Annotated in this window: 33 protein-coding genes and 4 pseudogenes (2 of these 37 cut by a window edge); 15 read left to right on the forward strand and 22 right to left on the reverse strand. The window is 74.0% G+C overall.

What is annotated here, in order from left to right; translation table 11 throughout:
• The 3 genes from ACIP64_RS05635 to ACIP64_RS05645 form a co-directional block, all read right to left on the reverse strand.
• A protein-coding gene (locus ACIP64_RS05635; RefSeq protein WP_401582232.1) for an NAD-dependent epimerase/dehydratase family protein crosses the window boundary here: on the reverse strand, positions 1–865 show its 5' portion. It extends 8 nt beyond the left edge of the window; 865 of the gene's 873 nt are visible here — the first part of the coding sequence; the start codon lies at positions 863–865; its stop codon lies off the left edge, out of view.
• 200 nt (positions 866–1,065) lie between these two features.
• On the reverse strand, positions 1,066–3,519 hold the full coding sequence (locus tag ACIP64_RS05640; protein WP_401582234.1) for an ABC transporter permease: 2,454 nt from the start codon (positions 3,517–3,519) through the stop codon (positions 1,066–1,068).
• A complete protein-coding gene (locus tag ACIP64_RS05645; protein WP_401582236.1) occupies positions 3,513–4,250 on the reverse strand; it encodes an ABC transporter ATP-binding protein in 738 nt (245 codons plus the stop codon). Before ACIP64_RS05645 ends, ACIP64_RS05640 begins: the two co-directional genes overlap by 7 nt.
• Positions 4,251–4,476: 226 nt before the next feature.
• Here ACIP64_RS05645 and ACIP64_RS05650 point away from each other — a divergent pair, with 226 nt between their 5' ends.
• Positions 4,477–5,739 carry a sensor histidine kinase gene (locus tag ACIP64_RS05650; RefSeq protein ID WP_401582400.1) on the forward strand — a complete coding sequence of 421 codons (1,263 nt, stop codon included), beginning with the start codon at positions 4,477–4,479 and terminating at the stop codon, positions 5,737–5,739.
• On the forward strand, positions 5,739–6,371 hold the full coding sequence (locus ACIP64_RS05655) for a response regulator (RefSeq protein WP_401582402.1): 633 nt from the start codon (positions 5,739–5,741) through the stop codon (positions 6,369–6,371). The genes ACIP64_RS05650 and ACIP64_RS05655 overlap by 1 nt, the downstream gene beginning before the upstream one ends.
• Here ACIP64_RS05655 and ACIP64_RS05660 read toward each other — a convergent pair.
• Together ACIP64_RS05660 and ACIP64_RS05665 are read right to left on the reverse strand one after the other, a co-directional pair.
• Complete coding sequence (locus ACIP64_RS05660; protein WP_401582404.1) at positions 6,356–6,832, reverse strand: aquaporin; 477 nt, start codon at positions 6,830–6,832, stop codon at positions 6,356–6,358. The two genes, ACIP64_RS05655 and ACIP64_RS05660, sit on opposite strands and share 16 nt — an antisense overlap.
• Positions 6,715–6,984 carry an aquaporin gene (locus tag ACIP64_RS05665; RefSeq protein ID WP_401582238.1) on the reverse strand — a complete coding sequence of 90 codons (270 nt, stop codon included), beginning with the start codon at positions 6,982–6,984 and terminating at the stop codon, positions 6,715–6,717. The genes ACIP64_RS05660 and ACIP64_RS05665 overlap by 118 nt, the downstream gene beginning before the upstream one ends.
• Here ACIP64_RS05665 and ACIP64_RS05670 point away from each other — a divergent pair.
• Positions 6,935–7,216: pseudogene (locus ACIP64_RS05670) on the forward strand (PLP-dependent aminotransferase family protein); the annotation flags it as partial. The gene ACIP64_RS05665 and the pseudogene ACIP64_RS05670 overlap by 50 nt on opposite strands.
• A gap of 154 nt (positions 7,217–7,370) precedes the next feature.
• Here ACIP64_RS05670 and ACIP64_RS05675 read toward each other — a convergent pair.
• From ACIP64_RS05675 to ACIP64_RS05685, 3 genes are all read right to left on the reverse strand, one after another.
• Entirely contained in the window at positions 7,371–7,793 is a 423-nt protein-coding gene (locus ACIP64_RS05675; protein ID WP_401582241.1) for a nuclear transport factor 2 family protein, read from the reverse strand.
• A 386-nt stretch (positions 7,794–8,179) separates the two neighbouring features.
• The gene (locus ACIP64_RS05680) at positions 8,180–12,001 is read right to left on the reverse strand and encodes a carboxypeptidase regulatory-like domain-containing protein (protein WP_401582244.1); all 3,822 of its coding nucleotides are present in this window, start codon (positions 11,999–12,001) and stop codon (positions 8,180–8,182) included.
• A 137-nt stretch (positions 12,002–12,138) separates the two neighbouring features.
• Positions 12,139–12,726, reverse strand: a complete 588-nt coding sequence (locus ACIP64_RS05685) for an RNA polymerase sigma factor (protein ID WP_401582247.1) — start codon at positions 12,724–12,726, stop codon at positions 12,139–12,141.
• Positions 12,727–12,735: 9 nt separating this feature from the next.
• On the opposite strand from ACIP64_RS05685, the gene ACIP64_RS05690 reads away from it, so the two are divergent.
• Positions 12,736–14,133, forward strand: a complete 1,398-nt coding sequence (locus ACIP64_RS05690; RefSeq protein ID WP_401582249.1) for a serine/threonine-protein kinase — start codon at positions 12,736–12,738, stop codon at positions 14,131–14,133.
• Positions 14,134–14,282: 149 nt separating this feature from the next.
• On the forward strand, positions 14,283–15,017 hold the full coding sequence (locus ACIP64_RS05695) for a DUF4232 domain-containing protein (RefSeq protein WP_401582251.1): 735 nt from the start codon (positions 14,283–14,285) through the stop codon (positions 15,015–15,017).
• Positions 15,018–15,051: 34 nt separating this feature from the next.
• Here the strand turns inward: ACIP64_RS05695 and ACIP64_RS05700 are convergent, their stop codons facing one another.
• The 4 genes from ACIP64_RS05700 to ACIP64_RS05715 form a co-directional block, all read right to left on the reverse strand.
• A complete protein-coding gene (locus tag ACIP64_RS05700) occupies positions 15,052–15,519 on the reverse strand; it encodes an SRPBCC family protein (protein WP_401582252.1) in 468 nt (155 codons plus the stop codon).
• A gap of 10 nt (positions 15,520–15,529) precedes the next feature.
• Entirely contained in the window at positions 15,530–16,648 is a 1,119-nt protein-coding gene (locus tag ACIP64_RS05705) for a sensor histidine kinase (RefSeq protein WP_401582255.1), read from the reverse strand.
• A complete protein-coding gene (locus ACIP64_RS05710; protein WP_401582257.1) occupies positions 16,641–17,315 on the reverse strand; it encodes a response regulator transcription factor in 675 nt (224 codons plus the stop codon). The genes ACIP64_RS05705 and ACIP64_RS05710 overlap by 8 nt, the downstream gene beginning before the upstream one ends.
• A 67-nt stretch (positions 17,316–17,382) precedes the next feature.
• Positions 17,383–18,093, reverse strand: coding sequence for a VanZ family protein (locus ACIP64_RS05715; RefSeq protein ID WP_401582259.1), 711 nt, complete (start codon positions 18,091–18,093; stop codon positions 17,383–17,385).
• 1,153 nt (positions 18,094–19,246) lie between these two features.
• On the opposite strand from ACIP64_RS05715, the gene ACIP64_RS05720 reads away from it, so the two are divergent.
• Positions 19,247–21,901, forward strand: a complete 2,655-nt coding sequence (locus ACIP64_RS05720) for a PQQ-binding-like beta-propeller repeat protein (RefSeq protein WP_401582262.1) — start codon at positions 19,247–19,249, stop codon at positions 21,899–21,901.
• 86 nt (positions 21,902–21,987) lie between these two features.
• On the opposite strand, the gene ACIP64_RS05725 is transcribed toward ACIP64_RS05720, so the two are convergent.
• The gene (locus tag ACIP64_RS05725) at positions 21,988–22,971 is read right to left on the reverse strand and encodes a helix-turn-helix domain-containing protein (protein WP_401582406.1); all 984 of its coding nucleotides are present in this window, start codon (positions 22,969–22,971) and stop codon (positions 21,988–21,990) included.
• A gap of 145 nt (positions 22,972–23,116) precedes the next feature.
• Positions 23,117–23,491 carry a hypothetical protein gene (locus ACIP64_RS05730; protein ID WP_401582264.1) on the reverse strand — a complete coding sequence of 125 codons (375 nt, stop codon included), beginning with the start codon at positions 23,489–23,491 and terminating at the stop codon, positions 23,117–23,119.
• A gap of 175 nt (positions 23,492–23,666) precedes the next feature.
• On the opposite strand from ACIP64_RS05730, the gene ACIP64_RS05735 reads away from it, so the two are divergent.
• Together ACIP64_RS05735 and ACIP64_RS05740 are read left to right on the forward strand one after the other, a co-directional pair.
• Positions 23,667–24,008 (forward strand): DUF6210 family protein, encoded by a 342-nt coding sequence (locus ACIP64_RS05735; RefSeq protein WP_401582408.1) that lies wholly within the window; start codon positions 23,667–23,669, stop codon positions 24,006–24,008.
• A gap of 430 nt (positions 24,009–24,438) precedes the next feature.
• Positions 24,439–25,194, forward strand: coding sequence for a GNAT family N-acetyltransferase (locus tag ACIP64_RS05740; RefSeq protein ID WP_401582266.1), 756 nt, complete (start codon positions 24,439–24,441; stop codon positions 25,192–25,194).
• A gap of 306 nt (positions 25,195–25,500) precedes the next feature.
• Here ACIP64_RS05740 and ACIP64_RS05745 read toward each other — a convergent pair.
• Positions 25,501–25,695 (reverse strand): annotated as a pseudogene (locus ACIP64_RS05745) (transposase); the annotation flags it as partial.
• Between the two features lie 227 nt (positions 25,696–25,922).
• Here ACIP64_RS05745 and ACIP64_RS05750 point away from each other — a divergent pair.
• The 3 genes and pseudogenes from ACIP64_RS05750 to ACIP64_RS05760 all read left to right on the forward strand — a co-directional run.
• A pseudogene (locus ACIP64_RS05750) lies at positions 25,923–26,375 on the forward strand (trehalase-like domain-containing protein); the annotation flags it as partial.
• Positions 26,376–26,453: 78 nt separating this feature from the next.
• Positions 26,454–26,900, forward strand: a pseudogene (locus tag ACIP64_RS05755) (glycoside hydrolase family 15 protein); the annotation flags it as partial.
• Positions 26,901–27,098: 198 nt separating this feature from the next.
• A complete protein-coding gene (locus ACIP64_RS05760) occupies positions 27,099–27,956 on the forward strand; it encodes an LLM class flavin-dependent oxidoreductase (RefSeq protein WP_401582269.1) in 858 nt (285 codons plus the stop codon).
• Between the two features lie 41 nt (positions 27,957–27,997).
• Here ACIP64_RS05760 and ACIP64_RS05765 read toward each other — a convergent pair whose 3' ends face one another.
• Together ACIP64_RS05765 and ACIP64_RS05770 are read right to left on the reverse strand one after the other, a co-directional pair.
• Positions 27,998–28,417 (reverse strand): PPOX class F420-dependent oxidoreductase, encoded by a 420-nt coding sequence (locus ACIP64_RS05765; protein ID WP_401582272.1) that lies wholly within the window; start codon positions 28,415–28,417, stop codon positions 27,998–28,000.
• Positions 28,418–28,545: 128 nt separating this feature from the next.
• A complete protein-coding gene (locus ACIP64_RS05770) occupies positions 28,546–28,884 on the reverse strand; it encodes a hypothetical protein (RefSeq protein WP_401582275.1) in 339 nt (112 codons plus the stop codon).
• A gap of 292 nt (positions 28,885–29,176) precedes the next feature.
• Between ACIP64_RS05770 and ACIP64_RS05775 the strand changes: the two genes are divergently transcribed.
• The gene (locus ACIP64_RS05775; RefSeq protein ID WP_401582277.1) at positions 29,177–31,312 is read left to right on the forward strand and encodes a SpoIIE family protein phosphatase; all 2,136 of its coding nucleotides are present in this window, start codon (positions 29,177–29,179) and stop codon (positions 31,310–31,312) included.
• Positions 31,313–31,327: 15 nt separating this feature from the next.
• Here ACIP64_RS05775 and ACIP64_RS05780 read toward each other — a convergent pair whose 3' ends face one another.
• Complete coding sequence (locus ACIP64_RS05780) at positions 31,328–32,671, reverse strand: lysine N(6)-hydroxylase/L-ornithine N(5)-oxygenase family protein (RefSeq protein ID WP_401582279.1); 1,344 nt, start codon at positions 32,669–32,671, stop codon at positions 31,328–31,330.
• A gap of 83 nt (positions 32,672–32,754) precedes the next feature.
• Here ACIP64_RS05780 and ACIP64_RS05785 point away from each other — a divergent pair, with 83 nt between their 5' ends.
• Both ACIP64_RS05785 and argB read left to right on the forward strand, forming a co-directional pair.
• Positions 32,755–33,702, forward strand: a complete 948-nt coding sequence (locus ACIP64_RS05785; RefSeq protein WP_401582282.1) for a methionyl-tRNA formyltransferase — start codon at positions 32,755–32,757, stop codon at positions 33,700–33,702.
• Positions 33,699–34,559: an acetylglutamate kinase gene (gene argB / locus ACIP64_RS05790; RefSeq protein WP_401582284.1), complete on the forward strand. Its 861-nt coding sequence runs from the start codon at positions 33,699–33,701 to the stop codon at positions 34,557–34,559. Before ACIP64_RS05785 ends, argB begins: the two co-directional genes overlap by 4 nt.
• Before the next feature lie 208 nt (positions 34,560–34,767).
• On the opposite strand, the gene ACIP64_RS05795 is transcribed toward argB, so the two are convergent.
• The 4 genes from ACIP64_RS05795 to ACIP64_RS05810 form a co-directional block, all read right to left on the reverse strand.
• A complete protein-coding gene (locus tag ACIP64_RS05795; RefSeq protein WP_401582285.1) occupies positions 34,768–34,983 on the reverse strand; it encodes a 4-oxalocrotonate tautomerase family protein in 216 nt (71 codons plus the stop codon).
• Positions 34,984–35,056: 73 nt separating this feature from the next.
• Positions 35,057–35,905 (reverse strand): ABC transporter ATP-binding protein, encoded by an 849-nt coding sequence (locus ACIP64_RS05800; RefSeq protein ID WP_401582287.1) that lies wholly within the window; start codon positions 35,903–35,905, stop codon positions 35,057–35,059.
• 4 nt (positions 35,906–35,909) lie between these two features.
• Complete coding sequence (locus ACIP64_RS05805; protein WP_401582289.1) at positions 35,910–36,971, reverse strand: FecCD family ABC transporter permease; 1,062 nt, start codon at positions 36,969–36,971, stop codon at positions 35,910–35,912.
• A gap of 2 nt (positions 36,972–36,973) precedes the next feature.
• Positions 36,974–37,999: a FecCD family ABC transporter permease gene (locus tag ACIP64_RS05810; RefSeq protein ID WP_401582292.1), complete on the reverse strand. Its 1,026-nt coding sequence runs from the start codon at positions 37,997–37,999 to the stop codon at positions 36,974–36,976.
• 177 nt (positions 38,000–38,176) lie between these two features.
• On the opposite strand from ACIP64_RS05810, the gene ACIP64_RS05815 reads away from it, so the two are divergent.
• Positions 38,177–57,671: the 5' portion of a non-ribosomal peptide synthase/polyketide synthase gene (locus tag ACIP64_RS05815; RefSeq protein WP_401582295.1), read on the forward strand. Its footprint extends 2,348 nt past the window's final position; only the first 19,495 of its 21,843 coding nucleotides appear in the window; its start codon is at positions 38,177–38,179; its stop codon lies off the right edge, out of view.

Here is a 57,671-nt window from a genome sequence, read left to right on the forward strand (position 1 = left end):
CCTGCGCCGCGAAGCCGGTGCGCCAGGTCGGGTACCCGGGCCGCCACCCCCGCGAGCGGGCCAGCGCGTTGGAGGCGCCCCGCGCCCAGTCCTGCCGCCCCGATGTCGCGACCGGTGCGGGCACGCCGAGGGCGTCCGCCAGGACCGGCAGCCACGCGCGGGCCTGCGCAGGCTCGTCGTCCACGATGTTGACCGGCCCGGAAGGCCAGTCGAGGGCGGCGACGGCGGCCCGTGCGGCATCGGCGACATGCAGGAACGAACTCACGGACAGATCCGCCTCGATGCTCCCGAGGAACCGCGCGGACGGATCGCCGGCCAGGGCCGCGGCCACGGCGCCGCCCGGCGCGTACCAGGTGCCGGGGCCGTACAGGACGCCGTAGCGCAGCACCACCGCCGCCTCCATGACGGCCGCCGTGTCCTCCAGCGCCCGCAGGCCGTCGACCAGCGCTCCGCGGGGTTGCGGCGCGCCGATGTCCAGCGGCTCGGACTCGTCGGCCCGCCCCTCCCCCGCCGCGTACGCCCAGGAGATCGACTGGGCCACGATCCTGGTGACGCCGCCGGCCACGGCCGCGTCCACCAGGTGGCGCGTGCCCTCCCGGCGGAGCCGGTTGGTCGCCTCCCCGTCGGCGCCGGACAGGTCGGTGAGCTGGTGGACGACCGCGTCGGGCGCGGCCGCGGCCACGATCCGCCGCAGACCGTCCCGGTCGAACACATCGCCCTGCACGGCCGACGCGCCCTGGCCACGTACACTCTCGGCACCCTTGGGCGTGCGGGAGATTCCCGTGACCTGGTGCCCGGACTCCAGGAGCAGCGGAACAAGCAGCCGCCCGACCGCTCCGGTGGCACCCGCGACCAGAACACGCATGAGGGATCACTCCTTTTCACGGTCGCGGCGGCGGCCCGCCGACGGACAGGGGCGAGGGTAACAGGGAGGGGGACATATCCCCTGAAACAGGGCTGCGACGGTGCGGGACCCGCGGCCCGTGCCGGACAGCACGGGCACCGCCCCCGACCGCCTTCGCCCATACACGGCCTTCCTGGGCGGACACCGCGCCCGGCGCGGGGTCACTCCCGCGTTCCCGCGAGTGCCACCGCGGGACGCCGCAGCGCGAGTCCGGCCCCCACGGTCGACGCGAGGACGGCGAGGACCGCGCACGCGCCCGCGGCCGCCCCGACAGCCGCCCAGGGCAGCTCGATGGGAGCGCTCACCGACAGCAGGGCGAGCGCCCACCGCATTCCCGAGAGGTTGAGTACGGCCACGGCCAGGCCCAGGAGTGTCCCCACCGCGACCACCACGAGGGACTCGGCCCCCACCAGCCGCAGCACCTGCCGATACGTGCCCCCGGCCAGCCGCAGCGCGGCCAGCTCGCGCACCCGGTCGGAGGTGGCCATCACTGTGGTGTTGACCAGGGAGACAGCTGTGTAAATCAGGGCGATGCCGAGGACGAGTACAAAGCCGAGCCACGTCGTACGGTCGTTCTCCGGCCGCGCTGCCGCGAGCCACTCGTCCCGGGAGAGCACGCGACCGCCGGCAGGCTCGACCGCCTTGCGCAGCAAGGTACTCACCTCGCCGGAATCCGCGCCCTTCGCCAGGGCCACGTCCACCCGGTCGACGACGGCACCGGGAGCGTTGGCGGGAGTGACCCAGACACCGTTGCCGCCCGTGCCGACCGCCATCACCGCCGCAATGCGCAGCGTCCTCCTGGTGCCGTTCCCGAGCCAGACCTGGACGCGCCCGCCGACGGAGTGCCGTTCCCATTCCTCGTTCACGACGATCGACCCGTCGTCGAGATCGGCCGCGTTCCCCGCGACGAGTGGCAGCCGGGTGGTGGCGGCGAAGGCCCCGGGGTCGGCTGCCCGCGCCTCGGACCTGATCAATGCCGGGCCGTCCTCCAGGACGAACACCTCGCTCGCCGCCGACGGCCACACCTGCGCCCCGGGCACGCCGCGCAGCCGTCGCAGGGTCCGCGCGTCGAAACCCGCACCGTCCGGGGCGGTGACCACGTAGGCGGCGGTGGTCCGTTGGCGTATCTCGACGGCCCTGGCCCCGTCGAGGGTGGCGGTGCTGCCGAGCAGTGACCCCGTGAGGGCGACCATCACCAGGACGGGCGCGGCGACCGCGGCGGTGCGGCGCACCCCGGCTGCGGCGCCCTCGCCCACCAGCATGCCGACGGCACCGGGCAGCCGGCCGGACACGCGGGCCAGGAGGCGGGCCGGTGGACGCACCACGACGGGCGCGAGCAGGGCGGCCGCCGTGATCAGCAGCAGCGGGCGGCTCACGTACGTCTTGCGGTGCAGAAGGTCGCCGGGGTCGCCGGCCAGGCCGGCACCGAGGGTCACCACGGCGGTCAGCAGCAGCCCGGCGCCGAACACCCACCGGCCCCACGTCATCGCTTCGGGGTCGGCGGAGGCTTCGCGCAACGCCTGCACGGGGCCGGTCCGGCCGGCCCGCCAGGAGGCCGCGGCGGCACCGCCCAGGGCGACGAGCAGGCCCGTCCAGAAGGCCGCCTGGTAGGGCCAGCTGTGGTCCTTGACGGTGAACCAGCCCGGTGCCAGTCCGTGCTCGACCACCGACGCGGCCAGCCGCGGCGCCGCGTACGCCCCGAGCAGGCAGCCCGTCGTCGAGGCGACCACGGCGACCAACAGGGATTCGGTCAGCACCATCCGGCGGAGCAGGCCGGGAGTGGCGCCGGCGGTGCGGAGCAGCCCGAACTCACGGCGGCGCTGGGCGACCGAGAAGGCGAACGTGGAGGCCACAACAAACACCGACACGAAGGCGGTGACGCCGCCGGCTGTGCCGAACAGGGCGTTCATCGCGGTCACCGCCTCGCCGTCGCGGCCGGGATCGGCGTCGGCGTAGCGCCGGTCGTTCCCAGTGAGTACCCGGGCGCCGCTGCCGCGGACCGCCTCCCGTACCGCGGTGGCGTCCGCGTCGACCACCGCCTGCCGGCTGACGGGACACAGCCGGGCGGCACGTGCGTCGGTATAGAAGACGGCATGCTCGAAACCACGCTCCGACACGGCACCCACGACGCGGACGGTGCCCCGGTCGGTGCGCACACGCGTGCCCGGCACGGCCCAGCCACCGCTCACGACGACCTCGTCGTCCGCGCGGGGCGCGCGTCCCGCGGTGAGCACGTAGGGGGCGAACGCAGCGGTGGACCAAGGGTGTCCCACAAGGTCACCGGGTCCGCCCTCGGCCCGTACCGGGAACGACCGGTCCTCGACGACCGGACCGAACCCCCGCAGCACGGCGAGCGTCGTGACGGGCACGCCACGCGGCTGTGCGAGCGCGTGCGTCCGCACACCCCTCGGCGTGCTCACGCGCAGGGTGTCCTGCCCCCGGACCACGACCGGAGCCGCGGCGAAACGCTCGGGCCGCCGTTCGGGCGCGTCCTGGGAGGAGGCGAGGACCAGTCCGGTCACGGCCAGCAGCGCGACCCCCAGCGACAGCGCGACGAAGCTGCCGGCGAAGGTGGCCCAGCGGGTGCGCAGGGTGCTCAGGGCGACGCTCAGCACGGCACGGCCTCCAGCCCGGTCATCCGCGTGGCGATGTCGTCCGCGCTCGCCGCGGCCAGTTCGCCGTGGACGCGGCCGTCGACGAGGAACACGACACGGTCCGCGCAGGCGGCGGCCACCGGGTCATGGGTGACCATCACGACGGTGCGGCCTTCGTGGTCGACCATGCCGCGCAGCAGGTTCAGCACCTCGCGGCCGGCCCGCGAGTCCAGGGCACCGGTCGGTTCGTCACCGAAGAGCACCTCGGGGCGGGTGATCAACGCGCGGGCCAGGGCAACCCGTTGCTGCTGGCCACCGGACAACTCCGCAGGCCGGTGCCCGGCACGGTCGCCCAGGCCGACCTGCCGCAGCGCTTCGCGCACCGTGGCACGGGAGGGCCGGCGGCCCGCGAGTCGCAGCGGGAGCGCGGCGTTCTGCTCGGCGGTCAGCGACGGCAGCAGGTTGAACGCCTGGAAGACGAAGCCGATCCGCTCGCGGCGCAGCCGGGTCAGCCGTCTCTCGCCGAGCGACGTCAGCTCGGTGTCGCCGAGCCGTACCGACCCCGAAGTGGGCCGGTCAAGGCCCGCGGCGCACTGGAGGAGAGTCGACTTGCCGGAGCCGGAGGGTCCCATGACGGCGGTGAAGGTGCCTCTGGCAAAAGCGAGCGAGACCTCGTCCAGGGCCGTCACGGCACTGTCCCCGGAGCCGTGGCGCTTGCTGACGGAGCGCATTCTGATGGCGTCGTCGTTCATGTGTCCCCCTTCGTTCGGGCCGCGTCTCCCCCCGCGGGGTGTTCCGGGGCGCGGCGTCTCCCGGGTGACTCCACGAAATCCCGCCGGGCGGCCGTGGCGCATTGGGGCAGGGGGGAGAGTCGGGGTGGGGCCAGGCATACCCCCGTTCCTCGCGCTGGGCCGATGGTCCGGCCCGCACGGGGGGCCTACGGTGATCCGCATGCATCCCGGAAATGTGTGGCAGGCGATGTCCGGACGCGGCTTCCTGCTGTCCGCGTGGCCGTGGCGCTCAGTGGCCTACCTGCTGACCGGGGTGGTCGCGGGCGCCGTCACCCTTGTGGGGATCGTGACCGCGGCGGCCGCCGGGACGGTACTCGCCGTCGTCCTCGTGGGCCTGCCGCTGCTCGCGCTCACCGCGCTCGCGGGGCTTCCCGTCGCCGTGCTGGAGCGGGCGAGGCTGCGCCTGATCGACCGCGAACCCGCACCGGGGCCCCATGTGACGCCCGCGGAAGGTGGGTTGTGGGCCTGGCTGACGACGCGGCTGCGGGAGCGGGCGACCTGGCGGGAACTCGGTTACGCCGTCCTGTTCGCGGGGCTGCTGTGGCCGGTGGAGGCACTCGTCGTCACCGTCGCACTGGCCGTCCCGCTCTCGCTGGTCGCCGCCCCGGTGCTGATGGCGACCGTCGGTGAGGGGCACGAGGCGAAGGTGCTCAAGCAGTGGACCGTCACCACATGGCCCGCAGCATGCGGCGCGGCCGTGCTGGGGCTGGTGCTGCTCGCGCTCGGCGCGTACGTCATGGGCGTCGCCGCGGGCGCACGGGCCGGACTCACCCGCCTCCTCGTCGCTCCGGGCGACCGCGATCCGGGCGCCCGGATCGTCGAACTGACCCGGTCCCGCGTACGCCTGGTCGACGCATTCGAGGCGGAGCGGCGCAGGATCGAGCGCGACCTTCACGACGGGGCGCAACAGCGCCTCGTCGCCCTGACCATGGCCTTGGGCCTGGCGCGCCTCGACGCACCGCCCGGCCCCCTGGCCGAACAGCTCGCCAGGGCCCATGAGGAGGCGGGCAGGGTCCTGGAGGAACTGCGCGAACTCATCCACGGCGTCCACCCGCGGGTCCTGGCCGACTTCGGCCTGGAGGCGGCCGTGGCCGACGCCGCCGACCGCTCCGCCGTCCCCGTCGACGTGGACCTCGAACTGCCCGGACGGCTGCCCCGCGCGGTCGAGGCCGCCGCCTACTTCGTGGTGCGCGAGGCCCTGGTCAACGTCGCCCGGCACAGCGCCGCCGACCGGGCGGAGGTGAGCGGCGGCCACCGCGACGGGCGCCTCGTCCTCCAGGTGCGGGACGCGGGCCGGGGCGGCGCCGAGCCCGGTGCGGGCAGCGGGCTGACCGGGCTCGCCGACCGGGTCTCCGTACTGGATGGGAGACTCTCACTGTCCAGCCCGCCCGGCGGACCGACCCTGCTGCGTGTGGAGATTCCTTGCGAGTGGACCGAGACCTCCGCGTAGTGCTGGCCGAGGACAGCGTGCTGCTGCGGGAGGGGCTGACGGGCCTGCTCGACCGCTTCGGGCACCGGGTCGTGGCCGCCGTCGGCGACGCCGACGCGCTGCTCGCGGCCGTGGACGAGCACTCCCCGGACATCGTGGTGACGGACGTCCGCATGCCGCCCGGCTTCCAGGACGAGGGCCTGCGGGCCGCGGTGCGGCTGCGGCAGACGCGGCCCGCCCTCCCCGTCCTCGTCCTCAGCCAGTACGTGCAACGGGCCTACGCCGCGGAACTGCTGGACTCCGGCGACGGAACGGGCCTCGGGTATCTGCTCAAGGACCGGGTCGGCCGCGTCGGGGAGTTCGTCGAGGCGCTGTGCGAGGTCGCGGCCGGCGGCACGGTCGTGGATCCCGAGGTCGTCCGGCAGTTGCTGCGCCGCCGCCGCGGTCCGCTGGAGCGGCTCACCCCGCGCGAGCGGGAGGTCCTGGCGCTGGTCGCGGAGGGCAGGTCGAACGGGGCGATCGCCCGCGAACTGGTCGTCTCCGAGGCGGCCGTGGGCAAGCACATCGGCAGCATCCTCTCCAAACTCGACCTCCCCCCGGCCGACGAGACCCACCGCCGGGTCCTGGCCGTCCTGACCTACCTGCGGGCCTGAGAACGTGCCCGGGCCCGACCCTGCGGATCCGCCTCGTGCGGACGGGGCACCCGGAGGGTCCGGGGGCCGAAAGGCCAAGGCGTGCGGCCGCGCCGCGCGAGCAGGCGGTGGAGCCAGGCCCCGGCGACCGCGCCGAGGACCGGCGCGACCAGGTAGATCCACAGGTCGGTGGTCTGCCCGGAGAGCACGGCGGGGCCGAACTGCCGGGCGGGGTTGATCGATCCCCCGCTGCGGGGCCCGAGGAGGACGATCACCAGCCCGACGGACAGCCCGATGGCACAGGGCACCCGGTAGGCCCGCCCGGGACGGGCCATGACGAACCCGACGACAAGGATCAGGAGCATCATGCCTGCGGCCTCCGCGAGGAAGACGGACGCGGGGTGCCAGTCGACCGCGGGCCTGATCGCCGCATGGGCGACCGCCGGGCGGGAGATCGCGGGACCCCAGACCAGACGTCCCAGGCCGTGCCCGCTGCGGAGCCGGCGAACTGGGCGAGCGCGTAGGGCAGGACGGCACGGCCCGGGAAGGCGCCCATGACCCACAGGGCGACCGTCACCGCCGGATTGGTCGCGGCGCTGGCGCGCAGGGCCCCCGCCGTCCGCATGACCGGCATGGCGGCGGGACTCCAGGGAGTCCTCGAACTGCCCCGCGGGACGGAGCGCCCGGTGGTCGAGGCGGCGGCACGGCGGGGCCTGGCGGTCAGCGGGCTGGCGGAGTTCCGGCACGACATCGCCGGTTCCGAGGCTCAAGTGCCGGAGCGGGACGGGCTGGTCGTCGACTACGCGGCACCCTCGGAGAGCGCGTGGGCGGGCGCGCTGGACGCGCTCTGCGCCGTGCTGCCGTGAACCCCGCGCACCTCTCCGGGTGGGCGAGCGCGCCGGCGGCGGGGCCGTCCAGGAACGCCGGACCGGCGGGGCAGCGGCAGGAACCCCTCCGTCCGCATCCTTCGCGGTTGACAAGCCGGTCCGTCGTGGACAGCCCATCCCGGTAAGCGCGGGGCTAGGAAACGCCCTTGCGCAACGACGCGATGAGGCGGTCGAGATCCCCGCGTGCCGTGTATCGACGGATCGGGTCGATGTAGTCGCGTGACTCGATGATCTGACCGTCCCGCACACGCATGACGAAGACGCAGGGAACCTTGGCCACGGAGTCGTCCGGCAACGTGAACTCGTAAGCGAACTCGGCGACGATCACTTCAGGATCGGCGGTCTCGTGGACGACGACATCGACGACACGCCTCTTCGGCAAGGACTCCCGGACTTCCGGCGGCACCGTGAAGTGCTCCCGGAGCGCACGCCGACTCGTCAACGGCTCGGACTCCGGCATCGCCATCGGATGCCGGACATCGGTGACCTCGCCGTACAGGTCGGGCAACTCGCTTGAGTTCCCGTCGGCGACCCCGTGGACAAGCCGGAGGAACACCTCGCGCGGACTCGGACTCACAAGACCCCCCACGTCATACGCACAGGCGGCCAACGATCATTGTCGCCGGATGCCGGCCCGTACTGCCGACTGTCTCGAGCAGCAGTACCCCACCCGTCCGCCCCCCACCCGTGGCGCTGGACGCCGACATGCGGTCTTCACCTGAGAAGTGCTCCTTCGACACCAACGGCCAGGACCCTCCGCACGTCTCATCGTTGCCGGTCAGAAGCGCTACACGCGTCTCCGAGCAAGCGGTGGACGCCGCCGCTCGTGGCAGCATGACAGCCCGAAGTCAACGCAGGCATGCTCCCGCCCTGGTACGGCAGGGGCCCCTCGGACAGGTCGGGTGACCTGTCCGAGGGGCCCGGTACCGTGCGGGAACCGCGTCAGCGGCCCGCGGGCTTCACGACGTGCAGGGCGACCGGGACCGGCGGCACCCAGTACGGGGTGTCGGTCCGCAGCAGCAGCGACGCCGTCAGGTCGCCGGGACGCCGGATGTCGCGGGCGTCGAACGCGACCGTGAACGTCGCGCTCCCGCCCGGCCGCAGCGTCAGCCGGCCGGGGTGCTCCGACAGCCAGGCCACGTCCGTCTCCGTCCGGTCCCAGCCCGGCAGTTGCCGGGCGGTGGCCACGGGGACGGGGAAGCGGCTCTGGTTGCTGCCGCCGACCTGGTACATCCCCGGGGCGCCGCCGCCGCGGTAGACCGCGGTGGGGGCGTCCGGCAGCCGGGTCCAGCTGTCGGTGCCCGGGTCGTAGGCGTAGCCCTCGGGGGTGAGGACGCGGTTCACGCCGACCCGCTTGAAGCCGCCGGAGACCAGGAGCCGTCCGTCGGCCGCGGCGTACGAGGCGGTCGCCAGGCCCACGGGCATGGCGGCGACGGGCTGCCAGCTGTCGGAGGCCGGGTCGTAGGCGTAGGCCGCGCCCGTCTCGACGTAGTCGTGGTTGCCGCCGGCGCAGTAGAGCTTGCCGTTGACGGCGCCGCACGACTCCCAGCTGATCGTCTGCGGGTAGTCGGCCGCCCGGGACCATCTGCCGGTGGCCGGGTCCAGCACGAAGACGGTGCTGGAGCAGTCCGTGTTGGTGCATCCGCCGACAACGTAGAGGCGGCCGTCGAGCACGGCGCCCGCCGCGCCGTAGTGGCCCTCGGGGATGCTCGGGCCGGCCGACCACGTGTCGCGGACCGCGTCGTAGACCTGGGTGGTCGAGCTGACCTGCTCGCCGGGTCCCCAGCCGCCCACGGTGTAGAGGCGGTCGCCGACGAAGCCGTGCGCGGTGGCCTGGCGCGGTTCCGGCGCACTCGCGCCGCGGTGCCAGGTGCCCGCCCCCGGGTCGAGGACGTACAGGTCGCCGGTCGGGGTGTCGCCGTCGCCCGTGCCGAGCGCGGAGTACAGCCGTCCCGCGTGGCTCTCCACCGCGTTGTCCATCACCGCGGCCGGCAGGTCGGGCAGGGAGCGCCAGGCGGTGCCGGGCGCGGCGGAGTCCGGGCCGGTGCCGGTGCGCTCACCGAGCCGGAGGGTGAGCGGAGCGGTCCCGGTGTTGCGCACGGTGACCTTCCGGGTGACCTTGCCGCCCGGCGTGGTGGTCGCGTCGATGTGCGTCACGCGGGTCGTCAGCCGCCCGGCCCTCAGCGCGAACGAGGCCTGCGACGTCCGGTCCGCGGGGACCGCGACGGTGCGGGAGGCCGTGCTGTACGAGGGCTTGCCCGCGGCCACCTGGTGGCTGCCGCTGCCGGGGACGAACAGCCGGTACAGGCCGTCGCCGACCCGCGGGTCGCCCGCGGTGGCCAGGGTGGGTGCGACGTTGCCGGAACCGGAGCGCACCTGGGCGCCGATCAGCCCGCGCCGGGTGTTGGCGTCGGTGACGAGGCCGGTGAGCAGCCCGCCCCGGACCGGGGTCAGGACGCGCTCGGCGACCGTCACGTCGTCCACCGCCCACAGCAGGCCGGGACCGGTGAAGTGGAAGCGCGCCTGCACCGCGCGCTCGCCCGCCCAGTCGCTGAGCGGGATCTCCACCCGCCCGCTGCCCCACCCCTGGTCCTGGTGCCACACCGTGGTCCAGGTCCTGCCGCCGTCGGCGGTGACCTCCACGTCGCCGCGCTGCTCCGCGGAGCCCTCGTAGTCGGTGCTGAACGCCAGCTCCGGGTCACCGGCGCGGCCGAAGTCCCAGACCGGGCCGGTCAGTACGGTGTCCATGGCCACGTCCCAGCCGGCGTGGTCGTTGTCGGCGACGGCGAACCCGCCGGAACCGCCGGTGTTGTTGCCCCGGCCGGCCGGGTCGTCGAACGACCAGCCGTGCCCGGTGCCCGCGAGGTCCGTCACGCTCCAGCCCTTCGGCGGGCCGGACGGCGAGTCGAAGGACTCGGTGCCCAGGGTGTCCACACGCAGCCGGTACGCCGGGTTGCCGGTGGCCCAGGTGTCGGCGGGCAGTCCCAGCCCCACCCTCAGGTCCGCGCCCCGCACGGCGACCTGCCGGGTCAGGGAGCGGTAGTCCGGGTCGTCGCCGACCACGTGCAGGGTGTAGGTGTGGTTCTCGGGCAGGTCGAGGCGGTAGGCGCCGGTGACGGCGTCGGACCACACCGGGGCGCCCGGGACGCCGTCCACGGTGATCTTCGCGTGCAGCGGCCAGCCGTGCCCGGAGGCGTCGGTCACGGTGCCCGACACGCGGTGGGTGGCGAGTTTGCGCAGCACGAGGTCCCGTGTCGCGGTGGCGCCGTCGGCGACGTCGACCTGCGTGGCCGCGCCCGGCGCGTAGCCGTAGGCGGTGATGGCGAGTTCGTGGCGGCCTGCGGGCAGCGGGAGGGTGTAATGGCCCTCGCTGTCGGTGGTCGTGGTGAACAGGCCCGCCGTCACCGTGGCGTCGGCGACGGGGGCGTGCGAGGCCCGGTCGGTGACGGTGCCGGAGAGGGTGCCGTGCGGCCCCATCCGGAAGGCGTTCAGGCCGCTCGGGGTGCCGAGGCCGGTGGGACCGTCGTAGCCGGGGCCCGCCGTGCACAGGTAGGCGGGGGCGCAGCGGCCGTTGCTGCCGTCGGTGACGTCGTTCAGGCCGCCGGCGGCATACGGGTAGACGTTGGGGTGGGTGCCGGCGACCGGGGTGCCGGCGTTCGCGTACACACCCGCGATGATCGGCGCGGAGGCACTGGTGCCGCCGGCCACGCCCCAGCCGCCGGAGCCGTAGCTGTCGTAGACCGCGACACCGGTGGCCGGGTCGGCCACGGCCGCGACGTCGGCGACGGTGCGCCCGGCGCATCCGGTGTCGTGCTGGAAGGCGGGCTTGGGCTCGTAAAGGGAGCAGCCGGATCCGGTGCCGCCGCCGTCGTGGTCCCACACGGACTCGGTCCAGCCGCGGGAGGTCCCGGCGCTCCTGGTGAGCGAGGTGCCGCCGACCGCGGTGACGTACGGGGAGGCCGCCGGGTAGGCGACGCCGTAGCGGGAGTCGCCGGACGAGGCGATGATCGCGACGCCCGGGTGGTCGTAGTGGACGTCGAGGGCGGACTCGGCCGGGTCCTCCGGGAAGAAGGCGTAGTTGGAGCCGTAGGAATTGGAGACGTACTGCGCGCCGAGCGCGACGGCCTGGTCCACGGCGGCACCGAGGTCGTCACTGGTCGGGGTGTCGGCCTCGACCAGGACGATGCGGGCGTTGGGGGCCACCGCGGAGACCATGTCGAGGTCGAGGGAGATCTCGGTGGCCCAGCCGGGGTCGGGGTCGGGGTAGTCGGTGCCGCCGCGCTGGTCGGCCTTGGTGAAGCAGCCGTTGGCGGCGGTGCAGGCGGGCAGGCCGTACTGGGCGCGGTAGACGGCGAGGTCGGCCTCGGCATCGGGATTGTCGTAGGCGTCGACGATCGCGATGGTGCGTCCCTCGCCGCCGTTCGCGGGCAGGGCGTAGGCGCTGAGCAGATCGGCGGGCCCGAAGCCCTCGGGGGCGGCCTGTCCGGCGGTCCGCAGGCCCTTCCGGGCCGGGACGTCGGTGCGCCGGAGGCCGAAACAGCTGAACTCGTGCGGCTTCGCGGGCCCGCAGAGCGGTTCGACATGGCCGGGCTGGGTGCGGGCGGACGCCTTCGGCGAGGCGGGGGCGGTCTCGGCGGCGGTCGCCGGAGCCGGCCCCGTGGCACCGAGCGCGGCCACCGCCGCGAGCACCATGGCACTCGCCGTTCCCGCGCCGAGGGCCGACCGTCTCCCTCGACGCGGCACGATCCGGTTCAATATGGACAAAGCACAACTCCCGTGGACATCCTGCGGCGGCGGCAGACACCGCCCCTGGATCAGTGAGTTGCGCGCGGGACCGGAAAAGTTCACGGAACCATCGATGTTTCTTTGCGGATTGCCCTTCCGCCCGTTCCCGGAAGCCCTCAGCCGGGGTCGGCCAGCCAGTTCCGCACCTGCCGGCGTGCGTTGTGCAGGCGGGACTTGACCGTGCCCATGGGGATGCCGAGCTGTTCCTCGATCTCCCGGTACTCCATCTGGCAGATGTCGCGGTACACCAGGGGCGCGACGAGTTCCGGGCTGGCGCTCTCCAGGCGCTCCAGCGCCTCCAGCAGGTCGACGCGCGTGCCGGCGATCATGCTGGTTCGGCGCGGGTCGGGCGTGTCGGTGTCCGCCGCCGACAGCGGCTGCTCGCCCCGCCGCCGCTTGAGTTCCCGGTACTTCTGCCGGCAGCAGTTGGCGACCACGGTGTACAGCCAGGTGTGGAACTGGCTGCGGCCCTCGAACGTGCCGATCTTGCGGGCGACTTGGAACAGGACGTCCTGCGCCGCCTCCTCGGCGTCCTCTCGCTGCACCAGGAAGCGGCCGCACCGCCGCAGCACCTCCGGCCGGATTCCCACGAGCAGCAGGTCCAGGGCCGCCGAGTCGCCGGCCGCCGCACGTGCCGCGAGCTCCTCTGTCTCCTGGGCGGGCGTCACGGGGGTCCTCCTCGGACGGGTGGGTGGCCGGTGCATGATATGCCTATGCCCCCTCCTGAACAGATCGGCCGCTACCGGCTCGTGCGGCCGCTCGGAGCCGGGGCGTTCGCGATGGTGTGGCTCGCGCACGACGACTCGCTCGAAGCCCCTGTCGCGGTCAAGGTGATGGCCGAGAACTGGGCGTACCGCCTGGATCTGCGCGAGCGCTTCCTCACCGAGGCCCGGCTGCTGCGCAAGGCGGCGTCCAGCCGTCTGGTGCAGGTCTTCGACATGGGCGAACTACCGGACGACCGTCCCTATTTCGTCATGGAGTACGCGGACCGGGGCACTTTGGAGGATCTGCTCGCAGACGGCCCGCTGCCCCTGGGGGACGCGCTGCGGCTGACCGCGGAGGCCGCCCGCGGTGTCGCCGCCCTGCACGAGGCGGGCGTGGTGCACCGGGACATCAAGCCGTCGAACGTCCTGATCGGCACCTCGCGCGACGGGGCGGAGCGGGTCCTGGTGGCCGACCTGGGGCTGGCCAAGGCGCTCGCCCAGGCCTCGGGCCTGACGACGGTCGCCGGTTCGGCCGGCTACATGGCGCCCGAACAGGCCAGGCCGGACGGAGGCGTCGACGTGCGGGCCGACGTGTACGGGCTCGGGGCCGTCCTCTACCACCTGCTCACCGGTACGGTGCCCGGCCCCGCGGGGCGGATCACCCGGCCCGACCGGCTCCGCCCGGGGCTGCCGGCCGACGTACGGCGGGCGGTGCTGCGCGCGCTCCAGCCGGATCGCAGGAAGCGCTGGCCGGACGCCGGGCGCTTCGCCACCGAACTGGAGGCACTGGCCGCACGCCATGGCCGGCCCGCCGCGGGCGTTGCACCGCGCGGGCTGCGGGCGCACCGCCGCGCGCTGGTCCTCGCGCTGTGCGCCGTGCTGGTGGCGGCGGGGGCCGGCGGTGGGCTGCTCGCCGCCCGCAGGACCCCGCCGCGGGCCCCGGCGACGAACACGGTGAGCGACGCCACCGGGCGGATCACGGTGACCGTGCCCGCCGCGTGGAGCCGCGAACTGGTCGGCGGCGGGTGGAACCCCGCGGCGCTCGGCCTGCCGGACGCCCGGGAGCCCGGGCTCGTCGTGGCCGGGGACGCCTCCCGCTGGCCGGACCTGGACGCCCGGGTCGACGGCGTCTTCGTGGGACTGAGCGAGCACGGAGACCTCGCCGCCCGCGTCGGGGCCGTCCGGCACGACGTCTGCCGCCGCCAGGAGTCCCGCGGCTACCGCGGTACGCGGTGGAGCGGCCGGATCCGCCACTGGACGGAATGCGGGGCGGCCGGCGGCTCGATCGACGAGATCAGTCTGGGGCGTGACGGCACCGCCCAGCCGCAGGTGTACGTCCAGGTCCGGCAGCGCGGCGGCGGCGATCTGACCGGCCGTGTCCTCGGCGGTCTCGACATCACTTCTTGATCCGTACCGGGTTGATCCATACCGGGCAAGACCGTGAACTTCTGCCCCGGATGTGGCATCCCACTAAGAGGGGGATCGCCCTCCACCGTGACACCCGCCGACCGGACGGGACGTCACGGCCGCACCACAGGACGAAGAAAGGCACAGACGTGGTGAACCACCTCCACGACGGAGACCCGGCGCAGCGGCACGGCGCCCGCCGCACCAGGCGGGCCGGTATCCCCCTGCTGGTGGGCGCGGCGCTCGCCATGGCGGTCCTCACCGGCTGCGGGAAGAGCGGCACCGGCGCGGGCGCCCCGCAGAACCTGCCCGGCTCCGCGAGCCCGGCCGGCGGTGACACGGCCGCCTCCGCCCCGCCCTCGCAGTCCTCCGGCACCTCGTCGGACGACACCGCGACGACCCCGGCGACCCCGGCGGCTCCGTCGAGCCCCGCCACCGGCACCGGCACGACGGCGGCCGCGAGCACCCGCTGCCACACCGCGGACCTGCGTGCCTCCATCGGCGCGAACAACCCGGGCGCGGGCCAGGAGAACTTCCCGGTCGTGCTCACCAACCGGTCCTCCCGCACCTGCACCGTCTACGGCTTCCCCGGCCTGGCGTTCGTCGACAGCGCGGGCCGGCAGGTGACCGTGGACCCCGAGCGGCAGACCGGCATGGCCAAGCAGCGGATCACCCTGGCCCCGGGCGCGAGCGCCTGGGCGCCGATGACGTTCAGCAACCCGGACATCTCCGGTGCGACCACGGTGGTCCCGGCCGCCGTGCTCGTCACGCCGCCGGACGAGCGCACGTCCCTGCGCGTGCCGTGGAACGGCGGCAAGGTCTCCAACACCGGCAAGGCCTCGGTGCCGCGGATCGGCCCGTTCCAGGCGGGCACGGGCGCCTGATCCCGCTGGCCCGCGCGCGACGGCCCGGCGGCCCTCACTCGGGCCCGGCGCCCTCGACCAGCCGGGCCAGGTTCTCCAGGGCCATCCGCGTTCCCGTCTCGTTGTCCTCGCGGGGCACGGCGTCGGGAATGCCCTCGTGCACGATGACGACGTCGGTCCCGCCCTCCACCGCGGTGAGCGACGTCGTCATCGTCATGGCGCCGCGCAGTGCGGCGTCGTCCGTCTCGAACTCCAGGATCTCGACGACCAGTTCGTCCGGCACGAGGCGCGCGAAGTGCCCGTGGTAGGTGTCCGTGTGCGCGCCGGACTTCCCCTCGCCCCGGTGCCCGTCGTACGTCAAGGACACCCGGAAGCGGCCGCCCTCGCGGGCGTCGAAGGCGTGGACGTGCCCGCTCATGCCGGCCGGTACGCGCCAGCGCGCCACCGCCCGGGGGTCCAGGAGCGCCCGGTACACCGCGGCGGGCGCCGCGCGCACGTGCCACGAGACCTGTGTGGAGTACATGCGGGCCACCCTAGGCCGTCGTCCGGGGCGGGCGTCGTCCCGTGGCGGCGAGGGGCGTGCCCGGCAGCCGGACCGTGACGAGCAGACCGCCGCCGGGCCGGGCGACGAGGTCGAGGGTCCCGTCGTGGGCGCGGACGATGCTGTGCACAATGGCCAGGCCGAGGCCGACACCCGCGTGCTCGTCGGTGCGTACGCGTTCCGTTCCGCGCCGGAAGGGTTCGGTGAGCGTCGGCACCAGGTCCGGCGGGATCGGGCGGCCCGTGTTCCCGACCCGGAGCACGCTCGTGCCGCCGTGCGCCTCGGTGCGCACGGTCACGGTGCCGCCGGCCGGAAGGTTGTGCACGACGGCGTTCTGGACGAGGTTCGTCACCACCCGCAGCAGCAGTTCCGCGGAGCCGCTCGTACGGGCCGCCCCGCCCGTGACGGTGAGCGTGATCCCGCGCTGTTCGGCGAGGGGGAGCAGCGTTTCCGCGGCCTCCTCGGCGACGAGGGAGAGGTCGACGCCCTCGCGGGGGAAGGTGCCGCGGTCGCCGCGGCTGAGCAGGAGCAGGGCCTCGGTGAGGCCGATCGCCCGTGTGTTGACGGCGTGCAGGCGCTCGATGAGTTCGTCCCGGTCCCGCGTGGGGTCCTTGCGGGCGACGTCGAGGAGTGCCCGCGAGATCGCCAGCGGGGTGCGCAGTTCGTGGGAGGCGTTCGCGGCGAAACGCTGCTGCGCGGCGACGTGGGACTCGAGTTGTTCGAGCATGGTGTCGAACACGTCGGAGAGTTCGCGGAATTCGTCCTGGCGGCCCTTCATCCGGATCCGGTGCGACAGCGACCCGGCACCGGCCCTGCGCGCGGCGTCCCCGATCTGCGTCAGAGGTGCGAGCATCCGGCCCGCCAGGAGCCATCCGCCGAGGAGGCCGAACACGAGCAAAAAGGCCATCGCGACGGCCGCGGCCGGGACGAAGGTGTGCACCAGGAGGTAGCGGTTGGGCGAGATCCCGAGCAGGCCCCGGGGCGTGTCGGGGACGTAGCGCAGCAGGAAGGCCCACACCACGCCCATCAGCAGGGCGCCGGCGACCGCGAGGAACCCGGCGTAGCTGAGGGTGAGCCGCATCCGGACGCTGAGCCCCGGGGGTCTACGCATGCGTGCCGCCGGCGTCGATGCGGTAGCCGACGCCCGGCACCGTGGCGATGAGCCACGGCTCACCGAGCCGCTTGCGCAGCGCGGAGACGGTGATGCGCACGGCGTTGGTCAGGGGGTCCGCGTTCTCGTCCCAGGCCCGCTCCAGCAGTTCCTCGGCGCTGACGACGCCGCCCTCGGCGGCGACGAGGATCTCCAGCACGGCGAACTGCTTGCGGGTGAGCGCGACGTACCGGCCGTCGCGGAAGACCTCGCGGCGGAAGGGGTCGAGCCGCAGGCCGCCGATCTCGTGGACCGGGGGCCGGGCGTACGCACGTCTGCGGTGGAGCGCCCTCAGCCGAAGGACGAGCTCCCGCAGCTCGAACGGCTTGGTGAGGTAGTCGTCGGCACCGAGCTCGAACCCGGAGGCCTTGTCGTCGATCCGGTCGGCGGCGGTCAGCATCAGGATCGGGATGCCGCTGCCGGAGGCGACGATGCGCCGGGCCACCTCGTCCCCGGAGGGGCCGGGGATGTCCCGGTCGAGGACCGCCAGGTCGTAGGAGTTGACGCCGAGCAGTTCCAGGGCGGAGTCACCGTCGCCCGCGATGTCGGCGGCGATGGCCTCCAGCCGGAGGCCGTCCCGGACGGCCTCCGCGAGGAAGGGCTCGTCCTCCACGATCAGTACACGCATGCCGGAAGCCTAAGCAGCCCGGCATATCGCCGGTGTATCGCGGGGACGCGCGCAGCCGGCGGACGGGTCAGCCGGCCGCCGACGGCACGGCGCGGGAATCCTGCGACGGCGCTTCCGCCCCGGAGCGCCACCGGCGCCGCGACGCGAGCGCGGCCAGCACGGCGCCTGCGGCGTTGACGAGTACGTCGTCCACGGACGACACGCGGTCCAGCCACAGCACGTACTGGGCCGTCTCGACCAGGACCGAGCACCCCACCCCGAGGGCCAGGACCCTCGGCACGGACGCCAGCACCGCGAACCGCATCGGGGCGAAGTACCCCAGCGCCGCGAAGACCAGCAGATTCCCGGCGATCCCGAGCGGGCCCATGGTGACCAGGTCCCGCAGCGGGACCAGGCTCACCCGGCGGGGGGCAACCCCGGGCCCGGCGCCCGGCATCATCGTCAGCCAGACGAGCGGCAGCGTCCCGTGGACCATGCCCACCTCGGCCAGCGACGCACGCCACGCCCAGGCCCGTCCGGCGCCCGCGGCACGCCGGACCCGCGCCAGGACCCACACCACCAGCACGGCCGGCGGCACCGCGACCAGGGTCATGAGCACCACGCCGTTGAACGTGTCGTAGCAGCCGTGCCACCGCCCGGCCATGCACATCGGGGCGGACATCATGAGCGGCCTTCGCACGGCGAACACGGCACCTGCCAGGGCGAGGACCGCGAGGCCGGGGAACACGATCCCGCGTGCGCGGCGCGGCGGCACCGGCAGGGCTGCGTTGTGGTTCATGTCCCCATGGGAAACGAACGGCTGTTGCGAGGGCGTATGCGGTTTTCGATACGCCCGCGATACCCGGGGCCACCCGTGTACGGCTCCGAGCCCGACTTCGACGGCGCGGTGGTCCCGCCCGCTCGCCGGGGCGTTCCACTGCGGCGACCGCACCTTCGGCCGCGCCGGGCGGAACGGCGACGGCCCGCTCGTCGGGCGGCCCGTGCCCAGCCCCCCAACCCGGCCCGGCTGTGGCACCCGCCGGTGAGACGCGCGTCAGCGGGATCCGGCGGGCGGCCGACGGGGGCGCGCTCCACGAGACGTCCTGACGGCAGCGGCGCCACGTACTGGAAGTCCCGTGCCAGGCACATGAACTTCCGTGCCACACTCGTCAGGATTCCGGCGAATGCACGGAGAGCCGCCGCGCGCATTCCCCACGTGCCGCATCCCGGTCCCCCGTTGACGGGAATCACTTTTCCGGAATACGGCACCCCCTGATCGCACACGGAAATCGGCGCAATCCGGCGACAGGCTGGGCCGGGATTGCCGGCGGGGTCGGGGAGGCGCCAGGTGGAAACGGCGGACGTCGTGCGGAATTGCGTGCCGTTGACGCGGTTCCGCCGGGCCGTCTCCCGAGCCCGGCGCGGCGCTCGCGATTCGATTCCGTCACGGCTCGAAGCACCTGCGTGCGGCGGCACCGATTTCCCGGAATCAACGCAGGTCACAAGCCTCAAGGAGCCGCCAGGACCCTGATCCGCAGGGCCTGTTCACAGAATTCCGATGCCCGCTGGACAGGTCATGCCACTGCCCGCTTCCACGTTTCCCGTACGGGAAATGCCTGTTGGGCACCTGTTCGGGCGCTCCGCGATTCCCCCGGCGCCGGAGACGGGCTCGCGTTTCGCGCGCGCGATCAACCGCGAGGAACCATCCGGCCGATGAGGACGCACTCGCCGCGCGCCCGCAAAACGCCGTCGGCATTGTTCCGGAGAACAAGGCCGCGCCCGTCCCGGTTCCGCTCGCGCACAGCGCCGCGGACCGCCCTTTCAAGGCCCCGGCCGGACCGCAGAGGGTCCTTAAGCTCTCGATCGCAAGATCAGCAAGGATCGGGAGGTTCTTCTTCATGTCCATACCCCGCATGTCCGCCCGCGCAGGGCGAGGGCGGGTGCGTGCCCGTGTGGCAGGCCTGGTGATGGCCGGACTCACGCTGGCCCTGCCCTCCACCGCCGTCACGGCGACGGCCGCACCGTCCGCGACCGCCGCGGCCCCGGTCGCCCCGACGGCCGCCGCGTCCGACTGGCCGTACGCGGGCGGCGACCTCGCCGACACCCACAACTCGGCGTCCGAGCGCACCATCGGCACCGGCAACGTGGCCGGCCTGAAGACCAAGTGGACCTTCACCACGGGGGACAGCGTCTCGGCGACGCCGACCGTCGTGGGCGGCTACGTGTACGCGCCGGACTGGGCAGGCAACCTCTACAAGGTGCAGTCGACGACCGGTCAGAAGATCTGGAGCCACCGGATCAGCGACTACACCGGGATCGCGGGAGACATCTCGCGGCTCACTCCGGCGTACTGGAACGGCACGCTCGTCACGGGCTCGGGCGAGCAGCGCAGCAACAGCACCGCCGGCGCGTTCCTCTTCGGGATCGACGCCGTGAGCGGTGCCGGGCTCTGGAAGACCCGGATCGACGCGGACCCGGCCGCCATCGTGACGTCGTCGCCCGTCATCGCCGACGGGGTCGTCTATGTCGGCGTGTCGTCCAAGGCCGAGCGGTTCGCCCCGCCGTACACGTTCCGCGGCAGTGTCGTCGCCCTGGACGCCGTCACCGGCAAGCAGTTGTGGAAGACCTACGTGATCCCCGAGGGCTACACCGGCGGCGCCGTGTGGGGCAGCAACCCGGTGGTCGACGCGAAGACCGGCCTGGTGTACGTCGGAACGGGCAACAACTACACGGTGCCGCCGGGCGTGTGCACCTCCCCCGACGAGACCGACTGCGATCCCGGGGCGGCCGACAACTACCAGGACTCCATCGTCGCCTTCGACCTGCACACCGGCAAGATCGTCTGGGCCACCAAGACCCTGACCGCCGACACCTGGACCGTCGGCCAGCGCTTCGGTGACGACTTCGACTTCGGCTCCTCGCCCAACCTGTTCACCACCACGGTCAACGGCAAGGCCACCGACCTGCTCGGCATCGGCCAGAAGAGCGGCGTGTACTGGACGCTCGACCCGGCCACGGGGAAGATCGTCTGGGCCACGGCCGTCGGCCCGGGCGGCAACCTCGGCGGTCTCCAGTGGGGCTCGGCGGTGGACGGCAAGCGCATCTACGTCGCCAACACCAACACCAACCACCTCTCCGTCACGCTGACGTCGGCGACCGGGCAGAAGTCGACCACCACGGGCGGCTTCTGGGCGGCCCTCGATCCGGCCACCGGCACCATCCTGTGGGAGACCGCGACACCCGACGCGGCGGCCCCCATGTCCTTCGTGTCCAGCGCCAACGGCGTCGTCTACGGCGGATCCACGAATCCGGCCGGCAACAACATGTACGCCATGGACGCCGCGACCGGCGCGATCAAGTGGGGCTTCCCCAGCGGGGGCGCCGTCCTCGGCGGCGCGTCGATCGTGGACGGCTCGGTGTACTGGGGCTCGGGCTACCACACCCAGAACATGGGCCCGTTCTTCCCCGCCAAGGGCGACAACAACAAGCTCTACGCCTTCTCCCTGCCGCAGACCCTCCCGCAGACGGTCTACGTCTCGCCGTCCGCCGTCACCTCCGCGGCGAACACCAGCTGCAGCACTCCCGCGTTCACCTCGATCAACGCGGCCGTCAAGGCGGTGGCCGGCGGCGGCCGGATCGTCGTGTGCGGCGGCACGTTCCACGAGAACGTCGCGGTCACCAAGCCGCTGGCCCTCGAAGCCCGTTCGAACGTCACCATCGACGCGAGCAACCTGATCAACGGGATCGAGATCAGCGCGCCCGACGTCACGGTCACCGGGTTCACGGTGAAGAACGCCGTCGGCGAGGGGATCCTCGTCAACAGCGTGAAGAACACGACCATCGCGAACGTCATCGTCTCGGGCAACAACACCGGCACGGGCCCGCACGCGGTCGCCAACGCCTACACCTCGTGCGGGACGCCCGCCGAGCCCGGCGACTGCGGCGGAGGCATCCACCTGCTCGGCAGCTCCAACGCCACCGTGCTGTCCAGCACCGTCAGCGGCAACGGCTCCGGGATCGTCATCAGCGACGAGACCGGTCCCGCGACGGGCAGCAGCTTCAGCGGCAACTCCGTGCACGGCAACGCCTCGGGGTCCGGCTTCACCCTGGTCTCCCGCAACGGCGCGGCGGCTCCCGGCGGCGTGCGCGCCCCCGGCGCCGGTGGCGTCTTCGGCAACACCGTCTCCGGCAACAACATCTACGACAACGGACTCGAGGCGGGCGGAGGCGGTGTCACCCTCGCGTCGGCCGTGCCCGGCGGCGCGGTCTACGGCAACACCGTGCAGAGCAACGTCGTGACCGGCAACGGCTGGGCTGCCGTGGCCGTGCACGGCACCGCGTCCGGCGTGGACCTGGGCGGCAACGTCATCGCCACCAACCAGATCGGCACCAACAACACCGTCGGGGACACCGCCACCGGCGCCGGCGACGCTCTGCGGACCACGGGTGTGCTGGTGAGCACCGTGGACCCGCTGTCCCTCCAGATCACGGGAAACACCATCGCCGGCAACGTCTTCGGCATCTGGACGCACGGCCCGGTCTCGGCGGGCAACGCCGCGGGCGCCAACACCTTCAGCAATGTCACCACCCCGGTGTCGGCCCACTAGGACCCACCCGCGCGCGCCGCCGCGTCCCGCCGAACCCCGGTTCGGCGGGACGCGGCGGCCTTCCGCTGCCGGCCCACGGGCCTCGCTCAGCGGGCGAGCGAGCTCGGGTTCTCGCCGAACTGCCGCTTGAAGGCGCGGCTGAAGTGGCTCACATCGGCGAAGTGCCATCGAGCCGCGACGGAGGAGACGGTGTACCTCCCGTCCATGGCGACGAGTTCTTCGCGGGCCCGCTCCAGACGGCGCCGCCGCGCATAGGCCATCAGGGATTCGTCGACGTCGGCAAACGCCCGGTGCAATGTGCGAACGGAGACCGAAAGCGTCCTCGCTATCTCGGCGGGGGACAGCTGCGGGTCCAGGAGCCGGGCTTCGACGCAGTCACGGGCGGCGGTACGGAGCGAAGGCCGGAGAGCGGAATCAGCGGATATCCCACGCGCCATCAGTGCGCCCGCCAGCAATTGCAGCACGGACTGCTGGGCGGCCCGGACACCTGCCGGACTCAAATCCGCCCGCGTCTCACGGATCAGATGGAGCTGTCCCATCAACAGCCGCGCCTCGGGGGCCTTCTGCGAAATGAGCGTGAGCGACGGCAGCCGGTCGAGTCCCGTCGCGGTCAGGTGCTCGGACGGCAGCAGCAGGACCCGCGCCCGCGAACCGGGCCGGTACGCGAACTCCCGCGGGACCTGCGCGTCCCGTACGCACAGCGTCCCCGGTGGGACCTGAACGGTGCGGCCCGCGTCCGTGAGGCTCAGCCCGCCGCTCCGCATGATGTGGACCACCGTGCGCCGCTCCGCGGCCCGCTTCATACCGACGACGCCCTCCACCGCGTCGCCGTATTGTTCGCTCACCCCGATATCCCCGATCGTGGACGATTCCAGCCAGCACCGGTAATGGCCCGTCGTGTACTGCCGGGGAACCCGCAACGAATGCACCTGCCAAGGGCGGTTGTCGTTCAGGGTCCGCCAGCGCTGTCCCAGCAACTCGTCGCGCCGCTCATGTGCCAGAGGGACCTCGATGTGCATACGAGGTGAACCGGAATGAGACGGAGGGCCGACGCACGTGATGCCTGACATATTCACGTCGAAATTGTATCCGCCCGCGAGCCGGCACCACCGGCATGCGTATCAGGAACTCATTCAGGCCCAAGGAAGGCTGTTTTCGGTCAGTTTTCCATCGGGGTCGTCGATTGAATCCGGACGGCACCGACGGGTCACCCCGTCACGCGGGGATGAAACCCGGCCACCAGGGCGGGACGTTGCCCGGGCACACGGGATCGGGGTAGGAGTCCGGCATGCCGAGCCACGTCACGAGGAACCAGGTGAATCCCACGGTCAGCACGAGCCCCGCGGCCAGTACCGCCCCTTGATGACGTCGGCCCAGGGTGCCCTGCAACAGCACCCACGGAACCGCTGCGGCGACCCGGACGACGGGGGCGAGCAGCAGCAACACCGTGCTGCCGGACGCGGCGTTGACGCCGACGTCGCAAGCAGCCCACGCCCGCCCGATCACGGTCACGGACACCCCGGCGGCCAGCCCTCCGAAGAGGGCGCCGTACCGGATCCCCCTGGACCACGGCGCCTTCGTACGCGACACCCCGTCCCCCACGATCGCCCCGTCTCTCCTCGTCGCCGGCACGGAGCCTGACGCGTGTGCGAGGCTCCCGCGTGTGGCTGATGCGGACGACGGCAAGCGGTACATCTTCCTGGACCCCGACGGCTCCGGCTCGGGCCAGGGCTGGGTGCACGTCATCGTGGCGGCGCCGACCGGCGTGGTCTACCAGAACCAGGGCGGGGGATTCGGCTGCGTCCAGTACGAGCAGGAGGGCTACCTGATCCCCCTGCTCGGGCGGGACCTGGACGACGACCTGAAGGCGATCTTCGTCGGGGAGTTGAAGGGGTGGGGTTCCAGGCGGCTGGACTGGCCGGCAGACCTGCTCGGCCGGCTGAGGGCCGCGGTCGCCTTCTTCGTCCGCGGCTCCGCGAACCGCGACGACCTCTTCCCGACGCCGCTGGTGCTCGACGAGTCCCGTCTGTCCGAGGCCGACGAGGCCTGGGTCCCGGTGCTGACCCCTGACGGTCCCGGGGTTCTGGTCTGGGAGAACTCCGACTAGTGCCGCATCAGGCAACGTTCGCCCTCTTGTGAGGCGCCACCTGGGTCGTATTCAGGGTGACCAGCCGGCTGGGGCCTGCGCCTTCTCCCGGGTTCCCCGTTGTCGACACCCCCACACGCGGGGCCCGTCCAGGGCCCGCAACGCAGCGGTGAGCCCCCTCCTGCCGGGCAGGGCTAAATCTCTTGCCGATCTTCGAAGGGGTGTGGGAATGTACGGGCTGAGTCATCCGGCTCACCTGACTCACGGATTATTCAAGGACTGAGGCCATGATCACGGCGTCCCCCAGCGGCCGCCGTCAGCACTGACCCGCCTGCCCTCTGTGGCAGCGCGGCGGCCAGTGCGACTGACGTCTCCTCACGGCGGCCCCAAAATGCGGTGCCTGACGCACCGCCGTCAATGTCACGCCTTTCAACGTGAGGTCATCATCACCGTGGACATCGATGTCCAGAGCTTTGCCGTCGCCAACCTCCGCCGCCGCCCCGTGGTGCGCGAAGTCTGCGGATTCGTCGTGGGATTCGACCCCGGTACCACCAGCCCGTACATCAACTACGCAACCCCGCTGCCGGGCGCGAGTCCCACCGACCGGGACATCGTCGCGCTGATCGGGGCGTTCCACGAGCGCGACCTCAAGCCCCGGCTGGAGTTCGCCCCGGACTCCGCACCCGCCGTGGAGGCCGCCCTCCAGCGGTCGGGCTTCACCACCGAGGCAGTGCACCAGTACCTGACCTGCACTCCCGCTACGCTGACTCGGCCGTCGGGCCTTCACAACGTCGAGACCCCGGCCACCGACCTGGAGTACACGGCGATCGACGGCGCCCTGGCCGAGGCGTTCTCCGGAGAATTTTCCGCTACCCCGGAGGGTGCGGCCCGGCTGCGCCGCACCCAGGAGAACGGCGGGGCGGTCCGGTTCGTCCGGGCACCCGATGGCGGCTGCGCCGGTGCGGCCACCTGTTCCGCACCCGCCGTAGGCACCTCCGAACTGGCCGGGGTGGGCACCCGTCCCGCCCACCGCGGCCGGGGCATCGCCGCCTCGGTCACCGCCGCGCTGGCCGAGGCCATGTTCGCCCGGGGAGCCCGCTCGGTCTGGCTGGAGTACTCGGGTGACGGATCGCGCGGCGTCTACGAGCGCGTCGGCTTCCGGCCCGCAGGCACCCGTCTGTACATGTCGCTGCAGCTCGAGGTCTGACGTCAGGGTTGGGGACGGCGCAGCGCCGTCCCCAACCCTGAAGCGGGCGCGCCACCTGGGCACCCGACGGTTCGCCCGCCGGTTCGCGCTGGCGGTCCACTCCCCGGCTCCTGTGTCATTGACACCCAGCGACAAAACGGGCGTGCCGGTGCTTTGTGCAGCAAGCCCCTATCGGGACACGTCCAGCGGGCCGGCGGCAGCGAGCACCGCGGGAGGCCGGGGCCGACAGATCTACTCCGAGGCAGCTGAGGCCAGTTGGCGTACGGGGCAGGCTCCGGCCCCCTGCGGCACACCACGATCCTCACAGTTGTCGCAGACGATCGCGATGCGCACGTCCATCGGGTGCAGTGAGCGTAGGTAGCGGCAGAACTCGAGGAACTTCGACCTGTTCCTGGTCTTCTTGATGTGCCCATAGAGCTGGTCTTTTGCCAGGTCATAGGCGGTGAACAGGTGCCTGACCCCGTGCGGTCGGGTGCAGGTCGCCCGCCGCACGGCCGCGGGCGGTGCGGGCCCCCGCCTGCGCGGGGCTCCCTTTCAGGATCACCCGGTACGGGTGTCCCGGCAAGCGCGGTGGCCCACCGCAGGTGCCCGCCCGGTCCGCCTGCGGGAGTGATGCGAACCCGTGGCATGGCGCGCAGTCTGGAGGTGGGGCGCGCGGTGCGGGCGAGCGGCACGGCCGGGCACCTGCCGCGTCACGGCCGAGGGCAGGCAGCATGGGAAGAGGCCCCATGGACGAGCATCCGCTGATCGGGGACCACGGGCTGATCGGTGACCTCCAGACCGCCGCGCTGGTCTCCACCGAGGGGACGATCGACTGGTTCTGCAGCCCGCGCTTCGACTCGCCGAGCATCTTCGGAGCCCTGCTCGACAGCGAGAACGGCGGCCACTGGACGATCACGCCCCAGGCCCCGACGTATGCGGCGAAGCAGCTCTACCACCCGGACACCTGTGTGCTGCTCACCCGGTTCATGACCGAGCAGGGCGTCGGTTCGGTCGTGGACTTCATGCCGCCCGCGTCGCCGAGCCGTCCGACGGACCGTCACCGGCTGGTCCGTATGATGCGCTGCACACGCGGCGAGATCACCTTCGACATCGACATCGCCCCCCGGTTCGACTACGGCCGGCAACCGCACGAGGTCACCACGTCCATGGGCGGCTGGCATTTCGCCGGCCGGGACCGGGAGATGACCGTTCATGTGGTGGACGCCCCCGGCGACGAGTGCGTGGGCGACCGGCGGATCCGCGCCGGCGACGTGTGCATGACGGTGGAGCTGCGCGCCGGTGCGACCCGCGGCCTGGTGCTGGAGGCCTTCGCCGACGGGCCGCCCCGCGTCGTCCCGCCCGAGGAGTGCGAGCGGCTTCTCCGCCCGCAGGCCCCCCGGTGGCTCTCGACCCTGGACGCGATCACCAAGGACCTCGTGTCCGACGGCCTCGTGTACCGCTACGACCCCTCCGCCTCCCCCGACGGCGTGCTCGGGTCCGAAGGCACCTTCTCGGCCTGCACGTTCTGGTGCGTCGAGGCCCTCGCCCGTTCCGGCCGCCTGCACGAGGCCCGGCTCGTCTTCGAGAAGATGCTCACCTATGCCAACCATCTCGGCCTGTACTCGGAGGAGATCGGGCTGACCGGTGAGCAACTGGGCAACTTCCCGCAGGCGCTGACGCATCTGGCGCTCATCAGTGGCGCACTGAGCCTGGATGCCCATCTCGACGCCGCCAGGCCGGGCTTCCCTCCCACCTCGATGGTCCCGGTCCCGTTTCTCCACGCCTGGCCGATGACGCCGGCTGCCGGCGGTCCGCCCGTCTCACCGACCACGCCCTGTCCCCCGGGCCATGTCACCCGCAGGTGACGGCGGACCGGTGCCGCAGGCACGCAACGGGAGCACCGCACACAGGAGGAATCACTCATGAAGATCGGCATCGGACTGCCCAACCAGGTACGCGACGTGCCGCCTGCCGTGGTGCCCGCCTGGGCCGCGCAGGCCGAGCGGGCGGGCTTCTCCTCGCTCGGATCGGTGGGCCGGCTCAGCTATCCCGGCGTGCTGGACACCGTCGCCCTTGCCGCGGCCGCGGGCGCGACCGGCTCGATCGGGCTGATCAGCTCCATCCTGATCGGCGCCGTCTGGCCCCCGGTCCTGCTCGCCAAGGAGGTCGCCGGCATCGACGGCGTCTCGGGCGGCCGCTTCACCCTGGGGCTCGGCCTCGGCGGCCGCACGGACGACTTCCTGAGCGAGGACGCGAACCCCCGCAGCCGGGCGGCGCGTATGGAGAGCGACATCGAGGAGTACCGGAGGATCTGGCGCGGCGAGGCGCCGCCGGGGGCCGAGAACCGCCTGGTGCCCGCCGGTACCCGCGCGGACATCCCGATCCTGCTCGGCGGCCTCAACCCCAAGGCGTACCGGCGCGCCGCGCGGATCGCCGACGGCTTCATCGGGGCCTCGACGGGACCTGCGGCGGTGGCAGAAGCGTTCGAGGCGGTCCGGGCGGCCTGGCGGGAGGCCGGACGCGCGGGCTCGCCCCGGCTCGTGGCGCTGGCGTACTACGCCATCGGCGACCCGGACACGGGCCACGCGAACGTCCACGACTACTACAGCACCGCGGGCGAGGAGATGGCATCGGCCGTCGCCGCCGGCGTCAGTTGCGGGGCGGACGCGATCGGGTCGACCGTACGGGCCTTCGCCGGCATCGGCACCGACGAGCTGCTCCTCGTCCCCACCCTCGCCGATCCGGGCGAGGTCACGCGCCTCGCGGACGCCGTGCTGTGAGCCGGGGCCGCGCCTGCGCGGCCCCGGCGGGCGGGCGGCCGTCAGCCGATCTGGTCGTTGTCCTTCTGGGTGCCCCAGCCGTGCCAGCGGTCGACCTCGATCAGCGCGCTGTACCGCACGCGGTCCCGGATCGGGTACGACTTGCCCAGGTAACGCTCCGCCAGCCGGTCGATGTCGGCGAGGTCCTTGTCCTCCCGCAGCTCCGCGACGTGGCCGATGATCGTGACGTGCGTGTACCAGTCGTCCTTGTCCAGCACGGTCAGCGTGACGCGGGGATCGTCGCGGATGTGCTCGAGCCGCTTGCGGCCCTCGTCCAGGTTGATCAGGACCCGGCCGTCCTCCCACAGGTACCAGGTCGCGGTGGACACCGGCTGGCCGTCGGCCCGCAGCGTCGCGAGGACCGCGTGGTTGGGCTTGCTCAGCATGGCGATCGCGGCTTCGGGAAGCGGTGGCTTGGACACGGGGGCTCCTCTTCGGTGATGTGCCGGTCTGCCCGCCCACCGTGCCACACGCGGCCCCGCCGCACCGCTCAGGAGCCGCTGTGTCGTGCCGGGGGACGCGGCCCGCGACCTGGCCGCCCTCCGGGCGTTCAGCCCGCCGTCCAGCCCGCGTCGAGGCAGGCCTTGGCGAAGGCGTCGGCGCCCATCTGCCACGTCCGCGCGTCGTTCGTGGCGCCCCGCACGAGTGCGCCGGCCATCTCGCGGACCGGGTCGACGGAGGACGTCTTCGCGGCCGCGCGTACCCGTGCGGCCAGCTTCGACCGGGCGTCGACGGTCCCGGTCTCCTTGTAGCCGTGCGCGAAGAGGTCGCAGGCGTGCTGCGCCGGGCCGTCCAGGCGGTGCGCGGGCTCGACGTCGCCGTCGCCGCCGCATGACGAAACGGTCAGGACTGCGGCGGCCAGCGCGGTGGCCGCGGGGCGGGTACGCATGGGGGCATGATGACGCGCGCGTCGCGCGTTCCGTCGGATGTACGGGGTCCGCGACGCGTCGGGGCACCGGACCGGGCGCCGCGCCGCCGGGGTGCCGTCCCACCGGGGCGGACATAGGGTCCGAATGTGAGTGACGGCCGGTGCGAGAGCCGCGGTGCGGCAGGACCGGACTCCGCTGCGCGGGGCCGCCGGTGCCGGCGCGCCGTGTGTCCGCGCGCGGTGCCCCGGGTACCGGCGAGAACCCCGCGGGCGCCGGTTCCCCCGCTCGGCACGGCCGGGAGCCGGTGACACCGTGGAGGGCGTGCGTGGCGGCGGCGAGGGCGCGGACCGCGGCCCGGACGCGGTCGTCCCCGCGCTGATCCAGGTCGTGCGGGAGACCCGGGCGTCCGTGGGGGCGGTGTACCTGCTGGAGCAGGGCGCGTGCGTGCTGGGCCTGGCGGCGCTCACCGGACTGTCCTGGCGGATCGCCGCACCGTGGGCGAGGGTCGCACTGACCGACCGCGCCCCGGTGGCCGACGCCGTGCGCGAACGGCGCGTGGTCTGGCTGGGCAGCCCGCAGGAACTGGCGCGCCACTACCCGCGGCTGGCGCTGGTGCTGCCGCACCGCTTCCTGCTCGCGGCGGCCCCGGTCACCTCGGGCGGCACCGCGTGGGGCGGGCTGGTGCTCCAGTGGCCCGGCTCCCGTCCGTCGCGGATGAGCGCGCACGAGGCCGAGGCGATCGACCGCACCTGCCGCCGGCTGGGCGAACTGCTGCGGCAGGCCGCGGCGGACGGCCGCCCGGTGCGGGCCGGGGCGCATCCGCGGGTGCTGCCGCCCCCGCGACCGCGGACCGTCTGGCCCGCGGAGGCGCAGGCCGCGGCGGACTTCGCGGAGCGGCTGCCCGGCGGCAGCTGCACGCTGGACATGGACGGCCGCATCGCGTTCGTCACCACCGGCGCCGCCGAACTCCTGGGCACCGGCGTCCCCGAGCTGCTGGGCGCGACCCTCTGGCAGGCGCTGCCGTGGCTCGACGGGCCGGCTGTCGAGGACCACTACCGCCGCGCGCTCGTCAGCCGCGAGCCCGTGTCGTTCACGGCGCTGCGGCCCCCGGACCGGCGGCTGGCCTTCCACCTCTACGCGGACGGCTGGGGCGTCAGCATCCGCCTCGTGCCCGCCGACGTCGCCTCGAACCCGTCGGGGGTGCTGCGGCCCGCGCCACCGGCCGAGCCCGGACGGGCCGACGGCCTCTACCCGTTGATGCACCTGGCCGCCACCCTGACCGAGGCCGTCGGGGTGCAGGACGTGGTGGAGCAGACCGCGGACCAGTTGCTGCCCGCCCTGGGGGCGCAGGCCCTCGCGCTGATGACCGCGGAGGGGGGCCGGCTGCGGGTCATGGGCCACCGCGGGTGTCCCGCCGCGTCGGTGGACCGCATCGACGGGGTGCCGCTGACCTCGCCGACGCCCTCCGCGCAGGTCCTGGCCACCGGCGTCTCCTGCTTCTACAGCGACCGGGCGGAGCTGGAACGGGCACATCCGCTGACGGATGTGCGGGACGGCATGAGCGCATGGGCGTTCCTGCCGCTCATCACCTCCGGCCGTCCGGTGGGGTCGCTGGTGCTCGGCTACGACCGGCCCCGCCCCTTCTCCGAGGAGGAGCGCACCCTGCTGACCTCCGTGGCGGGGCTCGTCGCCCAGGCGCTGGACCGTGCCCGGCTGTACGACGCCAAGGACCGCCTCGCCCACGCGCTGCAGGCCGGGCTGCTGCCGCAGGTGCTGCCCCGCGTCGCGGGCCTCGACGTCGCGGCGCGCTATCTGCCGGCCGGTCGCGGCATGGGGATCGGCGGCGACTTCTACGACGTCATCCGCCTGGACGCGCACTGCGCGGCGGCGGCGATCGGCGACGTCCAGGGCCACAATGTGAACGCCGCCGTGCTGATGGGGCAGGTCCGCACCGCCGTCCACGCGACCGCGGGCGCGCCGCCCGGCGAGGTCCTGGCCCGCACGAACCGGGTCCTCACCGATCTGGACTCCGGCCTGTTCACCAGTTGCCTGTACGTCCACCTGGACCTGACACGCCATCGGGCCCGGCTGGCGACGGCGGGCCACCCTCCCCCGCTGCTCCGCCACCCCTGCGGCCGGACCGAGGTGCTCGATCTGCCGCCGGGGCTGCTGCTGGGCATCGATCCGGCGGCCGACTACCCGTCCACCGAGATCGCGTTGCCGCCGGGGGCGGTGCTCGCCCTGTACACCGACGGCCTCGTGGAGTCGCCGGGGGTGGACCTCGGGGAGGCCGTCGCCGGGCTCGGGGACCGGCTGGCGGACGCGGGGGACGCCGCGGACGGTGGCCTCGAACTCCTCGCGGAGACGCTCGTCCGCCCGGCCGCGCGGTCCACCGCCCGCAGTGACGACATCGCCCTGCTGCTCCTCCACCCGCACGGGGACGGCTGACGGCCGCCCCCGCTGTCAGCCGGCGTGCGGTCCGGCCGGGACGGTCTGCCGGCGGCGGGCGACCAGCGAGTCCAGGATCTCCCCGGCCCGTACGGCCGTGGTGGACAGCAGGGTCGAGGCGAGCCCGTGGGTGTGCTCGGTGCCGCCCTGGAGGTAGATGCCCGCGGTCACCTCGGGCGCGACCTGGACACGGTGGTCGCGGCCGACCCGGACGGCGTCGCCGTCGTCGCGCAGGCAGATCTTCGCGGACTCCCCGAGGAGGGTGGAGATGTCCTTGGAGCGGTAGCCGGTGGCGTGGACGAGGAGGTCGGCCGGCAGCGTGCTGTGCTCCCCCGTCGGCAGGAACTCCACGCTGATGTCGAGGCGTTCGTCCAGGACGTCCACCGCCCGGATGCGCGAGACGTTCAGGAAGCGGAGCCGTTCGCGGCCCTGGACCTTCTCGCGGTAGGAGGTCGCGTAGAGGGCCTCGATGAGGTCCATGTCGACCACCGAGTAGTTGGTGCTGCGGTGGTAGTCGAAGAGCGACTGCTTCACCTCGGAGGGGGCGTCGTAGTAGACGTCGACCGCCTCGGGGTCGAAGATCCGGTTGGCGAAGGGGCTGTCGTCGGCCGGCGTGTAGCCGTACTTGGCGAAGACCGCGCACACCTCCGCGTCGGGGAAGGTGCGGTGCAGGTAGTCGACCGCCTCGGCGGCGCTCTGGCCGGCGCCCAGGACGACGGCCCGGCGCACCGGCTCGCCGCTCGCGGCGAGCTCGGCGACGCGCGGCAGCAACTGGCTGTTGTGCCAGACGCGCTCGGACAGCTCGGTGCCCGGCGGCAGGTGCGGTTCGAGGCCGACGGCCACACTGATGTTGCGGGCCCGGTGGGTGACGGTGCGGCCGGGGTCCCTGGGGTCCCGGCACACCACGTCGAGGTGGTCGATCTCGCCGCCGGCGCCCCGGACCGGTGTGATCGAGACCACCTCGGAGGAGTAGTCGACCAGGTGCGCGAGACGGGCGGCGGCCCACTCGAAGTACTCGTGGAACTCGACGCGGAGCGGGAAGAGCGTCTTCTGGTTCAGGAAGTCGACCAGCCGCCCCTTCTCGCGCAGGTGGCACAGGAAGCTGAAGTCACTGGTCGGGTTCCGCATGGTGACCAGGTCCTTGAGGAAGGACACCTGCATCGTCGCGTCGTCGATGAGCATGCCGCGGTGCCATCCGAAGCGGGGCTGCCGCTCCAGGAATCGGGCCTCGATCCGCCGGGACGCCGGATGTTGGGCGTTGTACTCCTCGATGGCTATGGCCAGAGCCAGATTTGACGGCCCGAAACCGATTCCCAGGACGTCGTGAATGATGTCCGGCTCACTGCGCGGTGCTGTCACCGTTGCATCGCCTCCCTCAGCGCGCCACATAATAGATAAGGTAAGGCTAACCTTGCAATATTGCTTCCGTCGGAGGAGAGACCATGCGGGTCGTCATGTTCGGCTATCAGACCTGGGGACACCGGACGCTGCAGGCCCTGCTGGAGTCGGACCACGAGGTCGCCCTCGTGGTGACCCACCCCAGGAGCGAGCACGCGTACGAGAAGATCTGGGACGACTCGGTGGCCGAACTGGCCGAGAAGCACGGCGTGCCCGTGCTGCTCCGCAACCGCCCGGACGATGCCGGACTGCTGGAGGCGATCAGGACCGCGGCACCCGACATCATCGTCGCCAACAACTGGCGCACCTGGCTCCCGCCGGAGATCTTCGACCTCCCGCCGCACGGCACGCTCAACGTGCACGACTCGCTGCTCCCCGCCTACGCGGGCTTCTCCCCGATCATCTGGGCGCTCATCAACGGCGAGGACCGCGTCGGTGTGACCGCGCACCGCATGGACGCCGAACTGGACGCCGGTGACATCCTGTTGCAGCGCTCGACACCGGTGGGCCCGCGGGACACCGCGACCGACCTCTTCCACCGCACGGTCGACATGATCGCGCCGCTCGTGCGCGAGTCGCTGGACCTCATAGCGTCCGGCCGCGCCCACTGGCAGCCGCAGGACCGCTCCCGCGCGAGCTTCTTCCACAAGCGGTCGGTCGAGGACGGCCGCATCGACTGGAACTGGCCCGCCGAGGACCTGGAACGCCTGGTGAGGGCCCAGTCGGACCCCTACCCGAACGCCTTCGCCTACCACCGCGGCGAGCGCGTCAGGATCGCGTCCGCCGCCGTCTCCAAGGCCCGCTACGGCGGCACGCCGGGCCGGATCTTCATCCGTGAGGGCGACGGGGTCGTGATCGTCGCCGGCGCGGACGCGCGCGGCGGGCACCGCCCGGGGCTGCTGATCCGCACGATCCGCACGGACGACGGGACCGAGCACGCGGCGACCGACTGGTTCCGCACCATGGGCGGCTACCTGACGTCCCGTCCGTGACCACGGCTCCGGCGGCCCCGGGGCCGCACCCGGGGCTCCGCGCGCTCCGGGGGCGCACCGTCGTGGTGAAGGTCGGCGGCAACGCCATGGGGGACGACTCCCCGCTGCGCTCCGTCGCGCGGGACGTCGTCCGGATGCGGTGTGCCGGGGTGCGCGTCGTGGTGGTGCACGGCGGAGGACCGCAGATCAGCGCGCAGTTGGACCTGGCGGGAATCGAGGCGCGCTTCGTGGGCGGACTGCGGGTGACCACGCCCGAGGTCCTCGACGTCGCGCGGATGGTGCTGGCCGGCAAGGTGCAGCGCGACCTCGTCGGGCTCCTCAACGAGCACGGCCCGTACGCGGTCGGGCTCACCGGCGAGGACGCGCACACGCTGACCGCGGTCCGCCGCTACGCCGAGGTCGGCGGCGAGATCGTCGACATCGGCCTCGTCGGGGAGGTGACGGAGGTCAACACGACGGCCGTGGACGTGCTCCTGGACCACGGCCACATCCCCGTGGTCTCCCCGCTCGGCCGGGGCACGGACGGCCAGGTCTACAACGTCAACGCGGACGCGGCGGCCGGGGCACTGGCGGCCGCGCTCGACGCGGAGTCGCTGGTCGTCCTCACCGACGTGCCGGGGCTGTACGCGGACTGGCCGCACCGGGAGCGGGTCCTGGAGCGGCTGACGGCCGCCGAGTTGGAGGCGATGCTGCCGTCGCTCGGCGGCGGCATGGTGCCGAAGATGGAGAGCTGCCTGCGCGCGGTCCGGGCGGGCGTCCGCTCGGCGCGGGTCCTGGACGGCCGGGCCCCGCACGCCCTGCTGCGCGCGCTGTCCGCGGGGCCGGGCGGCGCGGGCACGACCGTCCTGCCGGGCTAGCGGACGCCTGCGGCGGCGGTCGCCGTGTGTGCCGCCGCCGGGCAACTCGGCGGCGGTGCCGCACCCCTGGCGGGTGCGGCCCGCCGTCAGGACCCCGCGATCCACTCCCCCTTGTCCCCCGGCTCGGGCAGGATGCGGCCGCCCTCCGCGGCGAAGCGGGCGGGACTGTCCTTGCCGATCACGAGGACGTGCGACTCCGGGACACCGGTCAGCCCGCCCGTGTGGTCGCCTCGATCAGCAGGGGACGCGAGGGGGCCGCGTCCGTGAGGACGCTGCCCCCGGGCAGTTCGGCGAACGTCACGTGCACGAACGACGTGGGCGCCCCGGTGATCGAGGCGTGGAGGCGGGTGATCTCCGCCGTCAGAGCGGCCTTCTGCCCGGCCGGGACCGTGTTCTCCGTGGTGACCACGTGGTGGACGGGCATGGACCGCTCCGATCACGCGTGCGGGCCGACGTCACGGGTGCCGCAGGTCGACGGGGCACGGCCCGCCGCCGGGTCACTCGGCGGCGACGGGGACCGCTTCGTGGTGGCGGCCCATCGGGATCACCAGCGGGGTCCCGCTCACCGGGTCGGTCGTGATCCGGCAGCGCAGGTCGAAGACGTCCTCGACGGTCGCAGCCGTGACGACCTCGGCGGGCGGCCCCTCGGCGGCGATCCGGCCCGCCTTCATGGCGATGACGTGGTCGGCGTAGCGGCAGGCCTGGTTGAGGTCGTGCAGCACCATCACCACCGTGCGGCCCTCGCGGCGGTTGAGGTCGGTGATGAGGTCGAGGACGTCGATCTGGTGGGCCAGGTCGAGATAGGTGGTGGGCTCGTCCAGCAGGAGCACCGGGGTGCCCTGGGCGACCGCCATGGCGATCCAGGCGCGCTGGCGCTGGCCGCCGGACAACTCGTCGACGGCGCGGTCCGCGAGGTCGGTCATGTCCGTGGCGGCCAGCGCCTCGTGGACGGCCAGCTCGTCCGCCTCGGACCACTGCCGCCACCAGTTCTGGTGCGGTGAACGGCCCCTGCTGACCAGGTCGAAGACGGTCAGCCCCTCGGGCGCGACCGGGGTCTGCGGCAGGATGCCCAGGCGCTGCGCCAGTTCGCGGGTGGGCAGGGAGCGCAGGGCGCGGCCGTCGAGCTCGACGGTGCCCTGGCGGGGGGCGAGCAGCCGGGCCAGGGCGCGCAGCAGGGTGGACTTGCCGCAGGCGTTGGCACCGACGATCGCGGTGATGCGGCCGGAGGGTATGACGAGGTCGAGGTCCTCGACGACGAGCCGCTGGTCGTACGCCAGATGCAGTCCGCGGGCCCGCAGTTCGGGCTGGGCGGACGGGGCCGCCGGGACGGGGTCGGTGGTCGCCATGGGTTCAGCCTCCTGAGCCCGCGCGGTTGGCGCGGATGAGCAGCCAGAGCAGGACCGGCGCGCCGATGACGCCGGTGACGATCCCGACCGGGAGTTCCGTGCCGGGGATCGCTTCACGCGCGATGAGGTCGGAGCCCAGTACGACCAGGGCTCCGGTCAGTCCGGAGGCGACCAGGGGCGGCCACGCGGTGCCGGCCATCCGCTGGGCGATCTGCGGGGCGGCCAGCGCGACGAACGCGACGGGGCCGGCCGCGGCCGTGCCGAAGGCGATCAGCCCGACGCCGACGAGCAGCAGGGCGAGCCGCACCGGCTGCACGGGGGTGCCGAGTCCGGCGGCCACGTCGTCACCGAGCTGGAGGGTGCGCATCCAGCGGGCCATGCCGAGGGCGAGCGGCACGAGGACGGCCATCGCGAGGGCGAGCAAGTCGACCTGGTCCCAGGTGCGGCCGTTGAGGTTGCCCACCAGCCAGCCCAGGGCGGCCTGGGCCTCGAACCGCTCGCCGCGCGCGACGAGGTAGTCGGTGGCGCTGGTGCAGATCCAGGAGACGCCGATGCCGACGAGGATGATGCGGTACCCGGTGGCGCCGCCCTTCCAGGCGAGCGCGTACACGACGAGCGCGGTGACCAGCGCGCCGAGCAGGCCGAGGCCCTGGGTGCCGAGCCCGCCGTCCCAGCCGAGCACGATGCCGGCCACCACGGCGGTGCCGGCTCCCTCGGTGAGGCCGATCATGTCGGGGCTGGCCAGCGGGTTGCGGGTCATGGTCTGGTAGAGCGCGCCGGAGATGCCGAAGGCGATGCCGACGAGCAGTCCGGTCAGCGCGCGCGGCAGCCGCAACTCCCGTACGACCAGGACCGTTCCGGGGTCGCCGGAGCCGGTGAGGGCCTTGACGACGTCGGTGAGCCCGATCGGGTAGTCGCCGAGGGACACACCCCAGCAGAAGAGCAGGAACACCACGACGGCCAGTGCGGCGCACAGGACGACCAGCCGGGGCCGCAGCACGCCGGAGACCGGCGGGGCCGTCAGGCGGTAGGGCCTGCGGCCGCGGAGGGGGGCGAGGGCGGTCATGCTCAGACCTCCGCGAGTCTGCGCCGGCGGACCAGGGCGATGAAGAACGGGCCGCCGATGAAGGCGACGAGCACCCCGGCCTGGATCTCGGTGGGCCGTGCGACGACCCGGCCGAGGATGTCGGCGGTGAGCAGCAGGCACGGTGCGAGCGCCGCCGACAGCGGCAGCAGCCACCGGTGGTCGGGGCCGATGCCCGCGTACTGGGCGAGCACCCGCGCGACGTGCGGCACCACGAGCCCGAGGAAGACCACGGGGCCGATGACGGCGACCGCCGCACCCGTCAGCAGCATGACGGCGGTGACGCCCTGGAGGCGTACCAGGCCGAGCCGGCGGCCGAGCGAGGCGGCCACGTCGTCGCCGAGGGCGAGGCTGTTGAGCGCCGGCGCGGCGGCGAGCGCGAGCACCGCCCCGATCGCGAGGAACGGGAGGATGGCGCGGATCACGGCCCCGTCCTGGTCGGCGAGGCTGCCGGCGGACCAGAAGCGGTAGCGGTCCAGGGCGTCGGGGTCGGTGAGCACGATCGCGTTGGTGAGCGAGAACAGCAGGAAGGTGACGGCCACTCCGGCCAGCGCCAGTTTCACCGGGGTCGCGCCGGAGCGTCCCGTCCTGCCCAGCAGGAAGACCAGGACGCTGGTGGCGAGGGCGCCGGCGAAGGCGAACCAGATGTAGCCGTACAGCGATCCGGCCCCGAAGAGGGCGACGGCGACGACGATCCCGAACGAGGCGCCGGCGCTGACGCCGAGGACGCCGGGGTCGGCGAGCGGATTGCGGGTGAGGGCCTGCATCAGCGCGCCGGACAACCCGAGCGCGGCGCCCGCGGTCAGTCCGAGGACGGTGCGCGGGACGCGGACGGTCCACACGATGTTGTCGACGAGCCGGCTCGGCGGGTGGCCGAACACCGACCGGACCACTTGGTCCGGCGGGATGTCCACGGCCCCGAGACCGATCGACAGCAGGCAGAGCCCGGTCAGTACGGCGACGAGCAGGACGACGAGCAGGGTGGGACGCAGTCCCCCGCGCGCGGTCACCGGCCAGGCTCCACAGCCACCATCCTTAGGTTAGGCAGGCCTTAACTGTACCCCTGTGAGCTGTGCGGTTCCGCCATCCCGGTGGGGCTATCAAGTTAGGTAATGCTTACCTTAATATGGCGACCGGTCACGACTCGGCCGAGTCGGTTCCGCATGTAAGGGGAGGCACGGGCACCTGTGTCGGGTATCGAAGAACTGACGGCGACGGCAAGGGAATTCTGGCGCGGACGGCTCGTTCCGCTCGCACAGGAGACCGTTCTCCCCGTCGATTTCCCGTATCCGCAGCGGCCCTGCGGCCCCGCCCTGGTCCGCTCCCGCGCGCTGCCCGGCGCCGTGCCGGGCGAGGCGGCCCGCCTCGCCGCGTTCGCCGCCCTCCTGCACCACTACGGGAGCGGCGCCGGCGACATCGTCCTCGCCCACGACGGACTGCCGCTGCGGATCACCGTCGCCGCGGACACCGCCTTCGCCGACCTCACCGCGCACGTCGCCGACGCCGCGGCGCAGGCCCGCGCCCACCGTGTGCCCGTCCGCGCGCTCGCCGGCGAGCTGGGTGCCGGGCCGACCCGCGGCGGCGGACTGCTCTGCACCACCGGTTTCGCCGCGGGCGACTGGGCCGGAGGCCCGCTCGACCTGGAACTGCGGGTGACCGCGGGCGAGGTCCACGCGGCGTACCGGCCCGACCTGTTCGAGGCGGCCACCGTCGACCGCGTGCTCGGCCACTACGCGACGCTGCTCGCGGACGCCGGCGTGCACCCGGACCGGGCCGTCGGCGAACTGCGGCTGCTGGACGAGGCGGAACGCCACCGCGTCCTCCACGCGTGGAACGACACCGACCACGAGGTGCCGCTCGCGACCTGGCCCGCGATGTTCGCCGAGCAGGTCCGCACCCGGCCCGGCGAGACCGCCCTGGTCTTCGAGGACGTCCGGCTCACCTACGCCGAACTCGACGCACGGGCCAACCGCCTGGCCCACGCCCTGATCGCGCGGGGCGCCGGGCCCGAGGCCGTGGTGGCGCTGGCCGTGCCGCGCTCGGCGGAGCTGATCGTCGCCGAGGTGGCGGTGCTCAAGTCGGGCGCCGCCTATCTGCCGGTCGACACCGACTACCCCGCCGACCGCGTCGCCTACATGCTGGCCGACGCCGCGCCGGTCTGCCTGGTCACCACCGCCGACGTGGCCCGGGAACTGCCGGGCGGGGTTCCCGCGCTGGTCCTCGACGCCCCGGGCACCGTCGCCGAACTCGCCGCGCTGCCCGCCCACGGCCCCGACCTCGGCGGGCGGCTGTCCGTCGCGAACGCCGCGTACGTCATCTACACCTCCGGCTCCACGGGCCGTCCCAAGGGCGTCGTGCTCTCCCACGCGGGCGTCGCCAAACTCGTCGCCACCCAGAGCGAGCGGTTCGGCATCGGACCGCACAGCCGGGTGCTCCAGTTCGCCTCCCCCAGCTTCGACGTCGCCTTCTGGGACCTGTGCCTCGGCCTGCTCTCCGGCGGACGGCTGGTCGTCGTGCCCTCCGAACGACGCGTCCCGGGGCCGCCGCTCGCCGACTACGCGAACGCCCACGGCATCACGTTCATGATCCTGCCGCCCGCACTGCTCGCCGCAATGCCCGAGGACGTGCACCTGCCCGCCGAGGCGACGCTGCTCGCCGGCACCGAGCGCGTCTCCCCCGAGCTCGTCGGCCGCTACGCGCGCGGCCGCATGATGTTCAACGCCTACGGACCGACCGAGGCGACCACCAACTCCACGCTCGGGCTGTGCGACTCCGACACCCCGGCCGGGACGATCGTGCCCATCGGCGTGCCCGACCCCGGTACCCGGGCGTACGTGCTGGACGCCCGGCTGCGGCCGGTCGCGGCGGGTGTCGCGGGAGAGCTCTACCTCGGCGGCGCCGGACTCGCCCGCGGCTACCTCGGGCGGCCCGGCCTGACGGCCGAGCGCTTCGTCGCCGACCCCTTCGGCGAACCGGGGGAACGGCTGTACCGCACCGGCGACCTGGTGCGCTGGAAGGCCGACGGGCGGCTGGAGTTCCTCGGCCGCGTCGACAGCCAGGTCAAGATCCGCGGCTTCCGCATCGAGCCGGGCGAGATCGAGTCCGTGCTGCGCTCCCACCCCGCCGTCGCGCAGGCCGCCGTCGTCGTGCGCGAGGACCGGCCCGGCGACCGGCGCCTGGCCGCCTACGTCGTGCCGTCGCTGGACGGCGACGCCGAGGTCGCCGAGTGGAAGGACCTGCACGAACTGCTCTACGCCGCGGCGGGCTCCGAGGGCTTCCAGGAGAACTTCGCGGGCTGGAACAGCATGTACGACGGGCTGCCCATCCCCCTCGCCGACATGCGCGAGTGGCGGGCGGCCACCGTCGAGCGCATCGCCGCGCTCGCACCGCGCCGCGTCCTGGAGATCGGTGTCGGCAGCGGCCTGCTGCTGTCCCGGCTGGCGCCGGGCTGCGAGACCTACTGGGGCACCGACGTCTCCGAGGAGGCGGTCGCCGCGCTGCGCGCGCAGATCCAGGGGGTGCCCGAACTCGCGGGCCGCGTCGAGCTGTCGGCCCGCCCCGCGCACGACACCGCCGGGCTGCCCGAGGGCTTCTTCGACACCGTCGTGATCAACTCCGTCGCCCAGTACTTCCCGGGCGCGGACTACCTGGAGGACGTGCTCCGCAAGGCGGCGGCGCTGCTCGCGCCCGGCGGGACGCTCTTCGTCGGCGACGTCCGCAACCTGCGGCTGCTGCGCACCCTGCGCGCGGCCGTGGAGAGCGACCGCGGCGCCGGCCCCGCCACCGACAAGGAGGCGCTGCGCGCCGCCGTGGACCGGTCGGTGGCGTGGGAGGGCGAACTCCTCGTCGACCCGGACTGGTTCGCGGGCCTGAGCGGCTTCACCGCCGATGTGCGGATCAAGCGGGGCACGCACCACAACGAGCTGACCCGCTACCGCTACGACGTCGTGCTGCGCACTGCGGCGGCCGCCGTTCCCGGCACGGGTGACGAGATCGCGTGGTCCGCCCTGGGCGGCCTCGACGCGCTGGACGCGCAGCTCGCCGCGCGCCCGGAGCGGCTGCGCGTGACCGCCGTGCCCAACGCCCGCCTCGCCGAGGACCTCGACGCCCTCGCCCTGCTCGACGACAGCAGCCGCCGCGGCGCCGAGGGTGTCGATCCGGAGGCACTGCACGAACTCGCCGCACGGCACGGCCTGTCCGCCGCCCTCACCTGGACCGGCGACGCGGACGACGGCAGCGTCGACGCCGTCTTCACCTCCGGCGACGGGTGCGCGGAGCCGCTGTACCGGCCCGGTGGCGGCCGTCCGCCCGCCAACCGCCCGGCCCCGTTCCGCGACGTCTCCGCGCTGATGCGGGCGCTGCGCGCGCACGCCGCCGAGTTCCTGCCCGAGTACATGGTCCCCGCGGCCCTCGTTCCGCTGGACCGGCTGCCGGTGACGCCCAGCGGCAAGCTGGACGGCGCCGCCCTGCCCGTCCCCGACTACGCCGCGCTCAGCTCCGGCCGCGCCCCGCGCGACGCCCGCGAGGAGCTGCTGTGCGGGCTGTACGCACGCGCCCTCGGGGTGCGCTCGGTCACCGTCGACGACGACTTCTTCGCCCTGGGCGGCGACAGCATCGTGGCCATCCAGCTGCTCGTGCTGGCCCGCAAGGCGGGCCTGCGGCTGACCCCGCGCGACGTCTTCCGGCACCGCACGGTCGCGGAGCTCGCGCTCGTCGCCCGGAACGCGGTGGAGGACGCAGGGGACAGCGCCGAGCAGGACACCCCGCTGGTGGAACCGACGGACGCCGAACTCACCGCCCTGCGGGGCGGCCTGCCGGCCGCCGTCGAGGAGGTGCTGCCGCTCGGCCCGCTCCAGGAAGGCTTCTTCTTCCACGCGCTCGTCGACGGCGCCGACCACGACGCCTACGTCGTCCAGCAGGCCGTCGAGCTGTCCGGCCCCGTCGACGGCGCCGCCCTGCGCCGCGCCATGGAACGGCTCCTTCAGCGGCACGCCCCGCTGCGCGCCTGCTTCCGCCAGCTCTCCGACGGGCGGCCGGTCCAGGTCGTCGTCCGGGACCCCGGACTGCCGTGGCGCGAGGTGGACCTGTCCGCGCAGGAGGACGGTGTCCGCCGGGGTCTCGCGGACGCCGTCGCCGCCGACGAGCGCGGCCGCCCCTTCGACCTCGCCCGCCCGCCGCTGCTGCGCTGCGCGCTGGTCCGGCTCGGGGAGGGCCGCAGCCGACTGCTGCTGACGTTCCATCACATCGTCGCGGACGGCTGGTCGCTGCCGGTGCTGCACCGCGAGCTGATGGCCCTGTACGCGGCCGACCCGGAGCCGCTGCCCGAGGTCCCCGCCTACCGGGGCTACCTGCGCCGCATCGCCGGCACCGACCGGGACGCCGCCCGCGCCGCGTGGCGGTCCGCCCTGGCGGGGCTCGACGGCCCGACGCGCCTGGTGGACGTCCCCGCGGACGGCGGGCCCGTCGAGCCCGCGCAGATCCGCGCGGAGCTGTCCGAGCGGGTCACGGCCCGGCTCGCCGCACGGGCGCGGGAACTCGGGGTGACCCTGGGCACGGTCGTACAGGGCGCCTGGGGTCTGCTGCTGGGCCGGCTCACCGGGCAGCAGGACGTCGTCTTCGGCACCACCGTCTCCGGGCGCGACGTCGCCGTCGACGGCATCGCCTCCATGGTCGGCCTGTTCATCAACACCCTGCCGACCCGGCTGACCTGGGACCCGTCCACCGGCCTGGGGGCACTGCTGCGCCGTCTCCAGGACGAGCAGAGCGCGCTGCTGGACCACCAGCACCTGGGGCTCGCCGAGATCCAGCGGGCCGCGGGGCACGCGGGCGGCGGCGAACTCTTCGACACGCTCGTCGTCTTCGAGAACTACCCGGCCGGGACCGGCCTCGCCGACCCCTCGGGCACGGTGCGCGTGACCGGACACGCCTTCCACGACACCGTCCACTATCCGCTCGCGCTCATCGTGAAGCCCGGCCGCCGGATGGACCTGCGCCTCAAGCACCACGCGCGGCGCATCGACGCGGACGCCGTCCGCGCGCTCGCCGCCCGGCTCGTCCTGCTGCTGGAGGCCGTCGCCGACGACCCCGGACAGCTCGTGGGCTCCGTCGAACTGCTCACCCCGCACGAGCGGGACGCGGCCCGGCTCGACGGCGCCGCCCACAAGGTGCCCGCCACCACGCTGCCCGCCGCGATCGCGGCGCGGACCGCCCGCACCCCCGGCGCCACCGCCGTCGTGCACGGCGGCACCACCTTGACATACGCCGAACTCGACGCGCGTGCCGAGGCGCTGGCCGTACGGCTGCGCGCCCGCGGCGCCGGGCCGGAGCGCTTCGTCGCCGTCGCCGTGCCGCGCTCCGCGGAGCTGATGGTCGCGCTGCTCGGCGTCCTGAAGTCCGGCGCGGCCTATCTGCCCGTCGACCTGGACTACCCGGCGGAGCGCGTCGCCTACATGCTCGCCGACTCCGGCGCCGCCACCGTCGTCACCACGGCGGCCGACGCCGCGCGGCTGCCCGAGGTGGCGGGCCTGACACGGCTCCTCGTCGACGCCGTCGACGCCGTCGAGGAGGACACGGAGACCGTCGCGGTCCGGAAGGAGGCCGGGCCGGACGACCCGGCGTACCTGATCTACACCTCCGGCTCCACCGGCCGTCCCAAGGGCGTCGTGGTCACCCACCGCGCCATCGTCAACCGCCTCGCGTGGATGCAGGGCGCGTACGCCCTGACGGCCGACGACCGCGTCCTGCAGAAGACCCCCTCCAGCTTCGACGTCAGTGTGTGGGAGTTCTTCTGGCCGCTGTGCGAGGGCGCCGCCGTCGTCCTCGCCCGGCCGGACGGGCACCGCGATCCCGTGTACCTCGCCGGGCTCGTCCGCGAACAGCGGATCACCACCCTGCACTTCGTGCCCTCCATGCTGGAGGCGTTCCTCAGCACGCCGGAGGTGACCGCCGACGCCTCGTGGGCGGCGGGCCTGCGCCGCGTCCTCAGCAGCGGAGAGGCCCTGCCGGGCGTTGCCGCCGCACGCTGGCTGGCCCTGACCGGAGTGCCGCTGCACAACCTCTACGGGCCCACCGAGGCCGCCGTCGACGTCACCCACCACCCCTTCGACGGCGCCCCGGACACCACCGTGCCCATCGGACGGCCCGTGTGGAACACGGGACTTCGCGTGCTGGACGCCGGCCTGCGCCCCGTGCCGCACGGCGTGCCCGGCGAGCTCTACCTGACCGGTGTGCAGCTCGCCCGCGGCTACCACGGCCGCGCCGCGCTCACCGCGGAGCGGTTCGTCGCCGACCCGTTCGGCGCGCCCGGCGAGCGGATGTACCGCACCGGCGACCTCGTGCGCCGCCGTCCGGACGGGACGGTCGAGTACCTGGGCCGCACCGACCGGCAGGTCAAGCTGCGCGGCAACCGCATCGAGCCCGGCGAGACCGAGGCCGCCCTCGTACGTCTCCCGGAGGTCGCCCAAGCCGCGGTGACGGTGCGCGAGCAGCGCCTCGTCGCGTACGTCGTGCCGCCGCGCGGAACCCGCCCGGACACCGCCGCCCTGCGCGCCGCCGTGGCGGACGTGCTGCCCGCGCCGCTCGTCCCGGACGCCTTCGTCGTGCTCGACGAGCTGCCGCTGACCCCCAGCGGCAAGCTGGACCGAACCGCGCTGCCCGCACCGGAGGCGGAGCGTGCCGCGGCACGCGCGCCGCGCACCGACCGCGAACGGACGCTGACGGAGGTCTTCGCGGCCGTCCTTGGCCTGCCCGACGCCGGCCCCGACGACGACTTCTTCCTCCTCGGCGGCGACAGCATCAGCTCCATCGGCGTGGCCAGCCGCGCCCGCGCCGCCGGCCTCGAACTGACCCCGCGCGACGTCTTCGAGCACCGCACCCCCGCCGCCCTCGCCCTGGCCGCCCGTACCGGCGCCGCGGCCGCGGAGCGCACCGGGCCCCCGCGCCCCGGGCTGACCCCCGAGGAGACCGCGCGCCTGCACGGGCTCGCCGGCGGGGAACCGGCCGGGATCTGGCCGCTCGCCCCCTTGCAGGAGGGCCTGTTCTTCCACTCCGCGTACGACGACAACGCGCTGGACGTCTACACCGTCCACGAGTCCTTCGACTTCGCCGAGCGCCTGGACGAGGACCGGCTGCGCGCCGCCGCCCGCACCCTGCTCGCGCGCAACCCCGGGCTGCGCGCCGGGTTCACCAGTGACGGGCTGCGCCAGCCCGTGCAGTTCATCGTCGACGAGCCCGAGGTACCGCTGGAGACGGTGGACCTGTCGGCGCTGCCCGCCGCCGAGCAGGACGCGCGGCTGAGCGCCTTGATGGACGACGAGCGCACCCGCCGCTTCGACCTGTCGGCGCCGCCCCTGTTCCGCATGCTGCTCGTGCGGCGCGGAGCGGAGCGCGGCGACCGCCTCGTCATCGGCCGCCACCTGATCCTGTGGGACGGCTGGTCCGCCTGGCTCTTCCTCGACCAGCTCTTCGCCCTGTACGCGACGGCCGGCGACGACACCGGGCTGCCGCACCCCGGCTCCTACGGGGACTACCTGGCCTGGCTGGACACCCAGGACGACGCCGCCGCGACGGCCGCCTGGCGCACCGCGCTGGCGGGCCTGGAGGAACCGACCCTGCTCGTCCCGGCCGTGGCCGACGCGGGCCTGGAGCCCGTCGTCCCCGAGCAGCTGGACGCGCCGCTCCCCGCGGAGCTCGGCGACGCGCTGCGCGAGCGGGCCCGGGCCCACGGTCTCACTCTCAACACGGTGCTCAACGCGGCCTGGGGCCTGACCCTGGCCTCCGCAACGGGCCGCACGGACGTCGTCTTCGGCACCACCGTGGCCGGACGCCCGACCGAGGTACCGGACGTGGAGAACGTCATCGGCATGTTCCTCAACACCGTGCCCGCCCGCGTCGCCCTCGACCCGGCGGAGACCGTCCTCGGCCTGCTGCGGCGCATCCAGGGCGAACGCCTGGAACTGATGCCGTACGAGTACCTGGGCCTCGGTGTGCTCCAGGCCGAGACGGGCCACCGGCGGCTGTTCGACACCCTCTTCGTGCTGCGCAACAACGACACCGAGGAGCGGCTGGAGCGACTGCGCACCGAGCACGGCGCCACCGCCGTCGCCAACGTCGACGCCACGCACTACCCGGTCAACCTGATCGTGACGCCGGGCCGGCGCGTCCTCGTCACCCTCGCGCACCGCCCCGACGTCGTCCCGCACGACGCCGCACGCGCGCTGCTGGACCGCTTCACGCTGCTGCTGGAGCGCATGGCCGAGGACCTGACCGCGCCCGTCGGCCGCCTCGACCCGCTGCTGCCCGCCGAACACGCCGCGCTGGAGCGGGAGTGGGCCCGGAGCCGGGTGCCGGAGCCCACCGAGACGATCGCCGACCTGCTCGCCGCGCAGGCCGCCCGCACCCCGGACGCCACCGCGCTGGTCTTCGGCGACCGCACCCTCGGCTACGCCGCACTCGACGCCGCCGTGAACCGTACGGCCCGGCTGCTGCTCGCCCGGGGCGCGGGCCCCGAGAAGGTCGTGGCGCTGGGTCTGCCGCGCTCCCTGGACATGGTCGTGGCGCTCTTCGCGGTGCTGCGCACCGGCGCCGCCTACCTGCCGCTGGAGCTGGACCACCCGGCCGACCGGCTCTCCTTGATGCTGGAGGACGCCCGGCCGCTGCTGCTCCTGACGAACGCCGCCGTCTCCGCGACCCTCGACGCGGGCACCCCGCGCGTGCTCCTCGACGACCCCGCCGTGGCCGCCGAGCTCGCCGCGCGGTCCGACGCCCCGGTCGTCGCGGACTTCAGCCTGGAGCACCCCGCGTACGTCATCTACACCTCCGGCTCCACCGGCCGCCCCAAGGGCGTCGTCACTCCCTACCGGGGTCTGACGAACATGCGGCTCAACCACCAGAAGCAGATCTTCGCCCCGGCGATCGCGGCGGCGGGCGGACGGCGGCTGCGCGTCGCGCACACCGTCTCCTTCGCCTTCGACATGTCGTGGGAGGAGCTGCTGTGGCTGGTCGAGGGCCACGAGGTGCACATTTGCGACGAGGAGTTGCGCCGTGACGCAACGGCGCTGACCGCCTACTGCGAGCGGCACCGCATCGACGTCGTCAACGTCACCCCCACCTACGCGCGCCTGCTCATCGAGGAGGGGCTGCTGGAGGGCCACGTCCCGCCGCTCGTGCTGCTCGGCGGCGAGGCCGTCCCCGAGACGGTCTGGACGCGGCTGCGCGACACCGAGGGGACGTACGGCTACAACCTGTACGGCCCGACCGAGTACACCATCAACACCCTCGGCGGCGGCACCCAGGACAGCGCCACGCCGACCGTGGGCCGCCCCATCCGCGGCACCCGCGCGCACATCCTCGACGCGTGGCTGCGGCCGGTGCCGGACGGCGTCCCCGGCGAGCTGTACATCGCGGGCGTCGGCCTGGCCCGCGGCTACCTGGACCGGCCCGGCCTGACCGCCGAGCGGTTCGTGGCCGACCCCTTCGGGGAGCCGGGCGAGCGCATGTACCGCACCGGCGACCTCGTGCGGCGCAATGCCGATGGCAACCTGGACTTCCTCGGGCGCACCGACGACCAGGTCAAGATCCGCGGCTACCGCGTCGAGCCGGGCGAGATCGAGACCGCCCTCAGCCGGCACCCCCGCGTCTCGCAGGCCGCCGTCGTCGTCCGCGACGACCGGCTGGTCGGCTATGTCGTTCCCGCCGCCGCCGAACCCGCCGAGCGGGAGTCCGCCGAGCGCGCCCAGGTCGGCGAGTGGCAGGAGATCTACTCCGACGAGTACGAGGAGATCTCCACCGCGGTCTTCACCGAGGAGTACGCGGGCTGGGACAGCTCGTACGACGGACTGCCCATCCCCTTCGAGGACATGCACGAGTGGCGCGAGGCCACCCTCGCCCGCATCCGCGAACTGCGGCCCCGCCGCGTCCTGGAGATCGGGGTCGGCTCCGGCCTGCTGCTGTCCCGGCTGGCGCCGGAGGCGGAGGCATACTGGGCCACCGACTTCGCCGCCCCCGTCATCCGCAAGATCGGCGAGGAGCTGAAGCGGGACCCGGAGCTGGCCGCCAAGGTGGAGCTGCGCTGCCGGCCCGCCGACGACCTGGAGGGGCTGCCCTCCGGGTACTTCGACACGATCGTGATCAACTCGGTGGTGCAGTACTTCCCGAGCGCGGCCTACCTGGAGTCGGTCGTCCGCGGCGCCGTGGAACTGCTCGCCCCCGGCGGCGCGCTCTTCGTCGGCGACGTCCGCAACCTGCGGCTCGCCCGCACTTTCCACGCCGAGATCCAGCGGGCCCGCGGCACGGCGGAGGCCGAGTTCGAGCGGGCCGTGGACCGCGCGCTGCGGCTGGAGAAGGAACTCCTGGTCGACCCCGACTTCTTCGCGGGCCTCGGCTACGGCCTCGACCTGCGCACCAAGCGCGGCGTGCACCACAACGAGCTGTCCCGGCACCGCTACGACGCCGTCCTGTACCGGGGCGAGCCCGCGGTGCGGCTGGGCGGCGAACCCGCCACCGCGTGGTCGCCGGACCTCGCCGCGCGGCTGCGCGAGCGGCGTCCCGAGCGGCTGCGCGTCACCGCGGTCCCGGACGGGCGCATCGCACCGGACGGCGTCGATCCCGAGACGCTGCACGACCTGGGCACCGGGCTCGGCTACCGCGTGCTCACCACCTGGGCTGCCGAAGCGGGCTGCTACGAGGCGGTGTTCGTGCCCGCGGACACCGCCGGGACGACCGCCGGGCTGTACCGGCCCGGCGGCGGCAGCGCCCCGTACGCCAACGACCCGGCGGCGGGCCGCGACGCGAGCGCCCTGGTGCGGGTGCTGCGCGAGGACCTGAAGCGGGAACTGCCCGAGTACATGGTCCCGGCGGCCTTCGTGACCCTCGACCGGCTGCCGATGAACGCCAACGGCAAGCTCGACGTGCGGGCGCTGCCGGACGCCGAGCCGGCCGTGGCGCTCGGCGGCGGGCGCGGGCCGCGCACCCCGCAGGAGGAGGTGCTGTGCCGGCTGTTCGCCGAGGTGCTGGGCCTGCCGGCGGTGGGCGCGGAGGACGGCTTCTTCGACCTGGGCGGGCACTCCCTGCTGGCCACCCGCCTGGTGAGCCGGGCCCGCACCGAACTCGGCGCGGAACTGGCCATCCGCGACCTGTTCGAGGCCCCGACACCCGCGCAGCTCGCGCTGCGCGCGGACGCCGGGCGGCCGGCCCGCCCCGCGCTCGCCGCGGCGGCCGGACGGCCGGAACGGGTTCCGCTGTCCGCCGCGCAGCGCCGGCTGTGGCTGGTGGAACGCCTCACCGGGGGCGGCGCGGCGTACAACTTCCCGCTGGTCTTCCGGCTGCGCGGCGCCCTCGACCGTGAGGCGCTGCGGCACGCCCTGCACGACGTGGCGGCGCGGCACGAGGCGCTGCGCACGCTCGTCGGCGAGCACGACGGCGAGCCGTACCAGCGGATCGTGCCCGCGGACGACGCACTGCCCGGGTTCGCCGTGACCGGCGCCGCCGAGGCCGAGCTGCCCGGGCTGATCGAGGCGGCCCAGCGCCGCCCCTTCGACCTGGCCGGACAACTGCCGTTGCGCTGCGAGGTGTTCGCGGTCGCGCCGGACGACCACGTGGTGGCCGTCGTCCTGCACCACATCACCACGGACGAGTGGTCCGACCGCCCGTTCATGGCCGATCTCACGGCCGCCTACACCGCCCGCGCGGCGGGCTCGGCTCCGTCCTGGCAACCGCTGCCCGTGCAGTACGCGGACTACACGCTGTGGCAGGAAGAGCTGCTCGCCGCCGTCGGCGGTCCGCAGCTCGGCTACTGGAGCGAGCGGCTGCGCGACCTGCCCGAGGAGCTGGCACTGCCCCTGGACCGACCGCGCCCGGCCGACCCCGGCGGCGCCGGTGCGATCGTGCGCGGCGAGCTCCCCGCGGATCTCGCCCGGGAGTTGCGGGAGCTGTCCGCCGCGACCGGGACCAGCATGTTCATGCTGTTCCAGGCCGCCACCGCCGCGCTGCTGCACCGGCTCGGCGCGGGCGACGACATCCCGCTCGGCGCGCCCATCGCGGGACGCACCGACAGCGGCCTGGACGACCTCGTCGGCTTCTTCGTCAACACCCTGGTGCTGCGCACCGACCTCTCGGGCGCCGATTTGACGTTCCGTCAGCTGCTCGGCCGGGTACGGGAGTCCGCGCTGGAGGCCTTCGAGCACCAGGACGTGCCCTTCGACCGGGTCGTGGAGGCGGTGAACCCGCCGCGCGCGGCGGGCCGCAACCCGCTGTTCCAGGTGATGCTCGGCTACCACCACCGCCCGGACGGCGACCCCGACGTGTTCGGCCTGCCGACCGAGTGGTTCGACATGGACACCGGCACCGCCAAGTTCGACCTCGACTTCACCTTCGTCGACCACGGCGAAGCCCGCCCGCTCGCCCTGCTGCTGGAGTACGCGACCGACCTCGCCGACGAGGCGACCGCCGCACTGCTCGTCGCACGCCTGGTGCTGCTGCTGCGGCAGGCCGCGGAGCGGCCCGACCGGCCGCTGGCCGAGTTCGACCTGCTGACCGCCGCCGAGCACGAGGCCGCCGCGGGCGCCTGGAACGACACGGCGCGGCACCCGGCCGAGAACCGCGCGGTCCCCGAGATCCTCGCCGGCACCGTCCGGGCGCACCCCGGCCGCACCGCGCTGGTGACCTCCGAGGGCGCGCTGACCTTCCGCGAACTGGGCGACCGCGTCGACGCCCTCGCCGCCCTCCTGCGCCGCCACGGCGCGACGGAGGGAGCCGTGGTGGGCCTGGCCCTCCCGCGGCACGCCATGGTCCCGGCGATCCTCGGCGTGCTCGCCTCCGGCGCCGCCTACCTGCCGCTCGACCCGGCACTCCCGGCCGAGCGTCTGGCGTTCATGCTCCGCGACGCGGCACCGGTGTGCCTGCTGACCACCGCCGGCCTCGCCGAACGCCTCCCGGCCGCGCCGGGCGTCGCACGGCTGCTCCTCGACGGCCCGCTGCCCGAGGGCGAGTCCGCACGACCCGCCGGGTACCCGCCGCTCAGTGCCGCGTACACGATCTACACCTCCGGATCCACCGGCACCCCCAAGGGCGTCGTCGGCACCCACCAGGGCCTGTCCAACCTCTTCGGCGCGCACCTGCGCGACATGATCGAGCCGGCGGTCCTGGCCACCGGCCGGGAGGTCCTGAAGGCCGCGCACACCGCCTCGTTCAGCTTCGACGCCTCCTGGGACCCGCTGCTGTGGCTGCTGGCGGGCCACGAGCTGCACGTCGTGGACGAGACGACGATGACCGACCCGGCCGCGCTGGTCGCCCAACTGGACACACAAGGCGCCGACTACGTGGACCTCACGCCGACCTACCTGGCCGAGCTGATGCACCACGGCTTCCTCGCCCCCGGCGGCCGTGCGCCCGCCGTCCTCACCGTCGGCGGCGAGGCCACCCCGCCCGCCCTCTGGCAGCGGCTGGCGGCCCTCCCCGGCACTGAGGTGCACGACCTCTACGGGCCCACCGAGTGCTCCGTCGACGCCTACGGACGCCACAGCGGTCCCCCGGAGCGGTCCGCGCCACTGGACAACCTGCGCGCATACGTGCTCGACGCGCGCTTGCGCCCGGCACCGCTCGGTGTGCCCGGAGAGCTCTGCCTCGCCGGCGCCGGACTCGCCCGCGGCTACCTCGGCCGCCCTGACCTGACAGCAGAGCGCTTCGTCGCCGACCCCTTCGGGGAGCCCGGCGAGCGCATGTACCGCACCGGCGACCTGGCACGACGCAGGGCCGACGGCTCTGTGGAATACCTCGGCCGCACCGACGACCAGGTCAAGATCCGCGGTTTCCGCGTGGAACCCGGCGAGATCGAGTCCGTACTCGTCGCGGACCCGGGCGTGTCGGCGGCGGCCGTCGTCGTCCGCGAGGACACCCCCGGCGTGCCGCGCCTCGTCGCGTACACCGTTCCCGCCCCCGGCCACGAACCCGATCCGGCCGCGCTGCGCGCCCGTGTCGCCGCCGCGCTGCCCGAGCACATGGTGCCCGCGGCCTTCGTCGGGCTCGCGGCCCTGCCGCGCACCGTCAACGGCAAGCTGGACCGGTCCGCGCTGCCCGCGCCCGACCTGTCGGCGGCCGTCGGCGGCCGGCTGCCCCGCACACCGCGCGAGGAGCTGCTGTGCGAGCAGTTCGCCGCCGTGCTCGGCCTCGAACGGGTGGGCATCGACGACGACTTCTTCGTCCTCGGCGGCCACTCGCTGCTCGCGATGCGTCTGATCAGCCGCATCCGTGCCGTGTTCGGCGCCGAGCTGCCGCTGCGCGCCGTCTTCGACGCGCCGACCGCCGCCGGGCTCGCCGCCCTGCTGGACGGCGGGAGCGCCGTGCAGGGTCCGCCGCTGGTCGCCGCCCGCGCTCTGCCCGAACGGCTGCCGCTCTCCTCGGCCCAGCACCGCCTGTGGCTGCTGCACCAGGTCGACGCCGCCGACCCCTCCTACAACCTCCCGGCCGCCTGGCGGCTGACCGGCGCCCTCGACCGCGCCGCGCTGGAGGAGGCGCTGAACGACCTCGTCGCCCGGCACACCACCCTGCGCACGGTCTTCCCGGCCGTGGACGGCGTGCCGTACCAGCACGTCCTGGCCCCGGAGCGGGCGCGTGCGACGCTCGTCGGCGCCGCTCGGGACGAGCTGCCCGGGATCGCGGCGCGGCCGTTCGACCTGGAGCGTGAACTCCCGCTGCGCGCCGCCCTGTCCGCGACAGGGCCGGACGAGCACGTGCTGCTCCTCGTCCTGCACCACATCGCCACCGACGAGTGGTCGGACCGGGCCCTGCTCACCGACCTCGGCGCGGCCTACGCGGCGCGCGCCGCGGGCCGGGCCCCCGAGTGGGCACCGCTGCCGGTGAGTTACGCCGACTACACGCTCTGGCAGCGCGAGCTGCTGGACCAGTCCGGCGACAGCCTGCTCGCCCATTGGACGGAGACCCTGCGCGACCTGCCCGAGGAACTCGCGCTGCCCACCGACCGGCCGCGTCCCCAGGAGTCCTCGCACGCCGGCGGCACCGTCGGCTTCACGGTCCCGCCCGAGGTGGAACGTGCCCTGCGGGCGCTGGCCCGCCGTGAGGGCGCCAGCATGTTCATGGTTTCGCAGGCCGCCGTCGCCGCCCTGCTGCACCGCCTCGGCGCGGGCGACGACATCCCGCTCGGCTCTCCCGTCTCCGGCCGCGCCGACGAGCGGCTGGAGGACCTGGTCGGCTTCTTCGTCAACTCCCTCGTGCTGCGGACCGATCTGTCCGGCGACCCGGACTTCGCGGAGCTGCTGCGCCGGGTCCGGGCGACCGACCTGGCCGCGTACGAGCACCAGCACCTGCCCTTCGAACGGCTGGTGGAGGCCCTCAACCCGGCCCGCTCCCTCGCCAGGCACCCGCTCTTCCAGGTGATGGTCGTCCACCTCGCCGAGCGCGGCGGCACGCCCGTGCTGCCGGGCCTCACCGTCCGGCCGGAACCGGTCGGCCAGGACACCGCCAAGTTCGACCTCGGCTTCGACTTCGTCGAGCAGGGCGAGGGCAACGGCATCCAGGGCTGGATCGAGTACAGCGCCGACCTCTTCGACCGTCCGACCGCCGAGCTGCTCGCCCGGCGCATGGAACGCCTGCTGGAGCAGGTCGCTGCCGATCCCGGACGGCCGGTGGGCCGCATCGAGACGCTGGACGCGGTGGAGCGCGTCCGGGTGCTGGAGGAGTGGAACGCCACCGCTCACCGCGCGCCCGGGATCACCCTCCCCGAGCTGTTCCGCGCCCAGGCGGCGGCCACCCCGGCCGCGACCGCCCTGCTGGCCAACGGCTCGGCGGTCACCTACGCGGAGCTGGACGCCCGCGTCGAACGCCTCGCCCACGCCCTCGTCGGCGCGGGCGCCGGACCGGAGTCCACAGTGGCCGTGGCGCTGCCGCGCTCGGCCGCCCTCGTCGTCACCCTGCTCGCGGTGCACCGCGCGGGCGGCGCCTATCTGCCGCTCGACACCGGCTACCCGGCGGAGCGGCTGGCGTTCATGCTGGCCGACGCCCGACCGGTGTGCCTGGTGACGGCGGACGGCGTGGCCCTGCCGGACACCGGCGCGCCGCGCCTGCTGGTCGGCACGGACGGCTCGCCCGCGGCCGGCGCCGCCACGGGCCCGCTGCCCGCGGCGTACGACCCGCGCCACCCGGCGTACGTCATCTACACCTCCGGCTCGACCGGCCGCCCCAAGGGCGTCGTCGTGCCGCAGGAGGGCATCGTCAACCGCCTGCTGTGGATGCAGGACGCCTACGGCCTCACGCCGGACGACCGGGTGCTGCAGAAGACGCCGTCGAGCTTCGACGTCTCGGTCTGGGAGTTCTTCTGGCCGCTGATCACCGGTGCGACCCTCGTCGTGGCACGGCCCGAGGGCCACAAGGACCCGGCCTATCTGGCCGAGTTGATCCGGACCCACGGCGTCACGACGGCGCACTTCGTGCCGTCGATGCTGCGGGCCTTCCTCGACGAGCCGGCCGCGGCGGGCGCCACGGGGCTGCGCCGCGTGATGTGCAGCGGCGAGGCGCTGCCCGCGTCGCTCGCCGCCCGCTGCCACGAGGTGCTGGGCGCCGCGGAGTTGCACAACCTCTACGGCCCCACCGAGGCGTCGGTCGACGTCACCGCCCACGCGGTCCCCGCCGGCGCGGCCGCCGTCCCGATCGGGCGGCCGGTGTGGAACACCCGTACCTACGTGCTGGACGCCGGGCTGCGCCCGGTGCCGCCCGGCGTGCCCGGCGAGCTGTACCTCGCCGGCGTCCAGCTGGCGCGCGGCTACCTCGGCCGTCCCGGGCTGACCGCCGAACGCTTCGTCGCCGACCCGTACGGCGGCCCCGGCGAGCGGATGTACCGCACCGGCGACCTGGCCCGCTGGACGGGCGCCGGAGAACTCGCGTACCTGGGCCGGGTCGACGACCAGGTCAAGCTGCGCGGCTTCCGCGTCGAACCCGGCGAGATCGAGGGCGTGCTGACCCACGGGCCGGGCCTCGCACGGGCGGCCGTGGTGCTGCGCGACGAGCGGCTGGTGGCGTATGTCGTGCCCACCCCGGGGCAGGACGCGGACCCGGCGGCCCTGCGTGCCCACGCGGCCCCCGCGCTGCCGGAGCACATGGTGCCCGCCGCCTTCGTCGTCCTGGACGCCCTGCCGCTCACACCCAACGGCAAGCTCGACCGCGCGGCGCTGCCCGCGCCGGACTTCGCCGCCGAGGTCACCGCGACACAGCCGCGCACGCCGCGCGAGGCCCGGATGTGCGAGCTCGTCGCCGATGTCCTCGGCCTCGAACGCGTCGGCGCGGACGACGACTTCTTCCGGCTGGGCGGCGACAGCATCGTCGCGATGCAGCTCGTCGTCCGGGCCCGTGCGGCGGGCCTGACGATCACCCCCCGCGACGTCTTCCGGCACAAGACGGCGGCCGGCCTGGCCGCGGCCGCCGTGGACACCGTCCGGCAGGAGGCCGCGGACACGACCGCGCTGCTGCCGGACCTCACCGACGCCGAACGTGCCGAACTCGCCGGGACCGGAGGTACGGAGGCGCTGCCGCTCTCCCCGCTCCAGGCCGGCCTGCTCTTCCACGCCTCCTTCGACTCCGGGGACCGGGGCCCCGACGTCTACACCGTCCAGGTGTCGTACGACATCGAGGGCCCGGTCGACGCCGAACGGCTGCGCGCCGCCGGGCAGGCGCTGCTCGACCGGCACGAGTCCCTGCGCGCGGGCTTCCGCTACCTCGCCTCGGGCCGTCCGGTGGCCGTCGTGCCGCGCTCGGTGCCACTGCCGTGGCGCCAGGTGGACACCGCGGCCGACGGCGCGGAGTGGGAGCGCCTGCTGCTCCAGGAACGGCGCCGCTTCGACCCGGCCGAACCGCCGCTGCTGCGGCTGCTGCTGGCCAGGACGGACGACGGCGGCCACCGCCTGGTGCTGTCGCACCAGCACCTGCTGCTGGACGGCTGGTCCGTGCCCCGCCTGATGGCGGAGCTGACCGCGCTCTACGACGGGAGCGCCCCGCCCGCCACCGCCCCCTACCGCGACTACCTCGGCTGGCTGGCCCGGCAGGACACCGGGGCCTCCGCCGCCGCCTGGGCCGCGGCCCTGGACGGGCTGGAGGAGCCCACGCACCTGGTGCCGGCCGACGTCAACCGGGCCCCGGTCGTGCCGAGCACCCACGTCGTCGAGGCCGGCGAGCGGCTGACCGAGGCGCTCGGCGCGCTCGCCCGCCGCCGCGGTCTGACCGTCAACACCCTGGTGCAGGCCGCCTGGGCGATCGTGCTGTCCCGGCTCACCGGACGCGACGACGTCGTGTTCGGAGCGACGGTGGCCGGCCGGCCGCCGGAGCTGGACGGCGTCGAGTCGATGATCGGCCTGTTCATCAACACCGTGCCCGTCCGTGTCCGGCTGCGCCCGCAGGAACCGGTCGGCGCCCTCCTCGACCGCCTCCAGGACGAGCAGGCGCGGCTCCTCCCCCACCAGTACCTGGGCCTGGCCGACATCCAGCGCGGCGCCGGTCTCGGGGACCTCTTCGACACGCTGATGGTCTTCGAGTCCTACCCGGTCGCGGACGACGGCGAGGAGACGGGCCTGCGCCTGTCGGTGCGCGAGCACGAGGACTCCACGCACTACCCGTTCGCCTGGGCCGTCGAGCCCGGTGAACGCCTGCGGCTGACGGCCGAGTTCCGGCCCGACCTGTTCACCCCGGCCGCGGCCGGACGGACGGCCTCGGCCGTGCTCGCCGTCCTGGAGGCGATGGCGGACGACCCCGGCACCGCCGTCGGACGCCTGGACATCCTCGGCGACGCCGACCGGCGCACGCTGCTGGAGACCTGGAACGACACGGCCCTGCTCGCGGCGACGGCGGACGCCACCGTCCCCGCCCTGTTCGCCGCGCAGGCCGCCGCCTCCCCGGACGCGGTCGCCGTCACCGACAAGGCGGTGACGTGGACGTTCGCCGAACTCGCCGCCCGGACCAGCCGGCTGGCCCGTGTGCTGGCGGGCGCGGGCGCCGGTCCCGAGGGCATCGTGGCGCTGGCGCTGCCGCGCACCGCCGACCACATCACGGCGATCCTGGCCGTGATGACGGCGGGCGCCGCCTATCTGCCGCTCGACGCCGACCTGCCCGCCGACCGTGTGCGCGACATGCTGGCCGACGCCCGGCCGCGGCTGATCCTCACCACGGACGCCCTGGCCGGCTCCCTGCCGGACACCGGCGTCCCGGTGCTGAGCCTCGACGCCCTCGACGGGCTGCCCGAGGCGGAGCCGCAGGCCCCCGCCCCGGACCACCCCGCGTACGTCATCCACACCTCGGGCTCGACCGGCCGGCCCAAGGGCGTCGTCGTCACGCAGCGCGCCCTGGCCAACCTGTTCCACAGCCACCGCCACGACCTCCACGACCGCGCCAAGGAGCTGACCGGCCGACGCCACCTGCGGGTGGGCCACGCCTGGTCGTTCTCCTTCGACGCCTCCTGGCAGCCGCAGTTGTGGCTGCTGGACGGGCACGCGCTGCACATCGTGGACGACGAGACGCGCCGCGACGCCGAGCTCCTCGCCGCCCTGATCCGGGACGAGGCGCTGGACTTCATCGAAGTGACCCCCTCCCTGCTGGCGCAGATGGCGGACGCGGGCCTGATCCAGGGCGGCCACTGCCCGCTGGCGGTGGTCGGTGTCGGCGGCGAGGCCGTGCCGGACGCCCTCTGGT

Origin of the sequence: Streptomyces sp. NPDC088733, assembly GCF_044751185.1 — a bacterium.
Taxonomy (GTDB): domain Bacteria; phylum Actinomycetota; class Actinomycetes; order Streptomycetales; family Streptomycetaceae; genus Actinacidiphila.

What these genes read in the sequence shown, in the direction of transcription:
- ACIP64_RS05725 (WP_401582406.1), bottom strand. Translation starts at nt 22,971, where the DNA reads ATGTCAGGCATCACGTGCGTCGGCCCTCCGTCTCATTCCGGTTCACCT.
- ACIP64_RS05785 (WP_401582282.1), top strand. Translation starts at nt 32,755, where the DNA reads ATGCGGGTCGTCATGTTCGGCTATCAGACCTGGGGACACCGGACGCTG.
- ACIP64_RS05760 (WP_401582269.1), top strand. Translation starts at nt 27,099, where the DNA reads ATGAAGATCGGCATCGGACTGCCCAACCAGGTACGCGACGTGCCGCCT.
- ACIP64_RS05645 (WP_401582236.1), bottom strand. Translation starts at nt 4,250, where the DNA reads ATGAACGACGACGCCATCAGAATGCGCTCCGTCAGCAAGCGCCACGGC.
- ACIP64_RS05700 (WP_401582252.1), bottom strand. Translation starts at nt 15,519, where the DNA reads ATGTACTCCACACAGGTCTCGTGGCACGTGCGCGCGGCGCCCGCCGCG.
- ACIP64_RS05770 (WP_401582275.1), bottom strand. Translation starts at nt 28,884, where the DNA reads ATGCGTACCCGCCCCGCGGCCACCGCGCTGGCCGCCGCAGTCCTGACC.
- ACIP64_RS05650 (WP_401582400.1), top strand. Translation starts at nt 4,477, where the DNA reads ATGTCCGGACGCGGCTTCCTGCTGTCCGCGTGGCCGTGGCGCTCAGTG.
- ACIP64_RS05710 (WP_401582257.1), bottom strand. Translation starts at nt 17,315, where the DNA reads ATGCGTGTACTGATCGTGGAGGACGAGCCCTTCCTCGCGGAGGCCGTC.
- ACIP64_RS05665 (WP_401582238.1), bottom strand. Translation starts at nt 6,984, where the DNA reads ATGCCGGTCATGCGGACGGCGGGGGCCCTGCGCGCCAGCGCCGCGACC.
- ACIP64_RS05690 (WP_401582249.1), top strand. Translation starts at nt 12,736, where the DNA reads ATGCCCCCTCCTGAACAGATCGGCCGCTACCGGCTCGTGCGGCCGCTC.
- ACIP64_RS05805 (WP_401582289.1), bottom strand. Translation starts at nt 36,971, where the DNA reads ATGACCGCCCTCGCCCCCCTCCGCGGCCGCAGGCCCTACCGCCTGACG.
- ACIP64_RS05685 (WP_401582247.1), bottom strand. Translation starts at nt 12,726, where the DNA reads ATGCACCGGCCACCCACCCGTCCGAGGAGGACCCCCGTGACGCCCGCC.
- ACIP64_RS05715 (WP_401582259.1), bottom strand. Translation starts at nt 18,093, where the DNA reads ATGAACCACAACGCAGCCCTGCCGGTGCCGCCGCGCCGCGCACGCGGG.
- ACIP64_RS05705 (WP_401582255.1), bottom strand. Translation starts at nt 16,648, where the DNA reads ATGCGTAGACCCCCGGGGCTCAGCGTCCGGATGCGGCTCACCCTCAGC.
- ACIP64_RS05800 (WP_401582287.1), bottom strand. Translation starts at nt 35,905, where the DNA reads ATGGCGACCACCGACCCCGTCCCGGCGGCCCCGTCCGCCCAGCCCGAA.
- ACIP64_RS05795 (WP_401582285.1), bottom strand. Translation starts at nt 34,983, where the DNA reads ATGCCCGTCCACCACGTGGTCACCACGGAGAACACGGTCCCGGCCGGG.